This is a genomic window from Nocardia sp. NPDC004860 (assembly GCF_040609015.1).
GTDB lineage: Bacteria > Actinomycetota > Actinomycetes > Mycobacteriales > Mycobacteriaceae > Nocardia.
In genome coordinates this window covers 171,456-227,022 of sequence record NZ_JBEXJI010000011.1, presented here as the reverse complement: position 1 = coordinate 227,022, position 55,567 = coordinate 171,456, and the positions used below count along the sequence as shown (strand labels likewise).

Below are 55,567 nucleotides of genomic sequence, written 5' to 3'. Positions count from 1 at the left end.
GCGGGCGTGAAGTCCGCCTGACCGAGTCAGGCAGTTCGACCCTTTGGTTTGAAATGCCCGATCCAACCCCGGACACGGATCGAGCCCGCTTTCGCGGGCTCGATCCGTTCTGCTTATAGGGGGGATCTGGGTAAGGGATACTCGGTTACATCGCTACCTTCTGTGATCGCTGGACGCGGAAGAAGTCCGCCCAACTCGTCACCTCCGGATGCTGCTTGAGCAGCGCGCGGCGCTGCCGCTCGGTCATGCCGCCCCACACTCCGAACTCGACACGGTTGTCCAGGGCATCCGCCCCGCACTCCATCAGCACCGGGCAGTGCCGGCAGATGGTCGCCGCTTTGCGCTGCGCTGCGCCACGCACGAACAGCTGGTCGGGATCCACTTCCTTGCATCGGGCCTGGGAAACCCAGGCGATTCTCGCTTCGGCCTGCTCCACGTCCAATCGAGCGATCGGGGTAGTCATGTGCATTTGGTGTGCCCCTTTGCAGTCCGAACACCGGGTCACGGCGCTCCAGAATCGCGAGTGCAGCGCGCAGTTACCCAACCCCACTGCGTTCTGCACCACATTCCACTTTGAGTGTTAGCTCTATCACACTGGGTTCTCAATCTAGGTAAAGGTGTGCGGCCTGCGCAAGACCGTCCCGAGATTTTCTGGTACGTCCGTCCACGCATTCGTTGCACTGAACCGGGCAGTCCGTCTCTTTTAGGACGAATGAACACCCCGCCGGGCGAACACCGAGTGTCCGCGAGGCCAATTAGGCTAGGGCCCGTGCCGATCACACGAACGCTCTGGAGACTGGCAGGCGCGTGCGTCTTGGCCGCCGTGTTGCTCGCCGGTCTGCTGTTCCCGCTCGCCGGTGGCTTCGGGTTCATCTCCAACCGAGCGGCGGACGCCGTCGACAATGTCTCCGCCGAACTCGTCGAGGGCAATGTGCCCGCCGTCTCGACCATGGTGGATGCGAATGGAACACCGTTCGCCTGGCTGTACGAGCAGCGCCGCTTCGAGGTCCCCAGCGAGAAGATCTCCAATGACATGAAGCTGTCCCTGGTCTCGGTGGAGGACAAGCGCTTCGCGGACCACCACGGTGTGGACTGGCAGGGCACCTTCCGCGCCTTCCTGACCAACACGTCGGGCGGCCAGGTCTCACAGGGTGGCTCCACCATCGACCAGCAGTATGTGAAGAACTACCTGCTGCTCGTCGTGGCCAAGACCGACGCCGAACGCCGGGCCGCCACGGAGACCACCCCCGCCCGCAAGATCCGCGAGATCCGGATGGCGCTGACCCTGGACAAGCGGCTCACCAAGGACGAGATCCTCACCCGGTATCTCAACCTGGTGCCGTTCGGCAACGGCTCCTACGGCATCCAGGACGCCGCGCAGACCTACTTCGGCGTGGACGCCAAGGATCTGAACGTCGCGCAGTCGGCCATGCTCGCCGGCATGGTGCAGTCCAGCTCCAAGCTGAACCCGTACACCAACCCCACGGGCGTGCTGGAGCGCCGGAACACCGTGCTGGAAACGCTGATCCAGAACGTGCCCAATCGCGCGGACGAGTATCGCAAGGCCAAGGAATTGCCCCTCGGCGTGCTGCCCGAGCCCAAGGGCCTGCCGCGCGGCTGCATCGCGGCCAATGACCGCGGCTTCTTCTGCGACTACGCGATGCAGTACCTGAACAACGCCGGCATCAGCCGCGATCAGCTCGAGAAGGGCGGCTACCTGATCCGCACCACGCTGGACCCGGCGGTCCAGGACCAGGTGCGCGACTCGCTGGCCGCCAACACCAACCCGAATCTGGACGACATCGCCGAGGTCATGAATATCGTGGCGCCCGGCCAGGATTCGCATCCGGTGCTGGCCATGGGCTCGAGCCGCGTCTACGGCCTGGACGCCAACGCGCATCAGACCGTGCAGCCGCAGCCGTACTCGATGGTCGGCGACGGCGCGGGCTCGATCTTCAAGATCTTCACCACGGCCGCGGCCATGGAGAAGGGCCTGGGCATCAATGCCACGCTGGATGTCCCGGCGTTCTTCTCGGCCAAGGGCATGGGTAATTCCGGGACGCCGGGCTGCCCGCCGGAGACCTACTGCGTGAAGAACGCGGGCAACTACGCGGGCTCGATGTCGGTGACGCAGGCGCTGGCGACCTCGCCGAACACGGCCTTCGTCAAGCTGATCCAGGCCGTCGGGGTGCAGCCGACCGTCGATATGGCGGTGCGCCTGGGCATGCGTTCCTATACCCAGCCCGGCACCTCCGGCCACGGCAACCAGAGCCTGGCCGACATGATCAAGGACCAGAACCTGGGCTCGTTCACCCTGGGCCCGGTGGCGATCAACCCCCTCGAACTGTCGAATGTGGCCGCCACGCTGGCCTCGAGCGGCAAGTGGTGCCCGCCCACCCCGATCAAGGAGGTGGTGGACCGCAACGGCAAGCAGGTGCCGCTGACCCAGCAGGCGTGTGAGCAGGTGGTGGATCCGGGCCTGGCCAACACCCTCGCCAATGCCCTGGGCCAGGACGTGGTGAGCGGTACCGGTGCCGGTTCGGCGCACTCGGTGGGCTGGAACATCCCGACCTCGGCCAAGACGGGCACCACCGAGACCCACCGGTCCTCGGCCTTCCTGGCCTTCACCAACTCCTTCGCCGGGGCCAGCTACATCTACGGCGACAGCCCGACGCCGGGTGAGATCTGCTCGTTCCCGCTGCGCAGCTGCGGCAACGGAAACCTGTACGGCGGTAATGAACCCGCTAAGACCTATCTGGGCGCGATGAAGAACGTGCTCGACCGATTCCCGCCGGCGGCGCTGCCGCCGCTGGACGACAAGTACGTTCGCGGATCGAACAATTCGCAGATCCCGGATGTGATCGGCATGTCCCAGGCGGAGGCCACTTCCACCCTGGTCGGGGCGGGCTTCCAGGTGTCGGTGACGACGCAGCCGGGCGCGAACAAGGGGACGGTCATGAACGTCTCGCCGAACGGGTCGGCCATCCCGGGCTCGGTGATCACGCTCTACGTGAGCGACGGCAGTCAGATCCCGGCGCCCGCGCCGAACGCGCCGCCCACGGTGCCGGGCTTGCCGAGCATCCCGCTCCCGCAGCTGCCGCCGATCCCGATTCCCATCCCGATCCCGCGGTAGGCAATCGCGCGGTAGGCAAAGGAAAGGCCCGGAGTGATTCACTCACTCCGGGCCTTTCGTATTGATAAGACAGTGTCAGAGTCGCGCCTTCACCGCGGCGGAGATCCGCGACCCGTCCGCGCGCCCCGCGGCGAGCGCCGTCGCGGCCTTCATGACCTGACCCATCTGCTTCATCCCCGGCCGCTCCCCCAGCTGCTCGGCGACGTCGGCGATGGCGGTGTCGGCGATGTCGCCCACCTCGGCGTCGGTGAGCTGGGTGGGCAGGTACTCGTCGATGATCGATTCCTCGGCGCGCTCGTTGGCGGCGAGTTCGCCACGCCCGGCCTGCTCGTAGACGACGGCGGCCTCATTGCGCTTCTTCGCCTCCTTCTGCAGGACGGCGATGATCTCCGCGTCGGAAAGCTCACGGGCCTCGGGTCCGGCGACTTCCGCGTTCTGAACGGCGGACAGCAGCATCCGCAGGGTGGCCAGCCGCAGCGTGTCCTTGCTCTTCATCGCGGTGGTCATGTCCGACCGCAGCTTGGATTTGAGTTCCGACATGAGCGACACGGTACGAGGGACTTCTATCGTGGTCCAGCTCATTTGACTCGATGTTTCTCCGCCGGGTCGCCTATTCTGGGCAAATGCCCGTCTTCTCGACCTCCGTCCTCAGCCGTGCCGCACTCGGAGCCGCCGGGGCCGCGGTCGCCGGAATCGGATACGCGACGCTCATCGAGCGCAATGCCTTCACGCTGCGTGAGGCGACGCTACCGGTGCTGGAACCGGGCAAGCCCTCCCTACGGGTGCTGCACATCAGCGACCTGCACATGATGCCCGGGCAGCAGTTGAAGCAGGCCTGGCTGCGGGAGCTGGACCGGCTGGAGCCGGATCTGGTGGTGAACACCGGGGACAACCTCTCGCACCAGAAGTCGGTGCCCGCCGTGGTGCAGTCGCTGGGCGGATTGCTCGCGCGTCCCGGCATCTTCGTGTTCGGCTCGAACGATTACTTCGCGCCGGTGCCGAAGAACCCGCTCAAGTACTTCAACAAGGACCACAAGCGGGTCTACGGCGATCCGCTGCCGTGGCAGGATCTGCGGGCCGCGTTCACCGAGCGGGGCTGGCTGGATCTGACGCATGTGCGCCGCGATATCGAGGTCGCCGGGGTGCGGATCTCGACCGCGGGCGTGGACGATCCACATCTGCAGCGGGACCGTTACGACACCGTGACGGGTGCGCCGAATCCGCTGGCGGACTTGAGCATCGGACTCACCCACTCGCCGGAGCCGCGGGTGCTGGACCGATTCGCGGCCGACGGCTACGACCTGGTGATGGCGGGCCACACCCACGGTGGGCAGCTGTGCCTGCCGGGCTTCGGCGCCCTGGTGACCAACTGCGGGATCGACCGCGCCCGGGTGAAGGGCGCCTCGCGCTGGGGTGCGCACACCCGGCTGCACGTGTCGGCGGGTCTGGGGACTTCGCCCTGGGCTCCGTACCGGTTCTGCTGCCGCCCCGAGGCGACGCTGCTGACGCTGGTCGGCGCGCCGCCGAAGAAGCCGGTCGCCGAGTCGGGGCGGGGCCGCACCGCGTCGTCGGAGGCTGTCGCGCGGTGAGCGCCCGCCGCGATATACAGCGCGGTATGTAGTCGTCAGTCAGGGGGCAACCGTGACCAGTGGAAACGACCACAGCAACGAGCCCGGCCGTCCGGAACCCGATCCGGACTGGTGGCAGGGTGTGCCCGGACAGGATCAGACCTGGCAGCAGCCGCAACCGTCGCCGCAGCCGGGTTATGGTGCGCCGCAACCCGATCCGGGCTGGCAGCAGCCCGGCTACGGGCAGCCGCAGCCGACGACCCCGCTCACCGGCGGTCCGTACGGCCAGCCCTATCCGCCCGGTCCCGCCCAGTACCCGCCGACCCAAGCGTTCGGCGCGCCGCCGGGCTACGGCCGGCAGCCCGGCTATGGCCAGCAGCCGCCCTATCCCCCGCCGCCCGGTGGCGGCAACCGCCGTATATGGCTGTTCGCCGGTGTCGGCGTGCTGGTGCTGGCGATCATCGCCGCGGTGGTGGTCGTGGCGCTGGTGCACCGGAACTCGAACGACGCCTCGGCAAAGTCGAACACCACGCCGTCGCTGATCAGCGCGCTCACCTCGACCGCGGCCAAGCCCACCCAGTCGGGCCGGCCGACGACCGCCAGGACCACCGCCCCGAAGGCGACCAGCACGCCCGCCGCGGTGATCCCCGGGTACCAGGTGGTCACGATCCCGGACAACGGTGCGGCATACGACATTCCGCAGAGCTGGAAGGTGGACGGCACCGGGCAGAGCACCTTCGGCAGCGGCGCGGACAGCATTCCGGTGGCCGGGCTGGCGCAGGACGGCATCGAGTACTGCCCGAAGTACGTGCGCACCAACATCTTTCTGACCCAGTCCGACGAGACGGATCCGACGCGGGCGGCGGCCGACATCGGCACCCGGATGGGCCGCATCGGCTGGTCCACGTCGACGGGTGCGACGCCCGGCGCGGCGGAGCCCTTCCAGTCCTCGGACGGGCAGCTGCAGGGCATCTACATGGAGACCAAGGGCGCTGCCCCGGCTCCGGCGGCGGGCTGTGCCTCGACGTATTCGGTCTACACCTTCGCCTTCCCCGGCGACAGCGGCGCTTTCGTGTTCACCATCGCCGCGGACACCGGGGTGGACCAGTCCGTGGACGCGACCTCGGCGAAGAAGATTCTCGCCAGTATCCGACCGATCCAGTAGGCGGCACGACTCGTCACAGGGGGTCCGACGATGAGCGGTGAAACCGACGGCCAGGACATCGATCCGGAGAAGACGACGTCCGGCGGGGACTGGTGGCAGGGGCCGGTGCACGAACGGCCCAAGCCCAGCCCACCGAACCCATCTCCCCGTCCGAGCCCGAATTCCCAAGCCTCCGGGCCCAATCCGATCCCGGGGCCCGGTCCGGCCTCGGGTCCCGGACCGTGGCCGGGCCCGAGCCCGTACCAGTCGGGGCCCAATCCCTACCAGTCCTCGCCCTATCGGTCCGGGCCGAATCCCGTTCCGCCGAGCGCGAATTCGTACAGCACCGGCGCGTCGCCCTTCGCCGCCGGGCAACCGGGCGGCTTCGGGCCCCCGCCGGGCGGCAATCGCGGGCGGGTGTGGCTGCTGGCGGCCGTCGGCGCGCTCGTGGTGGCGATCGTGGCCGTCGTGGCGATCGTGATCGTGATGCACGATTCCGGCAAAGGCCCTGCCCCGACCGCCGCGAAACCCACCTCGATCACCAGTGCGCCCGCCACCACGCCGCGCACCACCACGACCCCGCCGTCCACCTTGACTCCCCAGATTCCCGGCTATCAGGTCGACGTGCCCAAGGACCTGAAGGCCGCGTGGGACATCCCCAGCGACTGGAAGACCGATCTGACCGCCACCACCTACGGGAACGGCACCGACAGCATGCCCGCGGCGGGCTTCGCGGAGGAGGGTTCGGACTACTGCCCGGGCAATGTGCGGACCACCATGTTCCTGTCCACCTCGGATATCTCCGACGCGACGGCGGCTGCCACCGATGTGGGTGCGCACGCCGCCCGCATCGGCTACACCACCAAGACCTCGCTCACCGCGGGCGCCGCGCAACCCCTCGACACCAGCGACGGCCAGTTGCACGGCACCTTCCTGGAGACCAGCGGCGCCTTCACCGCTCCCGCGGGATGCGCCACCGGCTATTCGGTCTACACCTTCGCCCTCAGCGTGGGCGCCGGCAAGGGTTCGCTGGTGCTGGTGATCCTCGCCGACACGGGCGTGGATCGCTCGGTCACGGCCGATTTCGCGCGTAAGCTGTTCGCCACTTTTCGCCTGTTTTAGAGCACCTGACCAGCCGATTTAACGTCTGGACGACGGGTGCGCTAAGCTACTGCAGGTTCGCTTCACGGGGTGTGGCGCAGCTTGGTAGCGCGCTTCGTTCGGGACGAAGAGGTCGCAGGTTCAAATCCTGTCACCCCGACTGTGTGGTTGAGACACAACTCGGCCCCCGGCTCTTTCGAGAGCCGGGGGTTTTGTGTTTTCCAGGTACCCCGGCGTGTTTTTCGGGGACCCAGTGTGATTTCGGCGTTGGTTTTCAGTCGTCAGCCCGCGACCGGACGAAGGCGGGTGCCGCCCAGGCGGTCCGCGTGGTCGGTGAGGATGGTGCGCAGGGCGGCGGCGGATGTCGCGTCCACCGGCGTGAGGACCGTGATGCTGTGGTCGGCCCCGTCGGGGCTGGTGAGGTTGTCGTAGCAGACCGTCAGGTCGCCCGCGTCGGGATGCCGGATGCGTTTGGTGCCGTGGCTGCGGTCCTGCACCGCATGGTCGTCCCACCAGGTGGCGAATTCGGGGCTGTCCGTGCGCAATTCGCCGATCACCTCGCGCAGGCGCGGGTCGTCGGGGTGGCGGGCCAGGTTGCGGCGCAGGTTGCCGACGGTCTCGCGGGCCACCCGGTCCCAGTCCAGCTGGGTGGCGCGGGTGGCGGGGTCGAGCAGGGTCAGGCGGGCGACATTGATGCCGGGTTCGAAGCCCGGGCCGAACAGGGCCGACGCGGCGGTGTTGCGGGCGAGCACGTCGAGGCGGAAGTCGGACAGGTAGGCCGGGAGCGCGGGCAGGCCGTCGAGGATGGCGCGCAGTGACTCCGGCGGGTCGGCCGGTCGGCGGCGGGTGGGCGGCTGGGCGCCGCGGGCGATGAGGTGCAGGTGCGCGCGCTCGGCGTCGGTGAGCCGCAGGGCGTCGGCGAGGGCGTCGAGGATGGCGGCGCCGGGGGTGCCGACGCGGCCCTGTTCGAGGCGGATGTACCAGTCGACGCTGACCGCCGCGAGCTGCGCCACCTCCTGCCGTCGCAGGCCCGGAGTGCGCCGCTGCCCGACGTTCGGCAGCCCCGCCTGTTCGGGGGCCAGTCGTTCCCGCATGGCCCGCAGGAAGGCGCCCAGCTCCCTTCCCGATGTCGTAGTGTCCACGCTCGCACTCCTTCTCGCCGGAGCCCCGGCACCGCCCCGGCTCCCGGCCCTCAGCCTAGGGTGCGGCCGGGTGGCACGCGGGATACCAGGGTGCGGACGATCTCCCTGGCGATACCGGATTCCGAGAGTCTCTTCTCGTCAGTCGAGCAACGAGGAGAACCGCCATGAATCGCACCGCACGCATCGTTTCCGCGACCTTCGCCGTGGCGGCCCTGCTGTCGGCCGCCGCCTGCGGCCGCGACCGGGATTCGTCCGCCCCGGCCCCGAGCCCGAATCCGGCTCCGTCCGTTCAGGTTCGGGCCGTGGTCCCGGCGTCGGCCGCCCCGTTCACCGTCACCACCGGCGACGCCACGGCCGACCGTGCCTTCCCGGCCGACTTCTACGCGGGCGCCTTCGGCTGTACGGCCGCCAATCACGCTCCGCGCCTGCACTGGTCCGGCGCTCCGGGCGGAGCGAAGAGCTTCGCGGTCACCATGTTCGACCCGGACGCGCCGACCGGCGCGGGCTTCTGGCATTGGATGAACTGGGACATCCCGGCCGCCGCAACCGATTTCACCGCGGGCGCCGCGGGTGTGGCGGGCGCCAACGACGCCGGTGTCCCCGGCTACCTGGGTCCGTGCCCGCCCGCCGGCGACCGGCCGCACACCTACCAGATCTCCGTGCTGGCCCTGGACACCCCGACGCTGGACCTGCCCGCGGCGACCACCCCGGCGGTCGCGTCCTTCTCGATGGGTTCGCACATCATCGGAGTGGCCCGGCTGTCGCTGACCGCGCAGCGACCCTGACCCGAACGCACGCCGGGTCCCGGCCACCCGGCCGGGACCCGGTGCGGTGGAACGGCTTTCAGCCCAGGTGCAGGCGCCGCATGAGGCGCAGCGTGACCAGGGTGGACTTGAGCTGCTTCTCGTAGGGCATGTTGGCGCGGGCGGCCATGATCTGCTTCTTCTGCACGCCGACATTGATGGTGTCGGTGTACTTGAGAATGCCGGCCGCGCCGTGACGGGTGCCGACGCCGGACTGCTTCACGCCGCCCGACGGGGTCCCCTTGGCGGCGTAGCTGGTGACGAAGCCGTCGTTGATATTGATGGCGCCGGCTTCGACGCGCTCGGCGAGTTTCGTCGCGCGGTCGATGTTTCCGGTCCAGATGCTGGCGTTGAGGCCGTACGCGGTGTCGTTCGCGAGCGCGACGGCCTCGTCCTCGGTGCTGTACTTGTAGATGCTGACCACGGGGCCGAAGGTCTCCATGGTGGCGTGGGCCATGTCCTTGGTGACGCCGGTGAGGACGGTCGGCTCGAAGAAGGCGGGGCCGATGTCGGGGCGGGGGTTGCCGCCGGTGACGACGGTCGCGCCCTTCTCCCGGGCCTCGTCGACGTGGGAGGCGACGCGCTTCATGTGGTCCACCGAGACCAGCGAGCCCATCTCGGGATCGAAGTCGTAGCTGGCGCCCATCTTGCCGGCGAGGTCCTCGGCGGCGGCCACGAAGCGGCGCAGGTACTCGTCGTGGATGCGCTCGTGGACGTAGATGCGCTCGATGTGCATGCACGCCTGACCGGTGTTGCCGAAGACGGCGAACACGGCCGAGGGGATGGCCTCGTCGAGGTTGACGTCGTCGAGCACGATCATCGGGTTCTTGCCGCCGAGTTCCAGGCTGCAGCCGATGAGGTTGCGCCCGGCCTGCTCACCGATGGTGCGGCCGGTGGCGGTGGAGCCGGTGAACATGACGAACTCGACATTGTCGATGAGGGTGGGCCCGACGTCGGGGCCGCCGCCGCAGACCACCTGGATGAGCCCGCGCGGCAGGCCCGCCTTCTGCAGCAGTTCGATGCCGTACAGGGTGCACAGCGCGGTCTTGTTGTCCGGCTTCATGATCACGCCGTTGCCGGCCATGAGCGCCGGGGTGGAGTCGGACATGGAGATGGCGAACGGGAAGTTCCAGGGCGCGATGACCGCGACCACGCCCTTGGGCCGGTGCTCCTCGGTGGAGGAGGTGATGACCGGCATCGGGCCGCTGCGCTTCTTGGGCTTGAGGGTCTTCTCGGCGGTCTTCAGGTAGTGGGCGATGACCATCGGCGTATCGCACGCCTCCTCGATGGCCATCCGCCGCGCCTTGCCGCAGCCGATCTGGATCAGGTCCGCGATGGTCTCGATCTCGGAGAGAATCAGCTCGTGCGCACGCTCGAATACGGCGAGGCGGTCCTTGAGCGGCCGGGCGGCCCATTCCTTCTGGGCGGCGCGGGAGATCTCGACGGCGGCCTCGACGTCCTCGGGCGAGGACTGCGGCAGGTAGCCGACGACGTCGCCGGTGTAGACCTCGACCATCTCGAAGGGCTCGCGGGCCTCGCCGGCCTGGCCCGCCGTCACCATCGCGGTCAGCCGGTTGATGAGGGATTCCGTGACGCGCGGCGGAAGCTTCGCCTTGCTCGTTGTGCTCATGGGACTCTCTCCACTACTTGCCGCCCGTGACGGCGGTCACCATGATCCAAACTAGAACACGTTATTGTTCAGGACAACGGCGCGGGGTAGTTTCGTGCCGGAATCTTGGTTCGCCCATGTGGAAAGAAGGGTCGGCGATGACCGCAGCGACTGCTGAAACACCTAGCAACACCGAACCGCACGCTCTGGTCGAGAAGCGCGGCGCGACCCTGATCGTCACCATGAACCGCCCCAAGTCCAAGAACGCCCTCACCGGCGAGATGCTGGCGATCATGACCGAGGCGTGGGACACCGTCGACAACGATCCGGAGATCCGCTCCTGCATCCTCACCGGTGCCGGCGGCGCGTTCTGCGCGGGCGCGGACCTGAAGGCCATGAACAAGCGCAGCCCGGACGACGGCATGAAAGAGGGCAGCGCGTTCGACCCGTCCCGCATGCCGGGTCTGCTCAAGGGCCGTCGCCTGACCAAGCCGCTGATCGCGGCGGTGGAGGGCGCGGCCATCGCGGGCGGCACCGAGATCCTGCAGGGCACCGATATCCGAATCGCCGGTGAGAGCGCCAAATTCGGTGTCTCCGAGGCGAAGTGGAGCCTGTTCCCGATGGGCGGCTCGGCGGTGCGGCTGCCGCGCCAGATCCCCTACACCGTTGCCGCGGAACTGCTGCTGACCGGTCGCCACATCACCGCGGCCGAGGCGCTGAACTTCGGCCTCATCGGCCACGTGGTGCCGGACGGGACCGCGCTGGACAAGGCCCTCGAAATCGCCGAGCTGATCAACAACAACGGCCCGCTGGCCGTGCAGGCGATCCTGAAGGTCATCCGCGACACCGAGGGCATGCACGAGGAAGAGGCGTTCAAGATCGACGCCAAGGTCGGCCTGCCGGTCTTCCGCAGCAACGACGCGAAGGAGGGCCCGCGCGCCTTCGCCGAGAAGCGCAAGCCGAATTTCCAGGGCAACTAGGAATTCCGGGGACTATCCCCCGGAGCTGAGGTGGCGACGGACCTCTCACATCGCCACCTCACCGTCAGCGAGCGGCCAGCTCCTCGCCGAGGAAGCCGCCGGACTGGTGCCGCCACAGCTGCGCGTACGTACCGTCGCCGCGCAGCAGCTCCTCGTGGCTGCCCTGTTCGACGATCCGCCCGCGATCGAGCACGATCAGCCGGTCCATCCCGGCCACCGTGCTCAACCGGTGCGCGACCACCAGCGCCGTACGCCCTTCCATCAACTCCCAGAGCGCTTGCTGCACAAGGATTTCGCTCTCGGAGTCGAGGGCGCTGGTGGCCTCGTCCAGCAGCAGGATCGGGGCGTCGCGCAGGATGGCCCGGGCGAGCGCGACCCGCTGGCGTTGCCCGCCGGAGAGTTTCACGCCGCGCTCGCCGATGAGCGTCTCCATCCCCTCGGGCAGCCCGTCGGCGAATTCGGTGACGTGCGCGGCCTTGGCGGCGCGCCGCACCTCGTCGTCGGTGGCCCCGGGCCGGGCGAAGCGAATGTTGTCGCTCAGCGACCGGTGGAACATGGCCGGGTCCTGCGGCACGTAGGACAGCAGGCTGCGCAGATCACGCTGCCGCAGGCGCGAAATATCCTGTCCGCCGATGCGGATGACGCCGCCGTCGACGTCCATCATGCGCAGCAGCAGCTGGGTGAGCGTGCTCTTGCCGCCGCCCGACCGGCCGACCAGGCCGATGCGCGCGCCACTGGCCACTTCCAGATCCAGCCCGCGGAACAGGGGCGGCGCGCCCGCGTGGGCGAAGTCCACCCGCTCGAACCGGATGCCGGACCCATTGGGGCACAGCGGTTCCGGCTCGCTCGTGTCGAGCACCGTCGGCGATTCCAGTAGCAGTTCGGTGAACTGCGCGGCCTCGGTGGTGGAGCTCTCCAGTCGCCGGTAGATCTGGTTGAACCGGAACATGATGCCGGTGGCGTTCCAGTAGTAGGTGAAGGCCACCATGATCACCTCGACCGAGGCGTGCCCACCGCCGATGCCCAGCGCGATCAGCAATCCGGAGACGTTCACGATCACCATCAGCGGCGTGACCGCGGTGTCGATGTAGAGGTTGTTGTAGTCCCAGGACCGCAACGACTTTCGCCGCTGTACCGCCACCCGCCGCCGATGCTCGTCGATCTCCTGCGGTTCGGCCGCGAAGGCCCGCACCGCCTGCATGTTCGACAGGGTGTCGGAGACGTGGCCCGATACCCGCGCGATGGCGGCCTCGCGATCGTCGACCAGGTGCTGGCGCCGCCGGATCAGCGGGGCGACCACGACGCCGCTCACCGTGATCAGGCCGAGCAGCACGATGACCAGCATCGGGTCGTAGCGCCACAGCACCACCGAGGCGAAGCTCAGCGGCACCAGGGCGGCGACGATCTCGAAGGCGAAGGTATCGGCGAACTCCTCGAACCGGGTCGCGAAGCTCAGGGCGCGCTTGGTCAGCGAGCCCGCGAAGTTGTTGTGGAAGAACGCCGAATCCTTGGCCAGCAGTTCGTCCATGGCGGTGTTGTAGAGACTCTCGATGCCATAGGCGTCGAGACGGTTGAGACAGTGGATCCCCAACCGCCAGAAGACTTCCGCGATGAACAGCAGCGCGCCGAACCCGATCACGTACGGCGCGAGTGTGCCGAACGAGGAGTCACCGGTGGCGGCCACCTTGCCCACGACCACCGCGACCAGCAGCGGCGCGATGTAGAGCTGGCAGATATTACCGAGGGCGGGCCCCAGCATGGCCGGAATCGTGATTGCCTTGCGCCGGGCCATTTCCCGGCCGTAGTAGCGCAGAACCAGCCTGATAGCGGATGTGCGCGAACTCATCCATCCCCTCTCGAACAGGTGCTTCGAGCAGTGCAGACAGCCCAGAGTGCCTGGTGGGGAGAGAGTGCGCCACCGAATTATTGCTGCACGGTAGCTGGCTTCCGGCTCCGGCCGAACGGATTTCAGCGCTGGGCAGCCTCAGGGCCGGCTGCCCAGCGCTGGGAGCGGATGCCGATCGGAGCACGTGCCGGCATCCACGTTCGGGGGGATTACTCGGTGGGGTGCACCGTGCGCCGGACGATGGCCCGCGCCAGGCCGGGCAGCAGCCTCCGCATGAGATACGCCGGTCGCGCCTGTCCGGGGAAGACGAACAGCGGCGACTTCGGTTTGGCCAGTGCCTTTTCCAGCGCGTCGACAATGCTCTCGGGCGTGGCGCCGCCGGCGTTGCCGAGCACGCTGGCGTTCTCCTTGCGGACCGCGTCCAGGAACGGGGTCTCCACCATGGGCGGGCAGAGCACGAGCAGCCGCACGCCGGTGCCGTGCAGTTCGTAGGAGAGGCTGTCGGCGAAGCCGACCACCGCGTGCTTGGAGGCCGTGTACCCGGCCATGCCGGGTGAGGGCAGCCAGCCCGCGAGCGAGGCGAACAGCACCACGGTGCCGGCGCCGGCCTGCTTCATGGCGGGGATGACGGCCTGGCAGAGGTTGACGGTGCCGATGTAGTTGATGTCCATCATCTTCCGGATCTGGGCCACGTCGTGGTCCAGTACGGAGGCGTGCACGTGCGCCATGCCGGCCGCGTGCACCAGGCGGTCGATGGTGCCCAGTTCCGCGCGCACCTTGTCGACGACGGCGCGGACCTGCGCGGAATCCGACACGTCACACGCGTAGGTGTGGGTGTTGGGCGAGCGCGCGGCCATGGTGGCCAGGCCGTCGGCGTTCAGGTCGACCGCGGCCACCTGCCAGCCCGCGGCGGCGAGTCGCTGCGCGACGATGCGGCCCATGCCGCTGGCCGCTCCGGTGACGAGTGCCGTCCGGCTCATCGGACCTCCCGGGTCTGCAATACCGTCGCGGCGTCCTCGAAGGTCATGCGGAGTGCGCCGATCCGGCTGGAGAACAGTGCGCGCGCCGGGAGTCCCAGCGCCCGCAATTGCTCGGAGACCGGATGGTCTCCGAGTTCGATCCGCGCACCGCCCGGCCGTCCCCGGACCTGGGCCGGATTCATGACCCACGGTGTGCGCCGCAGGATTCCGTTGCGGGCGGTGTACGCGTCGATGGATGCCCCGCCCGCGCCACCGGGCATGCGGAAGCCGTCGGCGACCCGCAGCGCGAGCACGAACTGCCCGTCGACGCGGACCTCGCAGCGGTGCCCGCGCCCGTCCGGCGTGATGTCGATATCGGCCATGAGCTTCGGGAAGCCCCAGATGGATTGTCCCGCTTCACAGGTGAAGCTCTGGTTGACCGGCAGCCAGTGGATGTACGCCCCGGTGCTGTTCTTGCGTCCCGGCTGTCTGGCCATGAGCGAGAAGGCGAATTCGTGGTACGGCCCGAGGTCCCCGTCGATGTAGCGGACGAAGGCCAGGGAGAGCACGGCTCTTCCGGGCAGCGTCGTGATCGGCTCCAGCCCGGTGCCGGTGAGCAGGTCGCGGGCCGCGGCGGCGTCGACGAGGAACAGCGCCGAGCAGGCGTCCGCGTGCCGGATCTGCACCGGCATGCGGACCTGTTCGCCGAGTACGGTATGCGCCTCCATGCCAGAATTAGAACAGGTTTCAGTGACGGACGCCGGTTGTTTCACCGAGTTTCTTCACCTCGCCTCGTAGTCGGGTCCCCGCTCGGCCACATAACCCTTGGCCCAGCGGTAGTCGGGCTTACCGCTCGGCGTGCGCGTGACGGTCTCGGCCACCCAGATCCGCCGCGGCAGTTTGTATCCCGCGAGACGCGCGCGCACGTGCTCCGCCAGCGCGGCGAAGTCGATCGCGCCCGCGGCCGGCGACACCACGGCCGCCACCAGCTGCCCCCAGCGCTCGTGCGGCACCCCGATCACAACCGCGTCGTAGACGGCGGGATGGGCCTTGACGGTGGCCTCGACCTCTTCCGGAAAGACCTTCTCCCCGCCGGTATTGATGACCATGTTGCCGCGGCCGATCAGGGTGACGGACCCGTCGGACTCCACGCGCGCGCGATCGTCGGTGATGACCATGCGCACCCCGTCCACGGTGCGGAAGAGCTTGTCGGTCTTGACCGGATCCTTGTAGTAGCCGATCGGCACATTGCCGGTCTTGGCCACCCAGCCCTCGCCGCCCGGCGCGACGGGCCGCCCGGCGTCGTCCACCACCAGCGCCCCGCGCCCGGTGTGCACCCGCGGCGCACGGGCCGGATCATCGTCCTTCTGCGCGAATCCGATACCGCCGAAACCGGTTTCGGAGGAGCCGATGGATTCGGTGACCAGTGTGTTGGGGAACAGTTCCAGCAGTGCGTTCTTCACCGGCTGGGTGAGCTGGGCCGCGCCGGAGCCGATGGAGATCAGCGATGACGCGTCCACCGGCGCGGCCCGGTAGGAGTCCACCAGCGGCCGGGCGATGGCGTCGCCGGTGACCACCAGGACCTGGGGCCGCTCCCGCGCCACCACCTGCCACACCTCGTCGGCGTCGAAGCGCGGCTGGAACAGCACCGCGTTGCCTGACCACAGCGCGGTGAAGGTGGGCATCATGGCGGCGGCGTGGATGAGCGGCGGCAGCACGAACCAGGTCATGGGCGAAGGGTTCCCGGCCCCCGCGCGGGATTGCTGGTACTCGTCGGCGACGGGTTCACCGGTGTAGAAGTCGATGCCGCCGCCCAGCACCCGCCACATGTCCTCCTGCCGCCAGATGACGCCCTTGGGCAGGCCGGTGGTGCCGCCGGTGTACATGATGAAGTGATCGTCGGCGCTGCGCGGCCCGAAATCCCGCTCGGGCGAACCGGATTCGAGCGCCTGCTCGTACGGGACGGAGGTGGTCGGCAGCCCCGCGCCGCCCTGATCGTCCTCCACCACCAGGGTGTGCCGCAGCTTCGGCAATTGCGGCCGGATTTCCTCGATCAGCGGCGCGTAGCAGCGGTGGTGCACCGTCATCTCGAGGTCGGCGTTGTCGTAGACGTAGCGCAGTTCCTCCGCGCGGTACCGGTAGTTGATATTGACCGGCACCGCGCGAATCTTGTAGCAGCCCAGCAGTGTTTCGAGACTCTCGATGCCGTTGTGCATGTGGAAGCCGATGTGGGTCCCCGGTCCCGCGCCGGCGGCGGTGAGGTGGTGGGCCAGCCGGTTGGCGCGGGCGTCGAGTTCGGCGAAGGTGCGCCGGCGCGGGCCCTCGATGACGGCGGTCCGGTCCGGCACGGCGTCGGCGGAGTGTTCGTAGAGGTCGGCGAAAGTGCACGCCATGGCCGTATCTCCTGGTGTGTTCCGGCTACAGGACGGTGAGCGGCAGCGGGATGCCCCGGTCGGTGAAGGTGAAGGCGGCCCCGGAGCTGAACCGGGTGATGGCGACCTCGTCGGCCTCGCGGTACGGCAGGTCCGCGCAACCGATTTCGAGGGTGAGGCCGCACTCGTCGACGGAGCGGACCCGGGTGTGGAAACGCGGGTTGACCCCGCGCACCAGTGCGTCGAGCGGGGCCAGGTGCTCGGGGTCGAGCAGGGCGGGCCACGCACCGTCGTCGATCGCGCCGCAGCCGCGGCCGATCCGCAGTTCCACCAGCTGTTCGCCGCCGATGGTCTCGGTGGCGACCTGGATGTCGACGTAGACGGCCGGATTGAAGGCGGGATGCAGCCGCAGCACCTTGGCCAGCGCCGCCGCGTCGTCGCCGAGCCCGAGCGCCGTGCGGATGCGCTCGGCGGTGAGGCCGGCGATTCCCGTCCACTGCTTGCGCAGGATATCCAGCGCCACATCGGGTTTCGTCCGGGCCTCGACGGCGGTCCGGTAGCCGAGGGTGAGCAGATGGTGCTGCAGGCACACCTCGTCGGCGATCCGGATGAGCGCGGAGCGGGAGAAGTCCGCGAAGCGCAGATCGCTCAGCAGCGGACCCGAATAGTCGTGCTGTCCCGGATCTTCCGGGTCGATGGGCGCCAATACCGTGGCGGCGGCTTCGGATCCGGCCACCACCTGCGCGTCGTCGGGCGGGACCGGGGGCTCGTGGGCGGGATCGATGGTGACGGTCCACGCGCACACCGGCTTCTTGGGATGTTCCAGCCGATCGGCGGGCTCGCGGGGTGGGCGGTGCACCGGGCGGACCTGCGCGTAGGGGTTGGTGGCGAGTGCGGTCGCGTCGAAGGTGGGGTCTTCGATGTCGTGGCACATGGCGACCACGAACTCGGTGCCCATCGGCTCCACGTCGGCGAGCGCGCCGCAGTGATCCAGGTGGAATTCGCCGTGGTCGTGGTCGATCACCCGGAAGCGGAAGTCCATGAATTGCGGTGGCGCGCCGATATCCAGCTGGAAGCCCTTGAAGATGGCGTCCACGCCGTCGCCGGTGATGTCGAGCGCCCGCCGCATGCGCCGGGTGTAGACCGGGCTGGCCAGCTGCCATTCCTCGATGGCCACCGCCGTCATGCCTTCCCGGCCCAGCGCACCCAGCACGTGCGCCATGCCGGAGCGGTCGATGAGGTGGCCGCACAGCAGCAACTCCGGAACCAGCAGGGCCAGTTCGGATCTGGTCAGGGCTTCGAATCTGCTGTTCACCACAGGGGCACCGGCCCCTTTCCGACGGGGTACCAGCCGGGCAGCGGTTCGCCCGTCATGGCCCGTTCCATGCGCTTGCGCATTCCGGACGATAGCGCGTCGTTCGAGATCATCTCGACGAAAAGCGCGGTCACATTGCCGAAGTCGAAGAAGTCGCGCTGCCAGGACCACCGGTAGTCACCCGCGTAGCGGAACCAGCTGCCGCCGATGCCCTCCGGACTGTAGGGCCGGCCATCCGCCCGCCGGCCCTCGTTGACCTGCTTCCAGAAGCCGATGACGCTGCCGCTGCGCTCGTCGACCACGAATTCCTGATACGGATAGGTCCAGCCCTCCAGGCCGAACATCTCCTGGCCGAGCGCGATGTCACGGATCTCGTCGCGACCGACGGCCATGAACTCCTGCTGCGGGCCGTAGTTCCAGCCGTAGGTGGCGTCCTCGGTGTAGAAGTGCTCGAGCGGCTTCCAATCGCCCTGGGCCTCACACTGTTTGTTCTCGTCCACCCAGCGGCGGATCATCTCGTCGAGTTCGTCGCGGGACCAGCTCACCGCGGCCTCCTTCTGTTCGGGTTGCGCTATTCGGCGGCGCTGTCGTCGACCAGCGACAGCGCCTGGGTCGGGCAGTAGCGGACGGCGGCGCGGGCCGCCTCCAGGTCGGCGCCGGGGTCGGGGCGCAGGATCCGGACCTGGCCCTGTTTGGGCACCTGGAAGAGTTCGGGGGCCTCGTCCTGGCAGACGGCGTGGCCCTGGCAGAGATCGAGATCGACGATCAGTCGCATCAGGAGGCGTCCTTCCTGTCCTGGATCGGCGCTTCCGGCTGCACCTCCACCAGCACCAGGTGGGCGCCGCGCGGGGTGGAGACGACCGCGGTCACGGCCGCCGCGAGATCGGCCGGCCGCAGGAACTGCGGGTGCCGGGCGAAGCCCCATTTCACCCAGTTCTCCAGCAGCGGGCCGACGACTTCCGGGGTGGCCTGCATGCCCATGCCGGTGAGGGTCTGCCCCGGGCGGACGATGGACGAGCGCACCCCGGTGCCCTCCAGCTCCATGCGCAGCTGGGTGGCGAAGGCCTCCACCCCGGTCTTGGCCGCGTTGTACGCGCCCGCGCCGGGACGCACCCGGACCGCGCAGTCGGAGCCGATGACGACGAAGTCGCCGCGCTGCCGTTCGATCATGCCCGGTAGCACCCGGTGCGCCAGGCGCTGCGCGCCGACCAGGTGCACGCGGACCTGGGATTCGAAGACGTCGGGATCCATTTCCCAGGCCTGCCCGAATTCGAGGTCGCCCGCACCGGAGACCAGGATCTCGGTGGGGCCCAGCGCTGCTTCGACGGCGGTCACGAATTCGTGCACCGAATCGGTGTCGGAGACGTCCAGCCGTCCGGCGAACGCCTCACCGCCGGCGGCGCGGATCTTCTCGGCGAGGGTCTCGCAGATCTCCACCCGGCGTGCGCCGAGCGCGACCGGATGCCCCAGGGCGGCAAGGGCTTCCGCCGTGGCGGCGCCGATGCCGGAGGACGCGCCCGCGACCATGGCGGGACGGCGGCCGGGATGTGCGGGGAAACGGGTCATCGACGGACCTCCACGGAGACGGGCAGGTGGGCGAATCCGCGCACATTCACCGAATGCACGCGCCGGCAACCGGATTCACCGATGCCGAAGGCGGGCACGCGAGCCGCGAACTCCCCCAGCACGATCGAGGCCTCCAGCCGGGCCAGGTGCGCACCCAGGCAGAAATGCACGCCGCGGCCGAAGCTGATCAGCCCGCTCTTGTCGGCGCGTTCGATGTCGTAGCGGTCCGGGTCGTGGAAGACGGCGGCGTCGCGATTGGCGGAACCGACGAGCAGCAGCACCTTGGCGCCCCGCGGAATCGTCTGCCCGTAGTACTCGAGATCCTCGGCGGCGGTGCGGGCCAGAATCTGGCTCGACGCGTCGTAACGCAGCGTCTCGTCCACCCAGTCCGCCACGAGTTCCGGATGGGCGGCGACCTTGGCATACTCGCCGGGATTGTGGCCCGCCCAATACAGCGCATTGCCCAGCAGTTTCGTGGTGGTCTCGTTCCCGGCGACCACCATGAGGAACATGAATCCGAGGATCTCCTCGTCGGTGAGCCGGTCCCCGTCGGCCTCGGCGTCGAGCAGGGCCGAGGTCAGATCGTCGGTGCGCTGCCGCTTCCGGGCCTCCAGCATCTCGTGGTAGTAGCCCGCCAGCTGCAGGGCGGCCTCCATGGCCGCGACCGGCACATCCAGCACGCCCTCCTCGCGATGCACCAGCAGGTCCGCGAGCCTGCGCAGTTCGGTGCGATCGGATTCGGGGACGCCCAGCAGTTCGGAGATGACGTCCATCGGGACCTGTCCCGCCACCGCGTCGATCCAGTCGAAATCGCCTCCGGCCAGCGCGGGTTCGAGATAGCGCCGGGTGATGTCGCGGATGCGATCGCTCATCTCGGTGACCCGGCGCGGCGTGAAGCCCTGGTAGACCAGTTTGCGCAGGCGCAGGTGCCGCGGATCGTCCATGGCCAGGAAGGACATGGTCCGCCAGGCGTGCGGACCCCAGGCGGCGGGGTCCAGGGAGACGCCGTTGGTGCTGGAGAGCCGGATGTTGTCACGGAACCCGGCGGTCACGTCGGCGTGCCGGGACAGTGCCCAGAAGTCCAGGTCGGGGTGGTGGTACACCGGCGCCTCGGTGCGCAACCGCTGGTACACGGGGTAGGGGTCCTCGTGGATGCGGTAGTCGTAGGGGTCGAACAGCAGCGGCTCTAGGGAGGCTGCGGTCATGGTGTCTGCACCTCGTCTTCGATAACGCGTTCATCGGAGCCGATGAACGTTTTCCAGCAACGGAGACACGTAGCTGGACATGTGTCTGTACGGTACTAGCGACGGGATCGCCTGACAACGGAATCCCGCGAACCAAATCGGCAAAGTCCGCGCAAACTGAAACAGGTTCTTGCGCGTATCCGAGCCACGAACCTATAGTCCGTACACGTGTCCGGACAGCATGGGAGCTACCTATGAGCCCGAGCGATCTCGTCCCCGACGGCGGTTCGCACCTGCTGATCGGCGGCAAGCTGACGCCCGGCGGCGGCGGTGTGTTCACCACCGCCAACCCCGCCACCGGGGAAACCCTCGGCTACGCCGCCAATGCCGACGCCGCCGATATGGACGCGGCCATCGCCGCCGCCCGTACCGCCTTCGACACCACCGACTGGTCGCGCGATCCGGGATTTCGCGCGACCTGCCTGCGGCAGCTGCGGGACGCGCTGCGCGGGCACCTCGAGGAACTACGCGAGATCACCATCGCCGAGGCCGGCGCACCCCGCATGCTGACCAGCGGGCCGCAGCTGGAGGGCCCGGTCGGCGATCTCGGGTACTTCGCCGGCCTCGCCGAGAACTACGCGTGGGAAACCGATCTCGGCATCGCCTCACCCATGGGAATCAAGAGTGCGCGGCGGGTGCGCCGCGAACCCATCGGCGTCGTCGGGGCGATCACGCCCTGGAATTTCCCGCACCAGATCAACTTCGCCAAGCTGGGCCCGGCGCTCGCGGCGGGAACCACGGTGGTGCTCAAGCCCGCGCCCGATACACCGTGGTGCGCGGCAGCCGTGGGACGGATCATCGCCGAGGAGACCGATATTCCAGCCGGGGTGGTCAATATCGTCACCTCCGACGACCACGGGCTGGGCGCCCAGCTGGTCACCGATCCGCGGGTGGACATGATCTCGTTCACCGGGTCGACCCAGACCGGCCGGGCCGTCATGGCCGCTGCGGCAACGTCTTTGAAGAAGGTGTTCCTGGAGCTGGGCGGGAAATCGGCGTTCATCGTGCTGGACGACGCGGATATCACCGCGGCGGTCAGCTACGCGGCGTTCGGGGTGTGCGTGCACGCCGGGCAGGGCTGTGCGATCAGCACCCGCCTGCTGGTGCCGCGTGCACTGCACGATCAGGCGGTCGAAGCGGCCGCGCGCACCCTGGCCGGGATCAAGCCCGGGGATCCGTCGAAACCCGGAACCGTCTGCGGCCCCGTCATTTCCGAGCGGCAGCTGGCACGCGTCGAACGCTATCTCGAGATCGCGCGCGCCGAGGGCGGCACCATCGTCACCGGCGGCAGACGCCCCGAGCGCGCCGGCGGCTGGTACATCGAACCGACCCTGATCACGGGGCTGCCCAACAGCTCCACCGTGGCACAGGAGGAGATCTTCGGGCCCGTCCTCATCGTCATCCCGCACGACGGTGACGCGGATGCCGTCCGCATCGCCAACGACTCCCCCTACGGCCTGTCCGGCTCGGTCTGGGGACGCGATCCCGAGCGGCTGCGCGCGGTCGTGGAGGGCGTGCGCACCGGGACGCTCAGCGTCAACGGCGGCATCTGGTATTCGGCCGACGCGCCCTTCGGCGGCTACAAGCAGTCCGGCATCGGCCGGGAAATGGGCGTCCTCGGCTTCGAGGAATACACCGAAACCAAACTCATCGCGACCGGTGTCTGAGGAGAACTGACATGAACCGATTCACCGACAGGTCGATCATCGTCACCGGCGCCGCGCGCGGCATCGGCGCCGCCTACGCACGGGCGCTGGCCGCCGAGGGCGCGAAAGTGGTTGTCGCCGACCTCAACAGCGAACTGGGCGAGACCGTCGCCAAGGAGATCACCGCCGCCGGCGGCGTCGCGGTCTTCGCGCAGGTCGACGTGGCCGATCCGGCCTCCGCCAAAGCGGTCGCCGACTTCACCGTCGCCGAGTTCGGCGGCATCGATCACCTGGTCAACAATGCCGCCATCTACGGCGACATGAAGCTGGACATCCTGCTCACCGTGCCGTGGGACTACTACAAGAAGTTCATGGCCGTGAATCTCGATGGGGCGCTGAACATGACGCGCGCGGTGTACCAGCACATCGCGGCCAAGGGTGGCGGGTCGATCGTCAATCAGTCGTCCACCGCGGCCTGGACCTACTCCGGGTTCTACGGATTGGCCAAGGCGGGCATCAACAGCCTGACCCAGCAGCTGGCACACGAGCTGGGGCACTCCAAGATTCGGGTCAACGCCATCGCACCCGGGCCCACCGACACCGAGGCCACCCGCAGCATCGTGCCGGACCAGTTCGTGGATCAGCTGGTGAAGCAGATGGCGCTCGAGCGGCTCGGCACCACCGAGGACATGGTCGGGGCGTGCCTGTACCTGCTGTCCGACGATGCCGCCTGGGTGACCGGGCAGGTGCTCAATGTCGATGGGGGGCAGGTCTTCCGGCCATGAGTGCGAACCAGGAAATCTCGGTCGGGTTCATCGGACTCGGCAATATGGGCGCGCCGATGGCGCAGCGCCTGGTCGGCTGGCCGGGCGGGCTGGTGGTGTGCGACATGCGGCCGGACGCGGTGCAGCCGTTCACCGACGCGGGCGCGACGGCCGCCGCCACCGCCGCCGAGGTGGCACAGCGCTGCGGCGTCGTCTCGGTCGTGGTCCTCGACGACGACCAGGTGCGCTCGGTCGTGACCGGCCCCGACGGGCTGTTGCAGACCGCGAAACCGGGCACCGTCATCGCCGTGCACTCCACCATCTCCGATCGCACCGCCGTCGAGCTCGACGCCGAATGCGCCTCGCACGGCGTGGAATTCGTGGACGCGCCGATCAGCGGCGGCGCGCCGGCCGCGCAGCGTGGGGAGCTCGCGGTCATGGTGGGCGGCAGCGCCGCCGCCTTCGAAACGGTGCGGGAACCGTTCGGGCGCTTCGGATCCCTGGTCATCCACGCCGGCGAGGTCGGTGCGGGCACGCGAATGAAGCTGGCACGCAACCTGCTGCACTTCGTCGCCTTCACCGCCGCGTCGGAGGCGCAGCGACTGGCCGAGGCGGGCGGGCTGGACATCGCCGCGCTCGGCAAGGTGGTCCGGCATTCCGACTCGCACACCGGCGGGCCCGGCGCGATCATGCTGCGCAAGACCACCACGCCGGTCGCCGCGGACGATTTCTGGTTCCCGATTCTCGGCCACGTCCGCGACCTCGGCGAGAAGGATCTGGCGCTGGCGCTGGACCTGGCCGGACGGCTGGATGTCGACCTGCCGCTGGCGCGGCGCGCATTGCACGACCTGGGTGACGGGCTCGGCGTGGGGCCCGGAACGATCGCGAAGGAGCAGTCATGACAACGGATCAGAGTCCCTCCGAGCAGCGGCAGCAGGGCCTGAAGAAGATGTCGGAGGTGTACGGGTTCGAGCTGCCGAACCTGGCCGGTGATCCGTTCTTCGAGGTCACCGTCGATCACCTGTTCGCCGACATCTGGAATCGGCCCGGCCTGTCACTGCGCGACCGGCGGCTGCTGCTGCTCGGCGCCATCACGGCGCAGGGACATTCGGAGATCGCGGAGATCCAGGTCGGCGCGGCCCTGCGCAATGGCGAGCTCGACGCCGATCAACTGCGTGAGATCGCGGTGTTCCTGGCCCACTACGTGGGCTGGCCCGCGGCCACCAAACTGGACGGCGTCATTCGCAAGACGCTCGCCAAGGACAAGAAGAAGTAATCCCAACCCGCAGTGAGGAATACAGAGACAATGGCGGAAACCGCAAGCGTCCGACCGCTTCTGGCCAGCGAGGTCGAGACCTGGGATGACCGGGCCGACGTCGTGGTCGTCGGCTTCGGCATCGCCGGGGTGTGCGCGGCCATCGAGGCCGCACGCTCGGGGGCCGATGTCCTGGTGCTGGAACGCACCGGCGGCTGGGGCGGTGCGGCCGCCATGTCCGGCGGCTTCATCTATCTCGGCGGCGGTACCGCGCTGCAGCGGAAACTGGGCTTCGAGGACACCGCCGAGAACATGGAGGCATTCCTCACTGCGGCCCTGGGTCCGGGCGTCGACAAGGCCAAGATCCACGACTACTGCCAGGGCAGTATCGAGCACTTCGATTGGCTGGTCGCCCAGGGTGTTCCGTTCAAGGAGGAATTCTGGGGCGAGCCCGGCTACGAGCCGCCCGGCGACCAGGGCCTGATGTACTCCGGCGGCGAGAACGCCGCGCCGTTCAAGGACTCGATCCCGCCCGCGCCGCGCGGTCACCTGGCCTGGACCAAGGACAAGAAACTGGGCGAGAAGGGCGGCGGCTACATGCTGATGGAGCCCCTCGCCCACAAGGCCGGCGAACTCGGCGTGCGACACGAATACGACGTGCGCCTGCGCCGGCTCATCGTCGACGAGACCGGTCGCGTGGTGGGCGTGGCCGCCACCCGCTACGGCAAGCCGGTACACGTGCGCGCCGAACGCGGCGTGGTCCTGGCCACCGGAAGCTTCGCCTACAACCATGAAATGGTGCAGCGCTACGCGCCCAAGATCTCCGGCCGGCCCACCGCCACCGTCGAGGAGCACGACGGCATCGGCATCCGGGTCGCCCAGGCGCTGGGCGCGGATCTCGCGCACATGGACGCCACCGAGGTGGCGCTGGTGGTGGACCCGCAGGTGGTGGCGCGCGGCATCCTGGTGAACGGGCGCGGGCAGCGCTTCATCACCGAGGACACCTACGCCGGGCGCATGGGTCAGGCCGTGCTGCAGGAACAGGGCAATCAGGCGTACCTGGTGATCGACGAACTCGCGCTGGAGGAGGCGATGGAGAGCAAGTCCTCGCTGTCGTTCCTGCGCACCGCGCCGACCTGGGTGGCCGAGACGGTCGCCGAACTGGAGAGCGAGATGGGCCTGCCGGAGCACACCCTGCAGGCCACCGTCGACCTCTACAACCACCACGCGGAGCAGGGCGAGGATCCGCTGCTGCACAAGAAGACCGAGTGGGTCAAACCCATCCGCACCCCGCTCGGCGCGTACGACCTGCGCGGCTACACCGGCGGCTTCACCCTCGGCGGCCTGCGCACCGATCTGGACTCCCGAGTCCTCCACGTCTCAGGCGAACCCATCCCCGGCCTGTACGCCGCAGGCCGCGTCACCTCCGGCATCTGCGCCGGCGGCTACGCCTCCGGTTGCTCCCTCGGCGACGGCAGCTTCTACGGCCGCCGCGCCGGCGTCTCCGCCGCCAAGCAGCTCTGAAAGGAGCCGTCCCCCATGCGATTCGGCATCGTCCTGTTCACCAGCGACCGCGGCATCACACCCGCGGCCGCCGCCAAGGCCGCCGAGGATCGAGGCTTCGACTCCTTCTTCGTCCCCGAGCACACCCACATCCCCGTCAAACGCGACGCGGCCCACCCCCAGACCGGCACCTCCGAACTCCCCGACGACCGCTACATGCGCACCCTCGACCCATGGGTGGCCCTCGGCACGGCCGCCGCGGTCACCTCCCGCATCGAATTGTCCACCGCGGTAGCGCTGCCCACCGAGAGCGACCCCATCACCCTCGCCAAGACCATCGCCACCCTGGACCACCTCTCCGGCGGCCGCGTCACCCTCGGCGCCGGATTCGGCTGGAACACCGACGAACTCACCGACCACGGCGTACCCGGCAACAAGCGCCGCACCGTGCTGCGCGAATACATCGAAGCCATGCACGCCCTCTGGACCGAGGAAGAAGCCTCCTACTCCGGCGATTTCGTCTCCTTCGGCCCCAGCTGGGCCTGGCCCAAGCCGATCCAATCCCACATCCCCGTCCTCATCGGCGCCGGCGGCACCGAGAAGACCTTCACATGGATCGCCCGCTCCGGCGACGGCTGGATCACCACCCCCTACGAATCCGACGTCTCCGCCGCCACCACCCTGCTGATGAAGCACTGGCAGGAAGCAGGCCGCGAAGGCACCCCCCGCGTGGTGGCCCTCGCCCACAAACCCGACCCCGAAAAACTCTCGGCCTGGGCCGAAGCCGGCGTCACCGACGTCCTCTACGGCCTCCCCGACAAACCCGAATCCGACGTCCTCGCCTATCTAGACCGCCTGGCAGGCAAGCTCACCCCGCTGGGCCTGACCACCCCCACCGCCTGACCCGTCCCACTCGCAGCCAGGAGCAACACCGACCTCCCCGCCCGTAATAGACCGCGGGCGTGGAGGTCGGTTGCGCAATAGAGGAACGCAACGGTTGTCGGAAACTGCGCCACCGGCGAACAGCCGAGCTTTCGGTTCTTTCGGTTTGTTCTGTTTTGTCCTAAAAGGTGATCCGTGCAGTCCGTCGGCCGGGACCGAGGTCACGGCTCTCGAGCCGCGTCAGCGAAAGTCCGGTAGGGCAGGCGACGCAACCACACTTCCAGGTGCATCACCGCGCGAGGAATCCAGTTGCCAGTCATCCACCCTGGTTGTCTTCCCCCGAGTTACCTGGCCTCATGCATCTGAATCACATAGTGACGCGGGAGGTCCCGACGTGTGAACGTACCGCCCGCCGCTGGCCGGGCGTGCAATAGACGTGGACAAGTTCGGTCATGGCGTTGACGACCGGGCCCGGATCGATCAGGGGCCGAATCGGTTCGGCATCCGGAACTCCGGCAGCGGTGACCGGCGGCACCGCCAGCGCCGGGAACAGGAACTTCGCACCCTCCGGGGACGTGATCACCGAACCACCCGAGGGCGTGCGCCATTCGACCTTCCGGTCCGGATGGTGAACGACCTGCCAGCCATTGGCCCCATTGTCGGCGAGTGTCTTCAGGCGATGGTGGCGACGACACCGGCATCCGAGATTGGACTCGACTGTGCGGCCGCCATTTTCGGGGTCCGCGTGATCGAATCGATCCTGATGGTCGAGATCGGTTCCGGCAGGGGGAACTCCGCAGCCCGGTGCGCGGCAACCACCGTCGAGAGCGCGAACTCGCCTGGCCGCTCGGGCCGCAGGGCGGTATCGCAACTCGGAATCAGTGGGCCGTGCCGCGGGTGCGGGTGGCCGAGCGGCCGGGTCGGTGATGATGTCGAAGCGGGCATGCCGTGCGATCTGGCGGGCCAGGTCGGCATCGATCGCACCGAGACCCGCGAGCAGTGCCGGGTTGTCCTGCAGACCGGCCAGCGTCTCCGCCGAAACCCCGACCTGCACAAGGGCTTTGCGCGCCGCAGGAGTCGGCTCGCCCGTATCGGTGCGGGGGCAGTCGGCGCGCCCACATTCGCAGGTGAGGCGACCGCGGCCGTCAGCCAGCGCGACCAAGGCGTCAGCCCGGCGCTGGTTGGTGGTGCGCGGGTCGTTCCCGCAGCACTGGGTGGTCGCCATTTCCCGCAACCGTTCATAGAGCGCCTGCCCACCGGCGGCGGGCAGCACCCCGTCGAGCAGCGCGGTGCCGTCATCGGCCGCGGTGACCTTCACATACCGGTCCGCCTCGGCGGACCTGCGCCGCGCGGCCCGACCCGCCGGATCCGCCTCCAGCAGCCACCGCCGCAGGGTCCGCCGAACCCGCTGCGGCTCAGCCTTCTCCGCATACGCAACAATCCGCGACTCCAGCTCGGCCACCAGATCCTCGGAAGCATTGGCCAGCGTTTCACTGATCGCCCGCACCCGTGGCAGGTCGATCCGCCCATCGGCGAAAGCCTCGCGAGTACCGCTGTATCGGTTGTCCAAGCCCAGACCGAGCGCGATCAGCCCGTCCGCCGACCGCTGCGACACCTTCAGCGCGATCCCGATCTCGGTGGCCGCATCCTCCCCCGCATACAACGCACCGACCCCCAGCTGCAACTGCTGCTCGCGCCGCAGCCGATACAGCTGCGTCATCAACTCGACCTCTTCGGCCTGAGCCGCAGCAATCATCGAGTGCACCACACGGAGTCGCTCCACCACCTGCACGGCAGCGAAGCCCTCACCAGCTGATTCACTCATAGATTCGATCATAATTTCGAATCAGAAGACACGGAAGCAAGATAACCGAGACACGCCTTGAAAATCTCTGGCAAACAATAGGATTCGTGCCGCACGCGGTCTAATTACAGGCGGCGATCCGTTGCAGGATTCGCAGCGCCCCGACCGCAGCGAGCTCGCGGAACTTCCCACCCGCCGCGACTCGGCGATAGAGGGCATCCGCGTCGCGGAGCACGAGCAGCCCGCCACCGGCGATCCAATGAGCCCAGTCGTCGTAGGCGAGCTCCGCGGCGGCATCGGAGCCCGGCTCGGCGATCAGGAGCAGACGCAGCGGCGTACGCCACCCACGAACCTCGCTGCCATAATCACCCGGCGCGGCCTTGTCGGGATTACCCGGCACAGCCTCGTCGGCGTGAGCGGCGACTTCCAGAATGACGCCCTTGCCCGCATAAGCGTGCGCGGCCTCGGCCAATGCGCGAGCCTCGTCGAGCGGCCACGTTCTGTTGATCCGCTCGATCAGTGCCGACATCTCGCGCGCGGTGACCTGGAGCGCGATGCGGTTCATTCGAAAGCCTTTCCGATGCGCCCTCATTCATACGGTTCACGCATACCGCGAGTTGCTCGGCGGGCTCGGCCATAGTAGCATCCGGACACGTGTCTGATCCCCTTTCCGCCCGCCCTGCGGTGAGCATGGAGGCCACTCGCCGGCGACTCACCGAGAAGCAGGCCGATACCGTGGACCGCCTGACCCAGGCGGCCATGGATGTGCTGTCGCGGGAGGGATTCGCCGGGCTCACCGTGCGCATGGTGGCGGCGCAGGCCGGGGTGGGCACGGCCACCGCGTACACGTATTTCTCGTCGAAGGAACACCTGGTCGCGGAGATGTTCTGGCGCCGATTGGCCGCCACCGAGCCGCCCGCCGGCGAGGGCGCCGATTCGACCGCGCGGGTGCTGGCGGTACTGCGGCAGATCGCGCTGCTACTGGCCGACGAGCCGACCCTCGCGGGCGCGGTGACGGCCGCGCTGCTGGGGACCGATCCGGATGTGGCGCATCTGCGGCTGCGGATCGGTGGCGAGATCCGGCGGCGATTGATCGACGCGCTGGGCTCGGACGCCGATCCCGAACTCGTGGAAACACTCGAAATGATCTACGCGGGCGCACTGGTGCGCGCGGGCATGGGCTATGTGTCCTACGCCGAGATCGCCGATCGCATGGAGAAATTCGCGCTGCGCGTGCTGCGGAGCTGAAACCGGTTCGGGGTGCGCGGCCACCGTATCGATCCTGGTGGCCGCGAGTCCCGCTGTCTCCAACCGGATCCCGGAGGACTTCCCGGATCCCTAATGCTTCGACCCGGTCCGCTACCTCGACCCGAACCAGGCGGATCTGGCCAACCGCTGGACCTGGATACCCTTCGGCGCGGGCCGCCACCGCTGCGTCGGCGCGGCCTTCGCGCTGATGCAGCTGGAGGCCATCTTCTCGATCCTGCTGCGGGACTGGGAATTCGAGCTCACGCAGCCATCGGACCGCTACCGCAACGACCATTCCCGGATGGTGATGCGGCTGCAACAGCCGTGCGCGGTGCGGTACCGCCGCCGGGCACGGCCGTCGTAGAGCTGAGCTATAGGGAAGCCCGCTGAGTTACAGCGCGCCCTCGAGGGCGGAGACCACGGCCGGATCCTTCGGCTCGGTGCGCGGACGGAAGCGCCCCAGCACCGCGCCATCGCGCCCGATCAGGAACTTCTCGAAGTTCCACTGGATGTCCCCGGCCTCGCCGGCCGCGTCCGCCACCTGGGTCAGCTCCTGGTACAGCGGAATCCGGCCCTCGCCGTTGACCTCGCTCTTCTCCAGCAGCGGGAAGTCCACCCCGTAAGTGGCGGAACAGAATTCCGCGATCTCCTCGGCCGTGCCGGGCTCCTGGCCCATGAACTGGTTGCACGGCACGCCGACCACGGTGAAGCCCTGCGGCCCGTAGGTCTGCTGCAGTTCGACCAGGCCCGTGTACTGCGGGGTGAGCCCGCACTTGGAGGCGACATTGACCAGCAGCACGACCTTGTCGCCGGCCAGTTCGGCCAGTGTGGTGGGCTTGTCGGTCAGCGTGCGCAGCGGAATCTCGCGAAGATTGGTCACAAACACGAATAGTAGAACGAGTTCGATGAGGTCACCGGTTCAGGAGTAGCTCACCCGCCAGTGTTTGATCCCATTGATCCAGCCCGACCGCAGCCGCTGCGGCGGCGCGACCTCGGTGATTTCCGGCATGGCGTCGGCAATGGCATTGAACATCAGGTCGATCTCCAGCCGCGCCAGATTCGCGCCCACGCAGAAGTGGTTTCCGGTCCCGCCGAATCCGACGTGCGGATTGGGATCGCGCTCCACATCGAATTCGAAGGGGTGGTCGAAGACCTCCTCGTCGAAGTTGGCGGAGCTGTAGAACAGCCCCACCCGCTGCCCCTCCAGAACTTTCTGCCCGCCGATTTCGGTGTCGCGCACGGCGGTCCGCTGGAAGGCCGAGACCGGCGTCGCCCAGCGCACGATTTCATCGGGTGCGGTGCGCGGCCGGCGCTCCTTGTACAGCGCCCACTGATCGGGGTGATCCACAAAGGCTTTCATGCCGTGCGCGATGGCATTGCGGGTGGTTTCGTTGCCCGCCACCGACAGCAGGATGACGAAGAATCCGAACTCGTCCGAGCCCAGGGCCTCGCCGTCCACATCGGCGGTCACCAGCTGGGAAACAATATCGCCGACCGGGCGGGCCCGGCGCTGTTCGGCCATGTTGTAGGCATAGCCGAGCAGTTCGGCATTGGCGGTCATATTGTTGCCCGCGAATTCCGGATCGTCGTAGTTGAGCAGCTGATTGGACCAGGTGAACAGCTTGTGGCGGTCGTCCTGCGGCACGCCGAGCAGTTCCGCGATGGCCTGCAGCGGCAGCTCGCACGCCACCTGCTGGACGAAATCGCCGCCGCCACTCGCCTTCGCCTCCCGCACGATCTTTGCCGCGCGTTCGGTGAGCGCGGCCCGCAATCCCTCGATGGCGCGCGGGGTGAATCCCTTGGAGACGATGCGCCGGATCTTGGTGTGCTTGGGCGGATCCATATTCACCAGCAGCGCCTCGCGCCCGAGTTCGAGTTGTTCGGGTTCGGAGTCGGCGGGCATTTTGATGATGGAGCCCTTGCGATTCGAGGACCAGAGTTCCGGTCTGCGGGAGATCTCCTTGACATCCTCGTGGCGGGTGATCACCCAGTAACCGTCGTCGTCCATGGGTGCGGCCTGCTCGGGAGTCTGGGCATTCCACCAGACCGGCGCGGTGCGGCGCAGCAGTGCGAACTCCTCGGCGGGGCTGTGGTCGGCCCAGAGCGCGGGATCGGTGAAGTCGAAGCCGGCCGGTAATGACGGAACAGACACTGTTCCTCCTCGGGCAAGGTGCCGCTATGATCACGAAATTGGAACGTGTTTCACAGAAATTGAACCATGCCGACCTGCGGCTGGGCAGCGTTTCCGGCCTCCGATCCCCGGGTTTCCGCACGCCCTGCGGTGCAGCTACCCCGCAGCAGTGGATCTGCAACATGTTCAACAAGAACTCGCCGCGCCCGCAAGATCGCTCAACCCGCCCTGAAGTCGATCTTGTGACTGGACATCATGTCCAATGTGTCGGCAGACTAGAACTTGTTCTACAGTGATGCCAGGCACACTCGAAGATGAGGTAACTGATATGACCGCTTCCCCGGGCTCCACGTCCGAAGCCGATTACGTCGTCGTTGGCGCGGGCAGCGCCGGTGCAGTATTGGCCGGACGGCTCGCTCAGCGTGGCGCGAGCGTGATCCTGTTGGAGGCCGGGCGCAAGGACAACACCCAGCTGGTCACCCGCCCCGGCATGATCTCGATGGTCCACACGGTTCCGCAGCTGAAGAAGCTGGTGGCGTGGAAGCAGTACTCGGTCCCGCAGAAGCACGCCAACGACCGCCTGATCCCGATGACCCGCGGCAAGGTGCTGGGCGGCTCCAGCTCCATCAACGGCATGCTCTACGTGCGCGGCAACCGCGCCAACTTCGACTCCTGGGCCGCCGAGGGCAACACCGGCTGGAGCTACGACGAGGTCCTGCCCGCCTACAAGCGCCTCGAGAACTGGGTCGACGGCGCGGACGACTACCGCGCCACCGGCGGCCCGATCGAGGTCACCCGCCCCCGCGAGATCACCCCGATCTCCGAGGAGTTCATGACCGCCGCGTCCGAGACCCTCGGGGCACCGATCATCGAGGACTACAACGGGGCGTCGCAGGAAGGCCTCTCGATCTTCCAGCAGAGCGTGAAAGACGGTGTGCGCTACAGCTCTTCGCGCGGCTTCATCACCAACATGCCGAACTCGAACCTGACCGTGCTCACCCACGTGCAGGCCACCCGCGTGGTGATCGAGAACGGCCGCGCCACCGGCGTCGAGATCGCCGAGAAGAACGGCTCGCGCCGCATCGTGCGCGCCGCCAAGGAGGTCATCGTCTCCGGCGGTGTCGTCGGATCGCCGCAGCTGCTCATGCTCTCGGGCATCGGCCCGGCCGGGCACCTGCGTGACCTCGGCATCGAGGTGGTCGCCGACCTGCCCGTCGGCCAGAACCTGCACGACCACCTGTTCGTGCCCATGACCTTCGTGTCCAAGAAGGCCATCCACCGCGGCATCCCCACCTACTTCGCGCGCGGCATCCTCAAGGAGATGCGCAACCCGGGCAGCTCCTTCATGGGCCGCACGGTCTTCGAGGCCGCCGGCTTCGTCAAGACCAAGTTCGCCCAGGGCGACCACCCGGACATGCAGATCCACACCCTGCCGTGGAGCTACCCGACGCCCAACCAGGACGCCGACAAGCTGCACCTGGTGGACCGCCGCCCGGCACTCACCGTCATGCCCAGCCTCATCTACCCGAAGAGCCGCGGCGAACTGAAGCTGGCCTCCGCCGACCCGTTCGCCTCGCCGCTCATCGACCCGGGCTACCTGACCGACCCGTGGGACACCGAGTTCCTGATCGAGGGTATCAAGATGATCCGGGAGGTCATGTCGCACAAGAGCATCGCGGGCGACATCACCGAGAACTTCTTCCCGGGCCAGGAGTGGGCGGACGAGACCGCGCTGCGCCGCGAGCTGCCCAACCGCGTGCACTCCATCTACCACCCGGTCGGCACCTGCCGCATGGGTGTGGACGAGCGCGCGGTCGTCGACCCGACGCTGAAGGTGCACGGCATCGAGGGCCTGCGCGTGGCCGACGCCTCGATCATGCCGAGCATCACCGGCGGCAACACCAATGCGCCGAGCTACATGATCGGCGAGAAGGCGGCCGAATTCATCGGCTGACCACAAGCCCGCGGAGGAGTGCTGCTACTTCCCTGGTAGCTCCCCCGCGCGGGTCAGCGGATCACGACCACCGCTGACCCGAAACAGCCCCGGGCCTACTACCTCTCGGCCCGGGGCTGTTGTTTTCTCGTATCAGGAGGAGTCACGGTGTGCCTGCCCGTCGATATCTGGCTGAACGCGCCGCTCGCCGAATCGGCCTCCCGCGCAGCGCGATTGCGCGAGCTCGGAGTGGACGGGGTGTTCACCTTCGAGGGCGCGCACGACGTGTTCCTGCCCTTGACACTGGCCGCCACGTCCGGGGTCGACATCATGACCAATGTGGCCATGGCGTTCCCGCGCAGCCCGATGCATCTGGCGCACACCGCGTGGGATCTGCAGTCGTTGTCGGGCGGGCGGTTCCGGCTCGGGCTCGGCAGTCAGATCCGGACCCATATCGAGCGGCGCTACGGCAGCACCTGGTCGGAGCCGGTGGAGCGAATGCGCGACACCGTGCTGGCGGTGCAGGCGATCCTGCGGGCCTGGCAGGACGGCGAGCGGCTGGACTACCGCGGCCGGTTCTGGCAGCACACGCTCATGACCCCGCAGTTCGATCCGGGACCGAATCCCCATGGGGCGCCGCCGGTTCTGGTCGGCGCACTGGGGCCGCGCATGACCACCATGGCGGCGGAGGTGGCCGACGGACTGCTGGTGATGCCGTTCAATACCGAGCGCCACTTCCGGGAGCGGACCCTCGCCGCTGTCGCGCAGGGGCGCGGGGACTCGACCCGGCCCTTCGAGATCATCGTGGAAGCCATTGTGGCCATGGGCAATTCGGAGCAAGAACTGCTCGAGGCGCGCCGGGCGGTACGAAACCTGCTGGCGTTCTATGGTTCCACGCCCGCCTACCGTCCGGTTCTGGAGGTGGAGGGCTGGGCGGAGCTGCAACCCGAGCTGAACCTGCTCTCGAAGCAGGGGCGGTGGCGGGAGATGGCCGGGCTCATCGAGGACCCGATGGTGGACGCGCTCACCGTCAGCGGCACACCGGTCGAATGCGCGGAGCTGATCCGTACCCGCTTCGGCGACAGCGCCGCTCGCGCCTGCTGCTACTTCCCGGGTTACCAGGTCACCGATGCCGCCATCGCCGACCTGGTGACCGCGCTGCACTCCTGACGGTCAGCATTCCACGAAAACTGCCCATCAGCAGGCATTTTCGCAATTACAAGATCTTGTTAAGGCCGTGCCAAGCGCGGCTCGGCATCGTTTGTGTCAACGCCGGAACGCACCGGCGGACCCAACGAGCCACCATCCGGGGGTGGGAACGCTGGGGCCGACCCGTCTACGAGGGGTGGCGGGTCGGCCACAGCAAACCAACCAACCGGTACTCAATTGGGGACACGGCCTACCGCGAAGGGGGTGGTAGGCCAGCGCAGAACCCGCCGAGTCCGACCACGAGGGGTGTCGGACTGGGCGGGTTCTTTGTGTGGCAGGCTAACGGTTAGCGATCTTGTTCGTCCGATTTGTGGCCTTGTCCGCCTGGTACACGGCATCATGTAGGTAAGTGCGCCAAGAAGATTGGGATTGCCGATGGAAACCGTGGTCGTCTTCGTACTGGCCTGCCTGATCTACTGGTGGGGCCTACTCTGACGTGGGAGTTTGCGCGACCGCGTGCAGCGCGTCCGCGATGCGGCGGCTGAAGTGGTCGGCATCCTCGGTGCCGTGCGTGAGCGCGCGCATCAGGGTCGCACCCCGCAGGAATTCGAAGATCGCCTCGACATCGCAGGCGCCGGCCGCCTGACCCGATTCGGCAGCGGCCATGAGCAGCTCGCGCAGTGCCTGAATCGTCGGCCGCTCGCCGCCGTCGAGCAGGCGGCGGTAGCTCTCCCGATCGTCGTGATACTCCGAGAGCAGGCCGGGGATGGCCGAGCGCGCCGCCGGGTGCGCGGCGGCATTGAGGAACAGGCGCGTCCAGGCCAGTAGGTCGGCGCGCAGGTCGCCGCTGGGAACCGGGTGATTCTCGGTGTCCAGGGCGAAGATCGCATCCTCCACCAGGGCACGCTTGCCGGGCCAGCGTCGGTAGATCGAGGTCGTGACGACTCCGGCACGCCGGGCCACGGCCGCGATGGTGGTGGCCTGGTAGCCGTCGCGGACCAGGAGTTCCTGGGTCGCGGTGAGTACCAGGGCGTCCAGTTGCGGGTCACGGGGTCGGCCGGGGCCGGGGCGGGTGGTCCCGGTGGCTGCGGTCACGGGGCTCCCCTCTCGCTCGGGTCGATGGCAAATTCTGAAACAGGTTACATCGTCGTCCGATTTGAAATACGGTATGGCCCGTATTCTAATTCAGGAGGCACCCATGCTGACGCCCCAGGACGAACTGCTCGCCCACCAGCTCCCCACCACCTTCGACCACGTCCAGCAGAGCGATCTGCGCTGGACCGAACGCGTCGTCCTGTACGGCTTCGACACCACCGGCGAGATCAGCGTGATGACCGGCATGGCGCGCTACCCCAACCGCAATGTGCTCGACGCCTACGCCATGATCACGATCGGCGACAAGACCGCCCACGTGATCCGGCTCTCGCGCGAGATCGGCGGCCGCTACGACGGCCTCGCCGACTGGCAGGTCGGCCCGTACAGGTACGAGATCGTCGAACCGCTGCGCAAGGTGCGCGCCACGCTCGGCGACAACGAGCACGGGGTGCGGCTGCAACTCGACTTCGAGGGGCAGTTCCCGGCCTACGAACAGGAACCCGCCTTCTTCCGCAGCCGCGGCCGGGTGCGCGAGGACGCCCGCCGCTACTACCAGAACGGGCGCATCTCCGGGTGGATCGAGGTAGCGGGCAGCCGCTTCGAAATCGATCCGGAGACGTGGTGGTTCGGGCGCGACCACTCCTGGGGCACCCGTCACGGCGGGGGCGGCGGCAGTCTCGGCGAGGGCGAAGGCCTGCAGCCGGGCGACATCCCCGACGGCGTCCTTTACTACATGGGCATCTTCCAATTCGAGGACGAGCTGGTGCATTTCGCGCAGCGCGAGACGGCCGACGGGCAGCGCTGGCACTTCGAGGGCACCGTGCTGGCCCCGATCGGCTCCGCCGCGCAGCCGGTCCCGATCGTCACCACCGACCACGCGCTGACCTTCCGCGACGACTTCCGCATAGTCAGCGGCGGCAGCTTCACCGCGCGCGGCGCCGACGGCCGCGACCGTGAATTCACCATCACGCCGGTCTCCGGCTTCTGGCCCGGCCTCGCGGGATACGACCACTACCGCGGCTACGCCTCCGGACTGTGGAAGGGCGCGGACTGGAGCGACGGCTTCACCGCCGACCTCACCGACACCGCGGATCTGCGGCAGGTCAGCATGCTCAGCGAGACCTTCTGCCGCATCGAGACCGCCGGCAAGGCCGGATACGGGCTGGTCGAAATGGTGTTCATGGGCCGCAACGCGCGATACGGGTACGAGGGGTACTGACCGTGAGCACCACCCGAATTCCGGCCGAGCAGCTGGCGACGGCACTGGAACCGGCCGTACGCGAGCATCTGTCGCTCGCGGGGAACGCGCGAGTGCTCGAGCTCGCGCGCACCGAACGCGGATTCGCCACCGAGACCTATCTTTTCGAGGTCGAGGTCGAGGTCGAGTCCGGCCGCACTCCCCTGGTCCTGCGACGACCACCGGACCTGTCGCTGTTCCCGGACTACGACCTGCTGCGACAGGTGCTGGTGATGCGCCGGCTGGCGGACACCGGGCTGCCGGTGCCGGCCGTGGCCTGGCTGGAGCGGGGCGACAATCCGCTCGGCAGCCCGTATTTCGTGATGAACCGGCTGGAAGGCCGGGCGCCGAGCGACTATCCGTCGTATCACGCCGCCGGGAACTACTTCGAGGCCACACCCGAGCAGCGGGCTCGCATGTGGTGGGGATGCGTGGACACCATCGCCGAGGTCAACCAGTTGGATTGGCGGGCACTGCGATTGGACTTCCTCGCGTTTCCCGAGCACGGCGCCGGGGTCGTCGAGCAGGGGGTGAACTATCTGGACGCCGCACTGAAGTGGGCTTGCGAGGGAACGCCGCCGGAGACCTACCGGCGGGCGGTGGCGTATCTGCGCGACAACCGCTGCGAACCCGAGCAGCCGTGCCTCTGCTGGGGTGACGCCCGTATGTCGAACATACTGTACGACAACGACTTCCGGGTCCGCGGTGTGCTCGACTGGGAGATCGCCCACCTCGGTGCGCCGGAGTCGGATCTGGCCTGGCTGCTGTTCCTGGACTGGGCGTGCAGCGAGTACGAGGGCCATCCCCCGCTGCCGGGCACACCGACCCGCGCCGAGACCATCGCCTACTACGAGAAGCGGACCGGTCACGAGGTCCGCAACCTCGAATACCACGAGGTCTTCTCGGCCGCCCTGTTGTCGATTCCCCTGCTGCGCATGACCCACCGCGTACAGCTCCCGCCGGAGATGAACATCACCGGCTTCTGCACTGCCCGCATCGAGCAATTGCTCGGCTGACTTCTGCCGGCGCCGCGCTGTCGCGGCGGTGACTCCCTTCGCGGCAACGACTTTGCCCCCGGCGTGCTGCCGGGGGCAAAGTCGTTCGCGGTTGTCGGGACTAGCGGGCTTCGTCCAGGTCGGCCTCGGCCAGAACCCCCTCCGGCGCAGCCGGCTTCGCGCCCTTCATCAGGAAGAAGGCGATCACCGTGGCGACCAGGACGGCCGCCCCACTCGCGAGGAAGGTGGTCGACATGGCGTGGGTGAAGGCCTCGCGGGCCGCGGTCACCAGGGCACCGTCGCCGGAGATGAAGGCACCCGCGATGCTGTCGCGAGCCGCCGCCGGGGCGGCGGAAGGCATTCCGTCGGTGTAGGTTCCGGCCAGCACCGCGCCGAGCACCGCCACACCCAGCGCACCACCGGTCTGCTGGATGGTGTCGTTCAGCGCGGAACCGACACCGGCCTGCTCCGGCGGGATGGCGCCCATCAGAGCGCCGATGGCGGCGGGCATCGCCAGACCCGCACCTGCACCCAGCACCGCCATGGCCAGGGCCGCGGCCCAGAATCCGGAGTCGGCGGTCAGCGCCGCCAGCGCCCCGGAACCGGCGGCCAGCACCACCATGCCGATCAGGGTCACCAGGCGCACCCCCAGCTTCTGAACCAGCGCGGCGCCCAGGCCGTTGAAGAGCAGTGCGGCCACCGCCAGCGGGGTGAAGGCCAGTGCGGTCTTGATCGGCGAGTAGCCGAGCACGAACTGAAGGTACTGGGTGAGCAGCAGGCTCAGACCGGCGTTGGCGAAGGTGACCAGCACCAGCGAGAAGCTGGAACCGGTGAAGACGCGGTTGCGAAACAGGTGCAGCGGAACCATCGGGTGTTCGGCCTTCAGCTCACGAATCGCGAAGGCCGCCAGGAAGACCGCCGCGGCGAGCATCGAAACCCAGGTGCCCGCAATGCCCTTGGTCGGGAACTCGATGATGCTCCACACCAGCGACACCGTGCCCACGATCGACAGCGCCATGCCCGGCAGATCGGTCGGGCGGGCCGGGCCCTTGGACTCCGGCATCAGGGCGAAGGCCGCGAAGATGGCCACGGCCGCGATCGGCACATTCAGCAAGAACACCGAACCCCACCAGAAGTGGTTGAGCAGCACGCCGCCCAGCACCGGGCCGCCGACCATGCCCAGCACGGACACGCCGGTCCACGCGGCGATCGCCGTGGGCCGCTCGTCCTCGTCGAACACGGTGATCAGAATGGACAGCGTGCTCGGCATGATGAGCGCGCCACCGATGCCCATGATCACGCGGCCGGAGATCAGCATCCCCGCGCTGGTGGCGTAGGCGGCGAGCAGGGAGGCCACGCCGAAGAGGACCAGGCCGAGCACCATCACCAGCCTGCGGCCGAAGCGATCGGAGAGGCTGCCGGTGGTGAGCAGCAGGCCCGCGAAGACCAGGATGTAGCAGTCGATCACCCACTGCAGCGCCTGCGGTCCAGCGTGCAGGTCGATCGCGATCTCCGGCAGGGCGACGGTGAGGACCATATTGTCGATCACCAGCACCAGCGAGGCCAGGCAGAGCACGACGAGAATCAGCCAGCGCTGCGGGTTGCGCTGGGCCGCAGGCGATGTCAGCGCCTCGGCCATTTTGTCGGAAGTCATTTCGGTTCCCCTTCGAGAAGCTCTCCCGCACACTGTGCGGCGTTGTCGCACACTGTACGGTCTCCGTACACTGTTCGCAATATGGAACGATGTACGGTCGAACGAACGGCGTTCTAGCTGGGGTTATGCTGTTCGGCGGACGAAGGAGGAAGAGCCATGGCGGCCAAGGCACAGGAGTTCTCGTCGGTGTGGACCCGCCCGCAGCGACAGCGGCGGGATCAGCCCGCACTGAGCCGGGAACAGATCGTGTCCGAAGCTCTCGCGCTGCTCGATACCGAGGGCTACGACGCGCTCAGCATGCGTAAGCTCGGCGCCCGCCTCAATGCCGGAGCCACCTCGCTCTACACGCATGTCACGAACAAGGACGAGATCCTGGAACTGGTGATCGACGAGGCGTTCGGCGAGGTCCACGAGCCCGCCACCATCGCACCGGAGAACTGGCGCGCCGATCTACTCGCGCTGGGTCGCGATGTGCGCGACACCGTCCTGCGCCATCCCTGGATGAGCACCGCCATCACCGGAGCCGGACTCGCCTACCTCGGCCCCAATCTCATGCGCCTGTCGAACGCCATGCTCGCGACCCTCGAAGCGGCGGGCTTCGACGACCGGGAGGCGGACCGGGCCTCGAATGCCTTCTGGGCCTTCGTCCTCGGCTCGGCCGGCACCGAAACCGCCATGCTCACCAGCGTCTCCCGCAGCGGGCTCAGTGAACAGGAGTGGTTCGCCAAGATGATGGCCATGTCCGAACAGGCGGTGCGCGGTTACCCCCACGTCGCCAAACGGTACAGCGTCTACCGGGAACTCGATCCCACGCAGTCCAGGAACGACTTCTTCGACTCCGAGCTCGAACTCATCCTGGACGGACTGGAGTTTCGGCGCGACCACGCCAAATGACCTGCGGCGGAGGGTGATTCAGCCAAACATTGCCAGCCGACGGCGCTGGGCCGGAGTCTCCACCACCACCGAGCCGATCACCAATCCGGCCAGCACGCTGAGCAATCCCGCCACCGGGATGTGGGTCGCGATCGGCAGCAGCCCCGCCACCAGCACGGCGGTGAGCAGCCGGATCACCACCACGCTCTCCCGAATTCCGGTGAAGGCGGCCCGGGTCAGCGCTACCGAGACCAGGTACACGATCACGCCGCCGACGACACAGTCCGCGGCGGTGGCGGTCGAATGCGCGCTGCCGCCGGTCACCGCGATGCCCATCGACGCACCGGCCAAGGCCAGACCGAGCAGCAGCGGCAGGTGCCCGAAGGTGTAGAGGTGCAGCAGTTTTCCGGTGCGCGCCAGCTCGGTGTGCGACCCCGGGCGCACCCCGCTGCCATTGAAGTAGGACCACCACAGGCCCACGGTGAGCGCGAAGGCAGCGGCCGCGGTCGCCGCCGCCCAGCCGGCGGTGTGTACCGCCGCGAGGCCATTGGTGAAGCCCAGCACGGATTCGCCCAGGATGACAATGGTGAAGAGCCCGAAGCGTTCTCGCAGATGGTCGGTTTCCTGCTCGACGCCGGCCAGCCGCCGGGTCACCACGAGCGGCAGGGCGAGCTCCATGAGCATGGCCAGCGTCCAGGCGCCGTAGCGCAGCGGGCCGGCGTCGCACGCGAGGCCGCCGAGCCAGCCCACCGCGCTCACGGCCGAACCCAGTGTGAACGACCGGAATACGGCCCGCAGTGCCGGATTCCGCCGGGAATCCCAGGCGTACAGCAGGGCGACACCGGTCCGGGCCACCAGGTACGCGAGGACGAATCCCGCGTCCACGCCCCGGCTCTGGCCGACCGCGCCCGCGAACACCGCCATGCCCACGATGCCGGTCAGCCCGAAACTGGTGAGCAGGCGATGGGCCGCGGTATCCCGATCGGCCCGATTGGCGTGCACCGCGTACAGGACCCACGCCCACCACAGCGGCACGAACAGTCCGGCCGCCGCGGCCACCGATCCGGCATCGGGGTGCGCGCCCACCCGATGCGTGATCTGGCCGACCGCCGCCGCGAACACCAGATCCCCGAAGCATTCGAACCAGGTGGCCCGGCGCGGTGTGGTGGTTTCCGGTGCGGCGGCGGAGCTTTCGAGCATGCCGACCAAACTACTGGCCGGTCAGCGACCCGTCGCGAGACTGGTGCCGCCATTGGCGTCGAGCACGACGCCGGTGATGAATCCGTTGGTGGCCAGCATGTGGATGGCGCGGGCGATGTCCTCGGGGCGGCCGACGCGGCCGACCGGGGTGGTCGCCACCAGGCCGTCGAACAGAGCGGTGCGCTGCGCCTCGGGAACTCGGTCCCACCACGGGGTGTCGATGACGCCCGGGGAAACGGCATTGATACGCAGCGGGGCGAGTTCGACGGCGAGCGGCGGCACCATGGCGTCGAGTGCGCCGTTGATGGCGGCCAGGCCCGCGGTGCCGGGGAAGGCCGAGCGGGACGAGCCCGCGGTCACCAGGGTGACCGAGCCCTGCGAATCCAGGTGCGGGAGCGCGGCTTTCAGGATACGCACCTGCGGCCAGAACTTGCCGTCGAAGCCGGCGGCCAGCTGGTCCAGATCGAGGTCGGCGAAGGGACCGCTGCCGGCCGAGCCGCTCACCGAGATGACCAGGTGGTCGATGGTCCCGGCCTGGGCGAAGAAGGCGTCGATATCGGCCTGGCTGGTGGCGTCCAGGGCGTAGCCGGTGGTCTTGCCGCCGATACGCGCGACGGCCGCGTCGAGCTTGTCCCGGCCGCGGCCGGTGATGACGACCTCGGCGCCGTCGGCCGCGAAGGCGGTGGCGGTGGCCTCGCCGATGCCGGAGCTGCCACCCATGACGACGACGCGCGGTGTTGTGGTCATTGTCGGAAACCCTCTCTGTCGCTGTCCGTCTATTCTTACGGAACTGACAGTCTCGACAACGTTGTTGGCGAGACTTTTAGTCTCGGCAAAGCGGTGAGCTGCGTCACAGGAGGGCGATCATGGAAAGCACAGCGGCACAGCCCAATCCGGCGCGACCGCACACCGGGCGACGCCGCAACGAGGCCACCCGGCAGGCCATCCTCGAGGCCTCGCTGCGGCTGCTCGGCGAATCCGACGGCGCACCGGTCACCATCGACGCCATCGCACGGGCCGCCGGCGTCGGGAAGCAGACCGTGTACCGGTGGTGGCCGTCCAAGGGCGCGGTCCTGCTGGACGCGCTCACCGAACGGTCGGCGCTCGAGGTGCCGCCGCCGGACAGCGGCTCGCTGCGCACCGACCTGCGCACCCTCATGGAAGCGACTTTCCGTGGCGCACAGCGCAGTTCGACCGCACCCGCGCTGCGCACGCTGGTGCGCGAGGCGGCGCACGACCCGCATCTCGCGGAGCTGTTGCGGACCTTCACCGCGCAGCGCCGGGCAGCGGTGCGGGCCGTGCTCGAGCGCGGACGGCTACGCGGCGAACTGCCCGCCGACGCCGATCTCGATCTGCTGGTCGACCAGTTCTACGGGGTGTTCTGGTACCGCTTCATTCTCGGCCACGCGCCCCTGGACGACGCGGTCGCCGAACGGCTCACCGACTCGATGCTGGCCGGCCGCTGAAGAATCCGGCCGAGCGATCGGTCTGCGCCAGATGCCGCAGCGCGGCGATGAGCTCGTCACCGAGCACGTTTCCGACCACGACCGTCTCGGCCATGCTGTCGATATCGCCGCGCGAGGTCAACACGGCCATATCCAGTTCGGCGATCGGCTCCAGGGCGTGGGCGTAGTCGTCGAGGCGGTCCGCGATATCGCCGTGGCCGAGCTGGCGCAGCGCGCCGACCACCTCGGCGGCGGCCGACACCGCCGGATTGTCGCGGCCGACGCGCCAGCCCAGGCGATCGAGCATGGCCGTCACCTCCGCGCGGGCGGCGGTCCGAGATTCCTTGTCGCAGAAGGCGATGCTGCGGGCGGCGGTGTGCTGGGCGACGCCGAGGATCTTGTGGGTGCCGAGATCCGAATCGTCCAGGGCCGCGATCACCTCGCGCGCCGAGGCGATGGAGAGCCCGCCGACCTCGATGAGCGCCCGGATCAGCCGCAGGCGGCGCAGATGCGCGTCGTCGTACTGCGCCTGATTGTGTCCGGTCGCCTCGCCCCTGGGCAGCAGGCCTTCCCGCAGGTAGTACTTGATCGTCGGGGTGGACACGCCACTGGCCTTGCTCAGCTCCCCGATTCGCATCGGACCTCCTCGTCGCCGCGCGGGGCTTGCCCACCGAGCCACCATCATAGATAGCCGCGTTATGGACACCGCGGCTATCCGCTACGCCGGGAGTCGGGTCAGAGCTGCTCGCGGACGCCGATCTCGATGCGCTTGCCGAGCTCGGCGTCGACACTCTTCCAGTAGTCGAAGACCCGGCTCAGGATCGGCTCGCGCACGCCGCCCAGGATGTGGCCGACGACATTGCCCACCAGGCGATCCCGCTCGGCATCGTTCATGACCTCGCGGACCAGGGTGCCGGCCTGCGCGAAGTCGTTGTCCTCGCGGTGCTGGAGGTAGCCGGCCCGGACCATGGCCGGGTCGAACGCCCAGGCGCCGTCGTCGATGGCACGCGCCGGATCGGCGTGCGGGCCGCCGAAGGAGTTGGGCGCGTACACCGGAACGCTCGCGGCATTGTGCGCGAAGCGCATGGCGCCGTCCTGCGAGTAGGAGTTCACCGGCGCGGCCTTGGCCCGGTTCGGCGGCAGCTGCTCGTGGTTCGCGCCGATGCGGTAGCGGTGCGCGTCAGCGTAGGCGAAGACGCGGCCCAGCAGCATCTTGTCGGGCGAGAAGGCAATGCCGGGAACCACATTCGAGGGCGCGAAGGCGGCCTGCTCGATGTCCACGAAGAAGTTCGCGGGGTTGCGGTTCAGGGTCCAGCGGCCGACCTCGATGAGCGGGTAGTCCTGCTGCGACCAGACCTTGGTCAGATCGAACGGGTTGAAGCGGTAGTTGTCCGCCTCGACGACCGGCATGATCTGGACCTTCAGGGTCCAGCTCGGGAAGTCGCCGCGCTCGATGGCCTGGTACAGGTCGCGACGGTGGAAGTCGGCGTCCTTACCGGCGAGCTCGTCGGCCTCCGCCTGGGTCAGGTTCTTGATGCCCTGGTCGGTCTTGAAGTGGTACTTCACCCAGAAGCGCTCGCCGGCCTCGTTGATCCACTGGTAGGTGTGCGAGCCGAAGCCGTCCATGTGGCGCAGGGTGGCCGGGATGCCGCGGTCGCCCATGAGCCAGGTGACCTGGTGGGCGGTCTCCGGGCGCAGGGTCCAGAAGTCCCACTGCATGTTCGCGTCGCGCAGGCCGGAGCCGGGCAGGCGCTTCTGCGAGTGGATGAAGTCGGGGAACTTGATCGGGTCCTTGATGAAGAACACCGGGGTGTTGTTGCCGACGATGTCGTAGTTGCCCTCGGTGGTGTAGAACTTCACCGCGAAACCGCGCGGGTCGCGCCAGGTGTCGGGGCTGCCCTGCTCACCGGCGACGGTGGAGAAACGCGCCAGCGACTCGGTGCGGGTGCCCGGCTGGAACAGCGCGGCCTTGGTGTAGCGGCTGACATCACCGGTCACCACCAGTTCGCCGAACGCGCCCGAACCCTTGGCGTGCACCACACGCTCGGGCACCCGCTCCCGGTTGAAGTGGGCGAGCTTCTCGATCAGGTAGTGATCGTGCAGCAGGATCGGGCCCTGTGTGCCCGCGGTGAGCGATTCGTTGTCGCTGGGCACCGGGGCGCCGGTATTGGTGGTGGTCGCCTTGGTCATGTTTTCGAGCGTGCCGAGTTTTCTGGAACTAGTCAAGAAAAGTCCGCAGGGCGGTGAGTAAACAAAGGTATATACAGAACAGCCGCGCAGGTTTGGCAATATCTAGCTAATGATTAGCGGGGGACCACGGGTGGCGCTGTCGGCGGATGGTAGTTGGCGAATTCGACCACGTTGCGGGCGGATTCGAACCAGGGGGCCGGTACTGGGGCGGGTTTGGGTGAGGGCGGCGGCGATGTCGGGCATACGGACCGAGCAGACGACGCCGGTGCGGATGGAGTCGGCCATGGCCAATCGGGTTGCGGACTTGCAGATCGACGCCCTGGGTCGAGCATGGTCAGCAGGTCGGTGATCCGCGGGACCGTTGCCCAGATCACAGTGCCCACTGCGGAATAGATCCGGCGGGCCCCGGGTTGATCCCCCTTGCCGGCGTCGGAACAGCCCCGGGCCGCACCCTTCGTCGCTACGAGCGACCACTCGCCGAGAGGCGCTTGTTGGGCGTCGGCTTCAACTTTCCGGGTCAGCCTGAGCGGCATGCGCCGGACCCGGCTCGCGCACACCGGGATTCGCTGACCGGCCGCCACCCCTGGTTCGCTCAGGGGGTGACCGCGGCGCGGCCCGCCAGCTCCCGTAGTTCGTCGGCCGGTCGGCGACCGGCGAACTGCAGCAGATCCCGCACCACTTCGCGGGCGCGATGATCGGTGTGCACCAGTTCGGGGGTTAGTCGCTCGGCATTGAGCAACGCTTCCAATGCCTCGCTCGCCTGCCGCCGCTGCGCGTGCGCACGGGCCACATCGACCAGGAAGCGCGCCTGCCGCTCCGGAGACAGGATCGAGGCGTCGACGGTGCGCGCGGTATCGAGTGCCTCGCCGGCGTCGCCCAGTTCGACCGCCACGGCCACCGCGTGCACGGCGACCCCGGTCGGACCGAACTCGGTGTCGAAATCGTTGCGGCCCTCGCCCAACCGGTCGGCGGCGGCGCGCGCCGCGGCCAGCCCGGTGCGGGCGGCCGTGCGATTCCCGTCCGTCGCCGCGATCACCGCCAGCATGAGCTGCAGAGATCCGTAGAGCGACAACACTTCCGGCCGTGGCTGCTCGGCCGCCACCTGCGCGGCCAGCGCGGCCACCGACACTCGCGCCGCCTGCTCGGCCTGTTCCAGGCGTTGCAGACGCAGGAAAGCCTGTGCCATGCGATAGGTTCCGGCCACCACGCTCAGCGCGTCACCGGATTCCTCGGCCGCGGACAGTGCGCGATCGGCCGCGACCCACGCCGCGTCGACCTCCTCCTGGCGAGTGAAGGCGGTCGCGGCCACCTGATAGGCGCGCGACAGCAGGGTCAGCACCTCCGGCCGCCGCGTGGCATCCGCCCGCGCGGCGTGCTCGAGATCCGGAATCAGTTCCAGCAGACTGCTGCCCACCTCGACCAGCCTGGATTCGTGCGCCAGCTGCCAGGCCAGATCCACTCGCTGTTGCAGCTCCGGCAGTTTCGCGGCCGCAGTGCTCAGCTCGAGGCCGCGATCGGCCTCGTCTCCGAAGAGCTGTTCCAGGGCGGGATGCCCGGTGAGCAGCAGCCGCAGCTGCTCGAACACCGCCGAGCCGGGCCGATGCCCGTCACCGCGGTCGGCGGCAATCGGTTCGGCCGCTTCGGGACGCAGATCGCGTACCGCCACTCCGAGCACGTCCGCCAGTCTTTGCAGAACGGACAGTCGCTCAACAGGCAGCACGTCTCGCTCGACCTGCGACACCCAGCTTTCCGAGCGCCGAATCGCCGCTCCCAACTCTTTCTGCGATAGTCCCCGCCGCCGGCGCAACTCCGCTACCCGTGCCCCAAGGGTACTTTCGGCCACCGGGTCAAACTCCTTCTGCCTGATCGGCTTTCCCGGCCGTCACCGCCCGCTTGTTTCGCCGATGTCTACCATGCCCTTCTCCTTCCGCCCTTTCCATCCAGAGGGGGGATCTGCCGACAAGGATTCCAGACCGACCGAGCTTACGGCGCACAGTATGGAACATGGATTTTTCTTATTGCACCGCAATTTTTCTGTGTTTAACGTTTGAAGAGGACCCGTCGAACCAAACGGACGACAAGAGGTGGTCATGCCCGGCGAACTTCTCTTCTTTCTACTCGGAGCCGGAATCGGCGGCGCGGCAATGTGGTTCGCGGCGTGCGCCCTTGCGGCCACCAAGTATTCCTCCACTGCCGACGGGGCGACGGTGCAGAGCATCACCGCGCGCCTCGAACGCGAGGGTATCCGGAACTCGCGCTCGATGAAAGGTCAACCAGCCTCGCATCGGGCGCCATCGAGATGACCGCCGCGCCGAAAACCGACGAAGTCCATGTGCGCCTGCGGTTTCCCGGAGGAATGATCTTGGATTACCGCGCGGAACGCGCAATTGCCGAACGCCTCGCTGCGCATTTGCGCCCGCATCGCATAGAAGTCACGATCGACGGGCTCCGGACCGATCGACTACCGCCGCTCCCCTGTGCCGAACTTTGGGCGGATTGACCGACTCCAGGGAGCCTATCGCATTGACACCCGGACAATATCCGAAAACGGACCGTGCACTTTCTTGTGCACGGTCCGTAACGGATAGATCTGATCAGTTGTTCAAAAGAACTTCCGCGATCTGAATCGTGTTGAGCGCGGCGCCCTTACGCAGGTTGTCGCCGGAGATGAACAGCGCCAGACCGCGGCCGTCCGGCACACCCGGATCCTGGCGAATGCGGCCCACCAGCGACTCGTCGATACCGGCGGCGGCCAGCGGGGTGGGGACGTCGGTGAGCTTCACACCCGGCGCCTTCGCGAGCAGCTCCTCGGCGCGCTCCACCGAAAGCGGCTGCGCGAATTCGGCATTGATCGACAGCGAGTGGCCGGTGAAGACCGGGACGCGCACACAGGTGCCGCTCACCAGCAGATCCGGCAGACCCAGGATCTTGCGGGACTCGTTGCGCAGCTTCTGATCCTCGTCGGTCTCGCCGCTGCCGTCGTCCACCAGCGAACCCGCCAGCGGGATCACGTCGAAGGCGATCGGGGCCACGTACTTGTTCGGCGCCGGGAACTCCACCGCCGAACCGTCGTGCACCAGCTTCTCGGCATCGCCGATGACGGCGCGCACCTGCGAGGCCAGCTCCTCGACACCGGCCAGGCCGGAGCCCGACACCGCCTGGTAGCTGGACACGATCAGCCGCTGCAGTCCGGCCTCGTCGTGCAGCACCTTGAGCACCGGCATGGCGGCCATGGTGGTGCAGTTCGGGTTGGCGATGATGCCCTTGACCAGGTTGCGGGTGGCCTCCGGGTTCACCTCGGAGACGACCAGCGGCACCTCGGGGTCCTTGCGCCAGGCCGAGGAGTTGTCGATGACGGTGACACCGGCGGCCGCGAAGCGCGGGGCCTGCACCCGGGACATGGTGGCGCCGGCCGAGAACAGCGCGATGTCCAGTCCGCTCGGGTCGGCGGTCTCGGTGTCCTCGACCACGATGTCGCGGCCGCGGAACGGCAGCGTCTTGCCCGCCGAGCGCGCGGACGCGAAGAACCGCACCTCGTCGGCCGGGAAGTTGCGCTCCTCCAGCAGCTTTCGCATGACCGCGCCGACCTGACCGGTCGCGCCGACGACGCCTACACGCACACCCATGCCGCTACCGTCCCGTTCCGCCGTGTACGACCGCGACCTCGTCGCCGCCCAGATCGAACGACGAGTGCAGCACCTTCACGGCCTCGTCCAGGTCGGTGTCCTTGACCAGCACCGAGATCCGGATCTCCGAGGTGGAGATGAGGTCGATATTGATGCCGGCGTCGGCCAGCGACTCGCAGAAGGTGGCGGTCACGCCCGGGTGCGACTTCATGCCCGCGCCGACCAGCGACACCTTGCCGATGTGGTCGTCATACACGACCTGGGAGAAGCCGATGTCGCCCTGCCGCCTGGTGAGCAGCTCGACGGCGCGCGGGCCCTCCAGCTTGGGCAGGGTGAAGGTGATGTCGGTCTTACCCGTCTCCACCTTGGAGATGTTCTGCAGCACCATGTCGATATTGATCTCGGCATCGGCGACCGCGCGGAACACCTTGGCGGCGTAGCCGGGCTCGTCCGGAATGCCGACCACGGTCACCTTGGCCTCGCTGCGGTCGTGCGCGACGCCCGTGAGGATTGCTTGCTCCAAGGGGATGTCCTCCATCGATCCGGTAATCATGGTGCCCGTCTTGTCGGTGTACGAGGACCGCACGTGAACGGGCACGTTGTAGCGGCGCGCGTACTCGACGCAACGCAGCATGAGAACTTTCGAGCCGCAGGCGGCCATCTCCAGCATTTCCTCGTAGGAGACGGTGTCCAGCTTCTGGGCGTCGGAGACGATGCGCGGGTCGGCGGAGAAGACGCCGTCCACATCGGTGTAGATCTCGCAGACATCGGCATTGAGCGCGGCGGCCAGCGCGACGGCGGTGGTGTCGGAACCACCGCGGCCCAGCGTGGTCACGTCCTTGCTGTCCTGGCTCACCCCCTGGAAGCCCGCGACCAGCACGATGGTGCCCTGCCCGAGCGCCTGCTGCACCCGGCCCGGGGCCACGTCGATGATCTTGGCATTGCCGTGCGTGCCGGTGGTGATGACACCGGCCTGCGAGCCGGTGAACGAACGAGCCTCGGCGCCCAGCGAGTGAATGGCCATGGCGACCAACGCATTGGAGATGCGCTCACCCGAGGTGAGGAGCATGTCCATCTCGCGGGCCGGAGCGGCCGGCGCGACCTGCTGGGCCAGATCCAGCAGTTCGTCGGTGGTGTCGCCCATGGCGGAACACACGACGACCACATCGTGGCCGAGCTTCTTGGTCTCGACGATCCGCTCGGCGACCCTCCGGATGCGCTCGGCGGTGGCGACCGAGGATCCTCCGTACTTCTGGACGACGAGAGCCACGGCGGAAATCCTCCAAGATCGACAAACTGCTGCTACCGACCCACAAGACTACCGGCCCAGGTCCACGACTTTTCGTCCCACCTCCCGTCCGCGGATTCCAGTCACCCGGCAGCTATTCCGGCGCCGACATCCGCACGCCCGGATCATGCTTGGCGACAAGGGCGTTGAACAGCCAGCCGTACTTGGTGTTGTGGAAGGCGGCGAAGCCCCACTCGCCGTCCCGCCGCACCGCGACGTACACGTTCACCTTGGTGTTGAAGCGGTTCCGGCGGCGCTTGCCCTTCACCACCGCGCCACGGCCATGCACGACCGCGACATCCGGGGTGACGAACCGCAGACCGGTGATCTCACCGTCGAGGCGGGTGCCCTTCATATACTTCGCGAACAGCGGCTCGTGCGAGGCCCGGATCGCCTCGCGCCCCCGCAGCCGGGCGCCGAACCAGGTGACGTAGTCGGCGTCCGGCGTGAAGACCTCGGCGTAGGCGGCGGCATCCCCGTCCGCCCATGCCTGATTCGACCGGGCGAACAGCGCGCGAACGGCGGTTTCGTCGGTGATCTGCTGAACAGTCATGACATCCCTCCCGAAGATATCTGAACGAGTCATCAACTGAGTTGAGAAGTAGTTGAGTCATTCAGATATTGTCCGAGTGAGACTAAGCTGTCAAGGGATGAGCGAGAAACACGACGAACTGGGCGCCGCCCTCACCTTCGCCGCCCAGCGCAGCGCCACCGACGCCGTGATGCTGCACGGGGCCATGGCCGACAAGCTCGGCCTGCACGTCACCGACCTGCGCTGCCTCAATATGCTGCGCATCGGCGGCCCGGCCACCGCGGGCGAACTGGCCCAGCGCACCGGCCTCACCACCGGGGCCATCACCCGGATGATCGACCGGCTGCTGAAGGGCGGATTCGTACGGCGCGAACACGATTCGAAGGATCGGCGCCGGGTGATCATCACCGCCCTGGACGACCGCATCGACGAGATCGCACCGCACTACGAGTTCCTGGCAACGGAATTCGCCAAGATCGCCCGCGATTATTCGGACGAGCAGTTGGAGCTACTGCTCGAGATCTTCAACCGGCTGCACGAGACCTCGATGGACGTCACCGCCCGGATCCGCGAAAGCGATTGAGCACGAACGGGACTCAGGCCCGGTCGAGCCAGGTGACCTGCGCGCCGTTGGCGAATTCCCGGCGCTGGGTGACCTCGAACCGGGACGGGCTGAAGTTGCCGACGATCATGGGCAGGCCCGCGCCCGCGATGACGGGGTAGCTCTTGAGGATCAACCGGTCGATCTCGCCGATCAGCTGTCCCGCCAGGTTCGCGCCGCCGCAGAGCCAGATGTCCAGGCCCTCTTCCTTTTTCAGGCGGCCGACAAGTTCGACCGGATCGCCCGAGACGATCTCCACCTGCGGATTGTCCACCGGCGCAAGGGTGGTCGAGAAAACGTACTGCTTCAGGTGGTTGTACGGACTGTCGGCTCCGGCGGCCAGGCCGGGTTCATAACTGCCGCGCCCCATGAGGACCGTGTCGATCCGCCGGTTCGGCGTATCGGCCGGCAGGCCGACCAGTTCGCGAAGGTGGGTCGGGACCGTCTCCGGCATGGCCTCGTTGAACCAGGCCATCATGTCGTCGCCGGTCGGATAGAAGTCGTATTCCCCCTGCGGACCGGCGATGTAGCCGTCGAGGGAGACCGCCACGTAGTAGACGAGCTTTCGCATTGTTTACCGCCTTGTTCGTAGTACTATGTGCGTAGTGATTACGAACGTAGTACTACATATGGAGTGGTGTCAATGGTTCGGACGAATCCGGAACGACGCAATGCCCTGATCGACGCGGCCATCGAGGTCCTGGCCCGCGACGGCGCGCGCGGACTCACCTTCCGCGCGGTCGACAAGGAGGCCCGGGTGCCCGCGGGCACGGCCTCGAACTACTTCGCCAATCGCGACGAACTTCTGATCCAGGCCGGGCACCGTTTCTACGAGCGGCTACAACCCAGCAAGGAGACGATGGACCATCTCTTCACGGGCCCGCGCACCCGCGAGACCATCGCGGAACTGATGGCGGAGACCGTCAGCCGCATCACCGGGTTCCGCACCGGCTACCTCGCCCTGCTGGAACTGCGACTGGAGGCCACCCGCCGCCCGGAGCTGCAGGCGATCCTCGCCGAGCGGGTGCGCGCGGACCTCGATGTCAATGTCCGCAACCATCTGGACTCCGGCCTGCCCGGCGACGCCGATTCGGTGACGCTGCTCTATCTGGCCCTGAACTGGCTGATCGTCGAAAGACTCACGCTGCCGGACATCTTCCCCGACGAGGAGGCGGCCCGGCTGGTGCGCATGGCGGTGGAACGTGCCATTCCGACCTTGTGACGAGCATCACCGGAGGCGAATAATCCCAAGTATGCATGCAAGTGTCGGTGATCATCTGGTCATCCATGGGCGCAATGTCGGACTCCCCGACCACACCGCGGAAATCGTCGAGGTGCGCGGCGCGGAAGGTGAGCCGCCCTACGTGGTGCGGTTTGCCGACGGCCGTACGAGCCTGGTGTTCCCGGGCCCGGACTCGGTGGTGGAGCCGGGCTGACGACACCCGGTCACAACCCGTTTCGGCCGTGTTAGCCCAAGATTTTCCGATCACGCCCAGGCGTGACCGGATAGCCCTGCCGAGCAGGGAAATCGGGACTTACCAGACCGACCAGTCGGTCAGAAGCGAGGGGCAGCACAGTTGACTCTCCGAGCGACCCTCGTCACAATCGGTGCCCGAATGGAAGGGTAGATATGAGAACGAAGACTGATCACCGGTTCGTCATCGACATCGATCCCGGACAGGTGATGGATGCGTTGCTCATGGTCGAGCAAATGCCCGACTGGTCCCCCTCCCATCAGGACGTCCGGGTCGCCACCCGCGACAAGCGCGGCCGCCCCAAGCGCGTCTACGTGTCGGCCAATCTCATGGGCCGCCCCGACCGGCAGGTCGTCGAATACACCTGCACCGAGAACCGCGTCGAATGGCGGGTTTCCGAATCCAGCGCCGGCGCCGGCGGCAAGGGCTGGTTCGACCTCGGCGAAACCGAGGACGGCGCCACCGAGGTCTGGTACCACTCCGAGGTCTACCTGCCGATTCCCGCGCCCGGCATGCTGCTCAAGCGCAGCGCCCGCCGCGAGGGCGACGCGATGATCAGCAACTTCATCGCATTCGTCGAATCCGTCACCGGCGTCCAAGGACTCGGCGAGGTGGAGGAAGCGCCCTACGCCGAATCGGCCGCCTTCGAGCAGCCCGGTCAGGTCCAGCCCGGCTACGCCCAGCCGGGCTACGCGCAGCGCCTGGACTACGGCCGCAATTTCGAGCCCGGATTCGGCACCGCCTAGGCCGGCCGCGAACACTCGCGGCTGATCGCGAACAGCGAACAGTCGTGATCGGCACTGCCTTTCGAGCCGCGCATTGGGCAGGATGTCCCTCATGCCCGGTCCCGTACGCACCCGCATGATGCCCGTCGCCGAGGACGCCTCGGTGACGCAGCTGGAACTGTTCTTCGACCTGGTGATCGTCTTCGCCTTCACCATGGTCACCGACTTCGCCGCGCACGAGACCACCGCGGTCAATCTGCTGCGCGCACTGCTCATTCTGGCCATGCTGTGGTGGGGCTGGATCGGCTACTCCTGGCTCGGCAATGTGGTCAAGGCCGATGAGGGCATCGCCCGGGTGGCCATGTTCGTGGCCATGGGCGCGGCGTTCATGATCGCGCTCACCATTCCCGAGTCCTTCCGCGATCTGCCGGGCGGCTGGTACGGGCCACTGGTGTTCGTCATCGCGTACCTGGCCGTCCGGCTGGTCCACCTGACCGTGTTCTGGATGGCCAGCAGTCACGACGCCCAGCTCCGCCGGCAGGTGATCCGCTGGGCCGCAGGCTCACTCAGCGTGGCCAGCGTGCTGCTGGTGGCCGGCGCGCTCACCACCGGGACCGCGCAGCTGGGGCTGTGGCTGGCGGCGCTGGTCTGGGACATGGGCTGGACGTTCTTCGCGGGCAACGAGTGGCGGCTCTACTCGCCCTCGCACTTCGCCGAACGGTACGGGCTGATCGTCATCATCGCGCTGGGCGAATCCATCGTGTCCATCGGCGTCGGCGTGGCCGGGCTGCCGATCTCGTGGTCCATCACCGTGGGTTCGATGCTGGGCCTGGGCGTGGCGGGCCTGCTGTGGTGGGCGTACTTCGATGTGGCCGCGCTGGTCGTGGAGCACGCGATGCATCGCGCCGGCGGCGAGCGCCGCATCCAGATCGCGCGCAACTGCTACACCTTCTGGCACTTCCCGATGATCGCCGGAATCGCGGCCATGGCACTGGGTTTGAAGAAGGTGCTCAACTACGTGGGTGGGGCGCAAGGACATTCGCTCAGCGACGAGCTGCACGGGATCCCGCTGTTCGCGCTGTACGGCGGTGTGATCGCGTACCTGGTCGCCCTGGTCGGGTTCCGGCACTACGCGACCGGCAAGGTGCTGGTGCCGCGACTGGTGGCGGCGGTGGTGCTGCTGGCCCTGATCCCGCTGGCGTCGGCGGTGCCCGCACTGGCCGCGCTCGGCATGCTCTGCGCGGTCCTGCTGGCGCTCATCGTGTTCGAGGTGGTGCGCTATGCCCAGCCGCGCGATCTGATCCGGCACGGGCTCGACTGAGGCCCTCGAACACGCGGCCGGCGACGGCTCAGGGAGGCGGGGTGAGCCGGTTGTCGATGGCCTCCGGCACCCGCTCCCCCGAATTCACGGCGTCGCGGATCTGATTGATGTTCTCGCGCAGGGCATCCGCCACCAGCTCGTCGGTGCGCGGATCGGCGAGCACCTGCAGCACGACGCGGAAACTGGCGTCGGCGATGCCGCGAATCATCTCCT

The 55,567-nt window shown here is 68.0% G+C and carries 55 protein-coding genes, 1 tRNA gene and 1 pseudogene (2 of these 57 only partly in view); 28 read left to right on the top strand and 29 right to left on the bottom strand.

Going from position 1 to position 55,567, the window contains the following annotated elements:
- On the top strand, window positions 1-21 hold the 3' end of the coding sequence (locus ABZV44_RS21900) for an ArsA family ATPase (protein WP_354839050.1). The gene continues 1,158 nt to the left of window position 1, outside the view; 21 of the gene's 1,179 nt are visible here — the last part of the coding sequence; the start codon falls outside the window, past its left edge; it ends in the stop codon at window positions 19-21.
- Between the two features lie 124 nt (window positions 22-145).
- On the opposite strand, the gene ABZV44_RS21895 is transcribed toward ABZV44_RS21900, so the two are convergent.
- Entirely contained in the window at window positions 146-469 is a 324-nt protein-coding gene (locus ABZV44_RS21895; RefSeq protein ID WP_033089817.1) for a WhiB family transcriptional regulator, read from the bottom strand.
- A 300-nt stretch (window positions 470-769) separates the two neighbouring features.
- Here ABZV44_RS21895 and ABZV44_RS21890 point away from each other — a divergent pair, with 300 nt between their 5' ends.
- On the top strand, window positions 770-3,133 hold the full coding sequence (locus ABZV44_RS21890; protein WP_354839046.1) for a transglycosylase domain-containing protein: 2,364 nt from the start codon (window positions 770-772) through the stop codon (window positions 3,131-3,133).
- A gap of 75 nt (window positions 3,134-3,208) precedes the next feature.
- Here ABZV44_RS21890 and ABZV44_RS21885 read toward each other — a convergent pair whose 3' ends face one another.
- Window positions 3,209-3,673, bottom strand: a complete 465-nt coding sequence (locus ABZV44_RS21885) for a GatB/YqeY domain-containing protein (protein WP_354839043.1) — start codon at window positions 3,671-3,673, stop codon at window positions 3,209-3,211.
- 83 nt (window positions 3,674-3,756) lie between these two features.
- On the opposite strand from ABZV44_RS21885, the gene ABZV44_RS21880 reads away from it, so the two are divergent.
- The 4 genes from ABZV44_RS21880 (at window position 3,757) to ABZV44_RS21865 (ending at window position 7,106) form a co-directional block, all read left to right on the top strand.
- A complete protein-coding gene (locus ABZV44_RS21880; RefSeq protein WP_354839040.1) occupies window positions 3,757-4,722 on the top strand; it encodes a metallophosphoesterase in 966 nt (321 codons plus the stop codon).
- A 52-nt stretch (window positions 4,723-4,774) separates the two neighbouring features.
- Window positions 4,775-5,866, top strand: coding sequence for a hypothetical protein (locus tag ABZV44_RS21875; protein ID WP_354839037.1), 1,092 nt, complete (start codon window positions 4,775-4,777; stop codon window positions 5,864-5,866).
- A gap of 30 nt (window positions 5,867-5,896) precedes the next feature.
- Window positions 5,897-6,967 carry a hypothetical protein gene (locus tag ABZV44_RS21870; protein ID WP_354839034.1) on the top strand — a complete coding sequence of 357 codons (1,071 nt, stop codon included), beginning with the start codon at window positions 5,897-5,899 and terminating at the stop codon, window positions 6,965-6,967.
- 65 nt (window positions 6,968-7,032) lie between these two features.
- Window positions 7,033-7,106 (top strand) — tRNA-Pro (locus ABZV44_RS21865).
- A gap of 121 nt (window positions 7,107-7,227) precedes the next feature.
- On the opposite strand, the gene ABZV44_RS21860 is transcribed toward ABZV44_RS21865, so the two are convergent.
- Window positions 7,228-8,088, bottom strand: coding sequence for a helix-turn-helix transcriptional regulator (locus ABZV44_RS21860; protein ID WP_354839031.1), 861 nt, complete (start codon window positions 8,086-8,088; stop codon window positions 7,228-7,230).
- Window positions 8,089-8,252: 164 nt separating this feature from the next.
- Here ABZV44_RS21860 and ABZV44_RS21855 point away from each other — a divergent pair, with 164 nt between their 5' ends.
- Complete coding sequence (locus tag ABZV44_RS21855) at window positions 8,253-8,873, top strand: YbhB/YbcL family Raf kinase inhibitor-like protein (protein ID WP_354839028.1); 621 nt, start codon at window positions 8,253-8,255, stop codon at window positions 8,871-8,873.
- Between the two features lie 58 nt (window positions 8,874-8,931).
- On the opposite strand, the gene ABZV44_RS21850 is transcribed toward ABZV44_RS21855, so the two are convergent.
- Window positions 8,932-10,521 carry a succinic semialdehyde dehydrogenase gene (locus ABZV44_RS21850; RefSeq protein ID WP_354839025.1) on the bottom strand — a complete coding sequence of 530 codons (1,590 nt, stop codon included), beginning with the start codon at window positions 10,519-10,521 and terminating at the stop codon, window positions 8,932-8,934.
- A 137-nt stretch (window positions 10,522-10,658) separates the two neighbouring features.
- Between ABZV44_RS21850 and ABZV44_RS21845 the strand changes: the two genes are divergently transcribed.
- Complete coding sequence (locus ABZV44_RS21845) at window positions 10,659-11,480, top strand: crotonase/enoyl-CoA hydratase family protein (RefSeq protein WP_354839022.1); 822 nt, start codon at window positions 10,659-10,661, stop codon at window positions 11,478-11,480.
- A gap of 64 nt (window positions 11,481-11,544) precedes the next feature.
- On the opposite strand, the gene ABZV44_RS21840 is transcribed toward ABZV44_RS21845, so the two are convergent.
- The 9 genes from ABZV44_RS21840 to ABZV44_RS21800 all read right to left on the bottom strand — a co-directional run bounded on the left by ABZV44_RS21840 (window position 11,545) and on the right by ABZV44_RS21800 (window position 20,743).
- Window positions 11,545-13,326: an ABC transporter ATP-binding protein gene (locus ABZV44_RS21840; protein WP_354839019.1), complete on the bottom strand. Its 1,782-nt coding sequence runs from the start codon at window positions 13,324-13,326 to the stop codon at window positions 11,545-11,547.
- A 209-nt stretch (window positions 13,327-13,535) separates the two neighbouring features.
- Window positions 13,536-14,306, bottom strand: coding sequence for an SDR family oxidoreductase (locus tag ABZV44_RS21835; protein ID WP_354839016.1), 771 nt, complete (start codon window positions 14,304-14,306; stop codon window positions 13,536-13,538).
- Window positions 14,303-15,013: an acetoacetate decarboxylase family protein gene (locus ABZV44_RS21830; protein ID WP_354839013.1), complete on the bottom strand. Its 711-nt coding sequence runs from the start codon at window positions 15,011-15,013 to the stop codon at window positions 14,303-14,305. The genes ABZV44_RS21835 and ABZV44_RS21830 overlap by 4 nt, the downstream gene beginning before the upstream one ends.
- A 54-nt stretch (window positions 15,014-15,067) precedes the next feature.
- Window positions 15,068-16,678, bottom strand: coding sequence for an acyl-CoA synthetase (locus ABZV44_RS21825; RefSeq protein ID WP_354839010.1), 1,611 nt, complete (start codon window positions 16,676-16,678; stop codon window positions 15,068-15,070).
- Window positions 16,679-16,703: 25 nt separating this feature from the next.
- Window positions 16,704-17,972 (bottom strand): hypothetical protein, encoded by a 1,269-nt coding sequence (locus ABZV44_RS21820; RefSeq protein ID WP_354839007.1) that lies wholly within the window; start codon window positions 17,970-17,972, stop codon window positions 16,704-16,706.
- Complete coding sequence (locus ABZV44_RS21815) at window positions 17,969-18,487, bottom strand: nuclear transport factor 2 family protein (protein ID WP_354839119.1); 519 nt, start codon at window positions 18,485-18,487, stop codon at window positions 17,969-17,971. The genes ABZV44_RS21820 and ABZV44_RS21815 overlap by 4 nt, the downstream gene beginning before the upstream one ends.
- A 56-nt stretch (window positions 18,488-18,543) precedes the next feature.
- Window positions 18,544-18,747 (bottom strand): ferredoxin, encoded by a 204-nt coding sequence (locus ABZV44_RS21810; protein ID WP_354839004.1) that lies wholly within the window; start codon window positions 18,745-18,747, stop codon window positions 18,544-18,546.
- The gene (locus ABZV44_RS21805; protein ID WP_354839001.1) at window positions 18,747-19,538 is read right to left on the bottom strand and encodes an SDR family oxidoreductase; all 792 of its coding nucleotides are present in this window, start codon (window positions 19,536-19,538) and stop codon (window positions 18,747-18,749) included. The genes ABZV44_RS21810 and ABZV44_RS21805 overlap by 1 nt, the downstream gene beginning before the upstream one ends.
- Entirely contained in the window at window positions 19,535-20,743 is a 1,209-nt protein-coding gene (locus ABZV44_RS21800) for a cytochrome P450 (protein ID WP_354838998.1), read from the bottom strand. The genes ABZV44_RS21805 and ABZV44_RS21800 overlap by 4 nt, the downstream gene beginning before the upstream one ends.
- A 233-nt stretch (window positions 20,744-20,976) precedes the next feature.
- Here ABZV44_RS21800 and ABZV44_RS21795 point away from each other — a divergent pair, with 233 nt between their 5' ends.
- From ABZV44_RS21795 to ABZV44_RS21770, 6 genes are read left to right on the top strand one after another with little or no spacing between them, the layout of a single operon-like run.
- Window positions 20,977-22,449, top strand: coding sequence for an aldehyde dehydrogenase (locus ABZV44_RS21795; protein WP_354838995.1), 1,473 nt, complete (start codon window positions 20,977-20,979; stop codon window positions 22,447-22,449).
- An 11-nt stretch (window positions 22,450-22,460) separates the two neighbouring features.
- Window positions 22,461-23,213, top strand: coding sequence for an SDR family oxidoreductase (locus ABZV44_RS21790; RefSeq protein ID WP_354838992.1), 753 nt, complete (start codon window positions 22,461-22,463; stop codon window positions 23,211-23,213).
- Window positions 23,210-24,094 (top strand): NAD(P)-dependent oxidoreductase, encoded by an 885-nt coding sequence (locus tag ABZV44_RS21785; RefSeq protein WP_354838989.1) that lies wholly within the window; start codon window positions 23,210-23,212, stop codon window positions 24,092-24,094. Before ABZV44_RS21790 ends, ABZV44_RS21785 begins: the two co-directional genes overlap by 4 nt.
- The gene (locus tag ABZV44_RS21780) at window positions 24,091-24,468 is read left to right on the top strand and encodes a carboxymuconolactone decarboxylase family protein (protein WP_354838986.1); all 378 of its coding nucleotides are present in this window, start codon (window positions 24,091-24,093) and stop codon (window positions 24,466-24,468) included. Before ABZV44_RS21785 ends, ABZV44_RS21780 begins: the two co-directional genes overlap by 4 nt.
- A gap of 30 nt (window positions 24,469-24,498) precedes the next feature.
- Window positions 24,499-25,971 (top strand): FAD-dependent oxidoreductase, encoded by a 1,473-nt coding sequence (locus tag ABZV44_RS21775; protein WP_354838984.1) that lies wholly within the window; start codon window positions 24,499-24,501, stop codon window positions 25,969-25,971.
- Window positions 25,972-25,986: 15 nt separating this feature from the next.
- On the top strand, window positions 25,987-26,853 hold the full coding sequence (locus ABZV44_RS21770; protein ID WP_354838981.1) for an LLM class F420-dependent oxidoreductase: 867 nt from the start codon (window positions 25,987-25,989) through the stop codon (window positions 26,851-26,853).
- A 346-nt stretch (window positions 26,854-27,199) separates the two neighbouring features.
- Here ABZV44_RS21770 and ABZV44_RS21765 read toward each other — a convergent pair whose 3' ends face one another.
- On the bottom strand, window positions 27,200-28,657 hold the full coding sequence (locus ABZV44_RS21765; protein ID WP_354838978.1) for a DUF222 domain-containing protein: 1,458 nt from the start codon (window positions 28,655-28,657) through the stop codon (window positions 27,200-27,202).
- 100 nt (window positions 28,658-28,757) lie between these two features.
- Window positions 28,758-29,201, bottom strand: coding sequence for a hypothetical protein (locus tag ABZV44_RS21760; RefSeq protein WP_354838975.1), 444 nt, complete (start codon window positions 29,199-29,201; stop codon window positions 28,758-28,760).
- A gap of 119 nt (window positions 29,202-29,320) precedes the next feature.
- On the opposite strand from ABZV44_RS21760, the gene ABZV44_RS21755 reads away from it, so the two are divergent.
- Window positions 29,321-29,884 (top strand): helix-turn-helix domain-containing protein, encoded by a 564-nt coding sequence (locus ABZV44_RS21755; RefSeq protein WP_354839116.1) that lies wholly within the window; start codon window positions 29,321-29,323, stop codon window positions 29,882-29,884.
- A gap of 34 nt (window positions 29,885-29,918) precedes the next feature.
- A pseudogene (locus tag ABZV44_RS21750) lies at window positions 29,919-30,248 on the top strand (cytochrome P450); the annotation flags it as partial.
- A gap of 27 nt (window positions 30,249-30,275) precedes the next feature.
- Here the strand turns inward: ABZV44_RS21750 and ABZV44_RS21745 are convergent.
- The gene (locus ABZV44_RS21745; protein WP_354838972.1) at window positions 30,276-30,764 is read right to left on the bottom strand and encodes a glutathione peroxidase; all 489 of its coding nucleotides are present in this window, start codon (window positions 30,762-30,764) and stop codon (window positions 30,276-30,278) included.
- Window positions 30,765-30,803: 39 nt separating this feature from the next.
- Entirely contained in the window at window positions 30,804-32,036 is a 1,233-nt protein-coding gene (locus ABZV44_RS21740; RefSeq protein WP_354838969.1) for a cytochrome P450, read from the bottom strand.
- A gap of 26 nt (window positions 32,037-32,062) precedes the next feature.
- On the opposite strand from ABZV44_RS21740, the gene ABZV44_RS21735 reads away from it, so the two are divergent.
- From ABZV44_RS21735 to ABZV44_RS21725, 3 genes are all read left to right on the top strand, one after another.
- Window positions 32,063-32,311 carry a hypothetical protein gene (locus tag ABZV44_RS21735; RefSeq protein WP_354838966.1) on the top strand — a complete coding sequence of 83 codons (249 nt, stop codon included), beginning with the start codon at window positions 32,063-32,065 and terminating at the stop codon, window positions 32,309-32,311.
- A 32-nt stretch (window positions 32,312-32,343) separates the two neighbouring features.
- Window positions 32,344-33,969, top strand: a complete 1,626-nt coding sequence (locus tag ABZV44_RS21730; RefSeq protein ID WP_354838963.1) for a GMC family oxidoreductase N-terminal domain-containing protein — start codon at window positions 32,344-32,346, stop codon at window positions 33,967-33,969.
- Between the two features lie 153 nt (window positions 33,970-34,122).
- Window positions 34,123-35,118, top strand: a complete 996-nt coding sequence (locus ABZV44_RS21725) for a TIGR03617 family F420-dependent LLM class oxidoreductase (RefSeq protein WP_354839113.1) — start codon at window positions 34,123-34,125, stop codon at window positions 35,116-35,118.
- 465 nt (window positions 35,119-35,583) lie between these two features.
- Here ABZV44_RS21725 and ABZV44_RS21720 read toward each other — a convergent pair whose 3' ends face one another.
- Complete coding sequence (locus ABZV44_RS21720) at window positions 35,584-36,192, bottom strand: TetR/AcrR family transcriptional regulator (RefSeq protein WP_354838960.1); 609 nt, start codon at window positions 36,190-36,192, stop codon at window positions 35,584-35,586.
- A gap of 103 nt (window positions 36,193-36,295) precedes the next feature.
- Here ABZV44_RS21720 and ABZV44_RS21715 point away from each other — a divergent pair, with 103 nt between their 5' ends.
- Both ABZV44_RS21715 and ABZV44_RS21710 read left to right on the top strand, forming a co-directional pair.
- On the top strand, window positions 36,296-37,411 hold the full coding sequence (locus ABZV44_RS21715; RefSeq protein ID WP_354838957.1) for a hypothetical protein: 1,116 nt from the start codon (window positions 36,296-36,298) through the stop codon (window positions 37,409-37,411).
- 2 nt (window positions 37,412-37,413) lie between these two features.
- Window positions 37,414-38,445 carry a phosphotransferase family protein gene (locus tag ABZV44_RS21710; protein ID WP_354838954.1) on the top strand — a complete coding sequence of 344 codons (1,032 nt, stop codon included), beginning with the start codon at window positions 37,414-37,416 and terminating at the stop codon, window positions 38,443-38,445.
- Window positions 38,446-38,545: 100 nt separating this feature from the next.
- Here the strand turns inward: ABZV44_RS21710 and ABZV44_RS21705 are convergent, their stop codons facing one another.
- A complete protein-coding gene (locus ABZV44_RS21705; RefSeq protein WP_354838951.1) occupies window positions 38,546-40,078 on the bottom strand; it encodes an MFS transporter in 1,533 nt (510 codons plus the stop codon).
- Window positions 40,079-40,234: 156 nt separating this feature from the next.
- Between ABZV44_RS21705 and ABZV44_RS21700 the strand changes: the two genes are divergently transcribed.
- Window positions 40,235-40,972: a TetR/AcrR family transcriptional regulator gene (locus ABZV44_RS21700; RefSeq protein WP_354838948.1), complete on the top strand. Its 738-nt coding sequence runs from the start codon at window positions 40,235-40,237 to the stop codon at window positions 40,970-40,972.
- An 18-nt stretch (window positions 40,973-40,990) separates the two neighbouring features.
- Here ABZV44_RS21700 and ABZV44_RS21695 read toward each other — a convergent pair whose 3' ends face one another.
- Window positions 40,991-42,151 (bottom strand): low temperature requirement protein A, encoded by a 1,161-nt coding sequence (locus tag ABZV44_RS21695; protein WP_354838945.1) that lies wholly within the window; start codon window positions 42,149-42,151, stop codon window positions 40,991-40,993.
- A gap of 21 nt (window positions 42,152-42,172) precedes the next feature.
- Entirely contained in the window at window positions 42,173-42,898 is a 726-nt protein-coding gene (locus tag ABZV44_RS21690) for an SDR family oxidoreductase (RefSeq protein ID WP_354838942.1), read from the bottom strand.
- Between the two features lie 119 nt (window positions 42,899-43,017).
- On the opposite strand from ABZV44_RS21690, the gene ABZV44_RS21685 reads away from it, so the two are divergent.
- On the top strand, window positions 43,018-43,617 hold the full coding sequence (locus ABZV44_RS21685) for a TetR/AcrR family transcriptional regulator (RefSeq protein ID WP_354838939.1): 600 nt from the start codon (window positions 43,018-43,020) through the stop codon (window positions 43,615-43,617).
- On the opposite strand, the gene ABZV44_RS21680 is transcribed toward ABZV44_RS21685, so the two are convergent.
- The 6 genes from ABZV44_RS21680 to ABZV44_RS21655 all read right to left on the bottom strand — a co-directional run bounded on the left by ABZV44_RS21680 (window position 43,589) and on the right by ABZV44_RS21655 (window position 51,253).
- Window positions 43,589-44,233: a MerR family transcriptional regulator gene (locus ABZV44_RS21680; protein WP_354838936.1), complete on the bottom strand. Its 645-nt coding sequence runs from the start codon at window positions 44,231-44,233 to the stop codon at window positions 43,589-43,591. The genes ABZV44_RS21685 and ABZV44_RS21680 overlap by 29 nt on opposite strands.
- A 98-nt stretch (window positions 44,234-44,331) precedes the next feature.
- Window positions 44,332-45,786 (bottom strand): catalase, encoded by a 1,455-nt coding sequence (locus tag ABZV44_RS21675; RefSeq protein ID WP_354838934.1) that lies wholly within the window; start codon window positions 45,784-45,786, stop codon window positions 44,332-44,334.
- A 592-nt stretch (window positions 45,787-46,378) separates the two neighbouring features.
- Entirely contained in the window at window positions 46,379-47,629 is a 1,251-nt protein-coding gene (locus ABZV44_RS21670) for a helix-turn-helix transcriptional regulator (protein ID WP_354838931.1), read from the bottom strand.
- 751 nt (window positions 47,630-48,380) lie between these two features.
- Window positions 48,381-49,412 carry an aspartate-semialdehyde dehydrogenase gene (locus ABZV44_RS21665; RefSeq protein ID WP_354838928.1) on the bottom strand — a complete coding sequence of 344 codons (1,032 nt, stop codon included), beginning with the start codon at window positions 49,410-49,412 and terminating at the stop codon, window positions 48,381-48,383.
- Window positions 49,413-49,416: 4 nt separating this feature from the next.
- The gene (locus ABZV44_RS21660; protein ID WP_354838925.1) at window positions 49,417-50,682 is read right to left on the bottom strand and encodes an aspartate kinase; all 1,266 of its coding nucleotides are present in this window, start codon (window positions 50,680-50,682) and stop codon (window positions 49,417-49,419) included.
- Window positions 50,683-50,794: 112 nt separating this feature from the next.
- The gene (locus ABZV44_RS21655) at window positions 50,795-51,253 is read right to left on the bottom strand and encodes an SgcJ/EcaC family oxidoreductase (protein ID WP_354838922.1); all 459 of its coding nucleotides are present in this window, start codon (window positions 51,251-51,253) and stop codon (window positions 50,795-50,797) included.
- 97 nt (window positions 51,254-51,350) lie between these two features.
- On the opposite strand from ABZV44_RS21655, the gene ABZV44_RS21650 reads away from it, so the two are divergent.
- A complete protein-coding gene (locus ABZV44_RS21650; RefSeq protein WP_354838919.1) occupies window positions 51,351-51,815 on the top strand; it encodes a MarR family transcriptional regulator in 465 nt (154 codons plus the stop codon).
- Between the two features lie 13 nt (window positions 51,816-51,828).
- Here ABZV44_RS21650 and ABZV44_RS21645 read toward each other — a convergent pair whose 3' ends face one another.
- The gene (locus tag ABZV44_RS21645; RefSeq protein WP_354838916.1) at window positions 51,829-52,404 is read right to left on the bottom strand and encodes a dihydrofolate reductase family protein; all 576 of its coding nucleotides are present in this window, start codon (window positions 52,402-52,404) and stop codon (window positions 51,829-51,831) included.
- Between the two features lie 72 nt (window positions 52,405-52,476).
- Here ABZV44_RS21645 and ABZV44_RS21640 point away from each other — a divergent pair, with 72 nt between their 5' ends.
- From ABZV44_RS21640 to ABZV44_RS21625, 4 genes are all read left to right on the top strand, one after another.
- Complete coding sequence (locus tag ABZV44_RS21640; protein WP_354838913.1) at window positions 52,477-53,055, top strand: TetR family transcriptional regulator; 579 nt, start codon at window positions 52,477-52,479, stop codon at window positions 53,053-53,055.
- A 31-nt stretch (window positions 53,056-53,086) separates the two neighbouring features.
- Complete coding sequence (locus ABZV44_RS21635) at window positions 53,087-53,269, top strand: DUF1918 domain-containing protein (RefSeq protein WP_354838910.1); 183 nt, start codon at window positions 53,087-53,089, stop codon at window positions 53,267-53,269.
- 194 nt (window positions 53,270-53,463) lie between these two features.
- Window positions 53,464-54,054 (top strand): SRPBCC family protein, encoded by a 591-nt coding sequence (locus tag ABZV44_RS21630; protein ID WP_354838907.1) that lies wholly within the window; start codon window positions 53,464-53,466, stop codon window positions 54,052-54,054.
- Between the two features lie 91 nt (window positions 54,055-54,145).
- A complete protein-coding gene (locus ABZV44_RS21625; RefSeq protein ID WP_354838904.1) occupies window positions 54,146-55,354 on the top strand; it encodes a low temperature requirement protein A in 1,209 nt (402 codons plus the stop codon).
- 28 nt (window positions 55,355-55,382) lie between these two features.
- On the opposite strand, the gene ABZV44_RS21620 is transcribed toward ABZV44_RS21625, so the two are convergent.
- Window positions 55,383-55,567 carry the 3' portion of an ion transporter gene (locus tag ABZV44_RS21620; RefSeq protein ID WP_354838901.1) on the bottom strand. 604 nt of this gene lie beyond the right edge of the window, so the window shows 185 of its 789 coding nt (coding positions 605-789); the start codon falls outside the window, past its right edge; it ends in the stop codon at window positions 55,383-55,385.

What these genes read in the sequence shown, in the direction of transcription:
- ABZV44_RS21840 (WP_354839019.1), bottom strand. Translation starts at nt 13,326, where the DNA reads ATGAGTTCGCGCACATCCGCTATCAGGCTGGTTCTGCGCTACTACGGC.
- ABZV44_RS21810 (WP_354839004.1), bottom strand. Translation starts at nt 18,747, where the DNA reads ATGCGACTGATCGTCGATCTCGATCTCTGCCAGGGCCACGCCGTCTGC.
- ABZV44_RS21665 (WP_354838928.1), bottom strand. Translation starts at nt 49,412, where the DNA reads ATGGGTGTGCGTGTAGGCGTCGTCGGCGCGACCGGTCAGGTCGGCGCG.
- ABZV44_RS21680 (WP_354838936.1), bottom strand. Translation starts at nt 44,233, where the DNA reads ATGCGAATCGGGGAGCTGAGCAAGGCCAGTGGCGTGTCCACCCCGACG.
- ABZV44_RS21895 (WP_033089817.1), bottom strand. Translation starts at nt 469, where the DNA reads ATGCACATGACTACCCCGATCGCTCGATTGGACGTGGAGCAGGCCGAA.
- ABZV44_RS21630 (WP_354838907.1), top strand. Translation starts at nt 53,464, where the DNA reads ATGAGAACGAAGACTGATCACCGGTTCGTCATCGACATCGATCCCGGA.
- ABZV44_RS21775 (WP_354838984.1), top strand. Translation starts at nt 24,499, where the DNA reads ATGGCGGAAACCGCAAGCGTCCGACCGCTTCTGGCCAGCGAGGTCGAG.
- ABZV44_RS21815 (WP_354839119.1), bottom strand. Translation starts at nt 18,487, where the DNA reads ATGATCCGCCGCTGGGTGGACGAGAACAAACAGTGTGAGGCCCAGGGC.
- ABZV44_RS21640 (WP_354838913.1), top strand. Translation starts at nt 52,477, where the DNA reads ATGGTTCGGACGAATCCGGAACGACGCAATGCCCTGATCGACGCGGCC.
- ABZV44_RS21760 (WP_354838975.1), bottom strand. Translation starts at nt 29,201, where the DNA reads ATGAACCGCATCGCGCTCCAGGTCACCGCGCGCGAGATGTCGGCACTG.
- ABZV44_RS21830 (WP_354839013.1), bottom strand. Translation starts at nt 15,013, where the DNA reads ATGGAGGCGCATACCGTACTCGGCGAACAGGTCCGCATGCCGGTGCAG.
- ABZV44_RS21835 (WP_354839016.1), bottom strand. Translation starts at nt 14,306, where the DNA reads ATGAGCCGGACGGCACTCGTCACCGGAGCGGCCAGCGGCATGGGCCGC.
- ABZV44_RS21795 (WP_354838995.1), top strand. Translation starts at nt 20,977, where the DNA reads ATGAGCCCGAGCGATCTCGTCCCCGACGGCGGTTCGCACCTGCTGATC.
- ABZV44_RS21785 (WP_354838989.1), top strand. Translation starts at nt 23,210, where the DNA reads ATGAGTGCGAACCAGGAAATCTCGGTCGGGTTCATCGGACTCGGCAAT.
- ABZV44_RS21850 (WP_354839025.1), bottom strand. Translation starts at nt 10,521, where the DNA reads ATGAGCACAACGAGCAAGGCGAAGCTTCCGCCGCGCGTCACGGAATCC.
- ABZV44_RS21845 (WP_354839022.1), top strand. Translation starts at nt 10,659, where the DNA reads ATGACCGCAGCGACTGCTGAAACACCTAGCAACACCGAACCGCACGCT.
- ABZV44_RS21870 (WP_354839034.1), top strand. Translation starts at nt 5,897, where the DNA reads ATGAGCGGTGAAACCGACGGCCAGGACATCGATCCGGAGAAGACGACG.
- ABZV44_RS21650 (WP_354838919.1), top strand. Translation starts at nt 51,351, where the DNA reads ATGAGCGAGAAACACGACGAACTGGGCGCCGCCCTCACCTTCGCCGCC.
- ABZV44_RS21690 (WP_354838942.1), bottom strand. Translation starts at nt 42,898, where the DNA reads ATGACCACAACACCGCGCGTCGTCGTCATGGGTGGCAGCTCCGGCATC.
- ABZV44_RS21730 (WP_354838963.1), top strand. Translation starts at nt 32,344, where the DNA reads ATGACCGCTTCCCCGGGCTCCACGTCCGAAGCCGATTACGTCGTCGTT.
- ABZV44_RS21780 (WP_354838986.1), top strand. Translation starts at nt 24,091, where the DNA reads ATGACAACGGATCAGAGTCCCTCCGAGCAGCGGCAGCAGGGCCTGAAG.
- ABZV44_RS21880 (WP_354839040.1), top strand. Translation starts at nt 3,757, where the DNA reads ATGCCCGTCTTCTCGACCTCCGTCCTCAGCCGTGCCGCACTCGGAGCC.
- ABZV44_RS21625 (WP_354838904.1), top strand. Translation starts at nt 54,146, where the DNA reads ATGCCCGGTCCCGTACGCACCCGCATGATGCCCGTCGCCGAGGACGCC.
- ABZV44_RS21765 (WP_354838978.1), bottom strand. Translation starts at nt 28,657, where the DNA reads ATGAGTGAATCAGCTGGTGAGGGCTTCGCTGCCGTGCAGGTGGTGGAG.
- ABZV44_RS21635 (WP_354838910.1), top strand. Translation starts at nt 53,087, where the DNA reads ATGCATGCAAGTGTCGGTGATCATCTGGTCATCCATGGGCGCAATGTC.
- ABZV44_RS21700 (WP_354838948.1), top strand. Translation starts at nt 40,235, where the DNA reads ATGGCGGCCAAGGCACAGGAGTTCTCGTCGGTGTGGACCCGCCCGCAG.
- ABZV44_RS21685 (WP_354838939.1), top strand. Translation starts at nt 43,018, where the DNA reads ATGGAAAGCACAGCGGCACAGCCCAATCCGGCGCGACCGCACACCGGG.
- ABZV44_RS21790 (WP_354838992.1), top strand. Translation starts at nt 22,461, where the DNA reads ATGAACCGATTCACCGACAGGTCGATCATCGTCACCGGCGCCGCGCGC.
- ABZV44_RS21655 (WP_354838922.1), bottom strand. Translation starts at nt 51,253, where the DNA reads ATGACTGTTCAGCAGATCACCGACGAAACCGCCGTTCGCGCGCTGTTC.
- ABZV44_RS21715 (WP_354838957.1), top strand. Translation starts at nt 36,296, where the DNA reads ATGCTGACGCCCCAGGACGAACTGCTCGCCCACCAGCTCCCCACCACC.
- ABZV44_RS21800 (WP_354838998.1), bottom strand. Translation starts at nt 20,743, where the DNA reads ATGACCGCAGCCTCCCTAGAGCCGCTGCTGTTCGACCCCTACGACTAC.
- ABZV44_RS21855 (WP_354839028.1), top strand. Translation starts at nt 8,253, where the DNA reads ATGAATCGCACCGCACGCATCGTTTCCGCGACCTTCGCCGTGGCGGCC.
- ABZV44_RS21705 (WP_354838951.1), bottom strand. Translation starts at nt 40,078, where the DNA reads ATGACTTCCGACAAAATGGCCGAGGCGCTGACATCGCCTGCGGCCCAG.
- ABZV44_RS21770 (WP_354838981.1), top strand. Translation starts at nt 25,987, where the DNA reads ATGCGATTCGGCATCGTCCTGTTCACCAGCGACCGCGGCATCACACCC.
- ABZV44_RS21805 (WP_354839001.1), bottom strand. Translation starts at nt 19,538, where the DNA reads ATGACCCGTTTCCCCGCACATCCCGGCCGCCGTCCCGCCATGGTCGCG.
- ABZV44_RS21885 (WP_354839043.1), bottom strand. Translation starts at nt 3,673, where the DNA reads ATGTCGGAACTCAAATCCAAGCTGCGGTCGGACATGACCACCGCGATG.
- ABZV44_RS21825 (WP_354839010.1), bottom strand. Translation starts at nt 16,678, where the DNA reads ATGGCGTGCACTTTCGCCGACCTCTACGAACACTCCGCCGACGCCGTG.
- ABZV44_RS21645 (WP_354838916.1), bottom strand. Translation starts at nt 52,404, where the DNA reads ATGCGAAAGCTCGTCTACTACGTGGCGGTCTCCCTCGACGGCTACATC.
- ABZV44_RS21675 (WP_354838934.1), bottom strand. Translation starts at nt 45,786, where the DNA reads ATGACCAAGGCGACCACCACCAATACCGGCGCCCCGGTGCCCAGCGAC.
- ABZV44_RS21735 (WP_354838966.1), top strand. Translation starts at nt 32,063, where the DNA reads ATGATCACGAAATTGGAACGTGTTTCACAGAAATTGAACCATGCCGAC.
- ABZV44_RS21695 (WP_354838945.1), bottom strand. Translation starts at nt 42,151, where the DNA reads ATGCTCGAAAGCTCCGCCGCCGCACCGGAAACCACCACACCGCGCCGG.